The organism is Ruegeria sp. BHSC043, assembly GCF_059612985.1.
Genome location: NZ_JBXWRS010000009.1, coordinates 1 through 54965, shown reverse-complemented (window position 1 = coordinate 54965; position 54965 = coordinate 1). Strand labels below are relative to the sequence as shown.

Sequence of the window (54965 nt, the reverse complement as noted above, 5' to 3'; positions counted from 1 at the left end):
GGCAGGGCGATCATGCCGGCACCGTCCCGACCAATGCTGGCCGCGCCTCGAGCCCGATTTCCTCGAACGACAGAACCGGGTTCGACACACCGCGCGCCTGCAGGATCGTACGCAACAATCTGCGGCGGCGGGTGGATGTGACCAGGGCCGGATACAACCCCTGATCCGCAGTTCTGGCCAAGGCCTGCACGGCTCCGTCCGCAAGTTTGTTGAACAGGTTGGGCGGCAGCGCCACATCCAATCCGGCGCCAGGCGCGTCGATCTGGTAGGTCGCGAAGGTCTCTTCCCATTCCGGTGCCAGTTGGATCAGCGGTATCGAGCCGTCTGTGCGCTTTAATTCGGCCACCAGTTGGAAGCCCAGCCGCTGGCGCACAATTTCGCAGATGGCTTCGGGCTGGGTCGTGGTCATCCGCGCCTCGGCCACGCTTTCGAGTATCAGCGCCATGTTGCGGATCGAGACCCGCTCGTCCAGCAGCAACCGCAGCACCGCATGCAGCGTGTCGATCGGAACCTTGTCGGGGATCAGTTCGTCCAGCAGTTTGCGGTTGGCCTCAGCCCGTGCGGGATCACTGAGGCGGGTCATCTCGGACAGCAGGCGGCGTAAGGATTTGAGCGTCAGCAGGCGCGAGAAATTCTGTTTGATGATCTCCAGAAGATGTGTGGCCAGGATCTCGGGTGGGGTTACGATGGTGGCACCGCTCAGGGCGGCGGCCTCTTGGTCCTTGGGCAGGATCCACCGGGCCGGGGCACCATAGACCGGTTCGGTCACATCATTGCCGTCGGGCAGAAGATCAGCGCCTTCCTGCACAAGCGCCAGGATCAGGTCGGGGTGCAGCACGCCGCGGGCCTGTTCGACCCCCTGCACCTTGATCACATAGGTGCCCATCGGCAGATCGGCACGGTCGGTCAGGCGGATCTCGGGCAGGATCAAGCCGAAGCTCGAGGCGACATAGGTCCGCATGTTGGCGATCCGCGCATCCAGACCGGTTCCGGGGTTCAGAACCATGCTGACCAGATCGGGCGCGAACTCCAAATGCACATCGTCCAGGTCCAGAACATCGCCGATCGCCTGCGCGGACGGCGCCTGGGCTTCGGGAGCCGGCGATCGCGCGGCCAAGGCCTCGGCCTTCTGTTTCTTGTGAACGTGATAGGCGGCATAACCCAGGACCGCCCCGCCCAGAATGAAGGGCAGGAAGGGCAGGCCCGGCACCAGCGCGAACAGAGCCATCAGCACCGCCACCGTGCCCAGCGCCGCCGGATGCCGGCCCAGTTGCGAGAACAACGCGTTGTCGGTCGCGCCCTGCGTGCCGCCGCGCGCCAGCAACAGGGCCGATGCGATCGAGATGATCACGGCTGGAATCTGCGACACCAACCCGTCGCCCACGGTCAGGATGGCATAGGTTTCGAACGCCGATGCAACCGGCATGCCATGCACGATCACCCCCATGATCAGCCCCATCACGAGGTTCAGAAGAGTGATCAGCAGCCCGGCGACCGCATCTCCCTTGACGAATTTCGACGCCCCGTCCAGCGAGCCGAAAAACGTGGTTTCCTGCTGTTCAAGCTCGCGCCGTTCCTTGGCTTGCTGGTGGTCGATCGCACCGGCCGACATGTCGGCGTCGATGGCCAGCTGCTTGCCCGGCATCCCGTCCAGCGCAAACCTTGCACCGACCTCGGCCATGCGCGCGGCGCCCTTGGTGATGACCATGAAATTCACGATCAGCAGCACACCGAACACGACGAGACCCAGGAAGATGCTGCCACTCATCACGAATTGGGCAAAGCCTTCGATCACGTCGCCGGCGGCGTTGGGGCCGGTGTGGCCCTGCCCGATGATCAGCTTGGTCGAGGACACGTTCAGCGACAGCCGCAGCATCAGCGAGGCCAGCAGGATCGTCGGGAAGGACGAAAAATCCAGCGGGCGCTCGATGAACAGGGTCAGGGTGAAGATCAAAATCGCCAGTGCGAACGAGGCCGCCAGCCCGATGTCGAGCACCCAGGACGGCATTGGCAGAATCATCATCACGATCACGGTCATCAGCGCCAGCGCCAGAAGAACCGTGGGTGAAAACAAGGTCCTTGGGTCAAGTTTCGGCACGCGTCACTCCTGATCGAACGTGATGAAGGCCACTGCGGTCCCGGATACCGGAACAAGTGATCCCAGGGCGGGGCGGTCGACCTTGGCGGGGGAGGGGCCGAGCGGGATCAACGGCAGCGCGGAGCGGTGGAACGGGTCGACGGCCTGACGGGCGACCGGTTCGGGCGCGTCGGACAGCGCGGCCAGAACCGTCTGGAACCGGGTGACATATCTGCGGGCATGCTCGGGCGTGCGCGAGTGATAGGCGCCAACAGCACCCGACCAGTCGCCATGTTCGGCGTGAAGCCGTTTCAGGAACTGCGCCGCATAGGCAGCATTTTGATCGGGGTCGAACATCGCGTCGATCGACCGGAACGCCTTGCCGTGCCAGCGGTAGTTGATCTGGAAACAGCCGACGTCAAATCTGCGGGCGCCCGATTTGAACACCTCGAATACATAGGCCTTAGCCTCGGCCTCGGACCCGAACCAGTATCCCTTGCCTTCCAGGTTCACGGTCCAGGGCCAGGGGTGCAGGCTGCCATCGACGCGGCGCCCGGTTTCCACCCGTGTGATGGCCTGCATGACATCCAGCGGGACACCCTCGGCCCGGGCGGCACGCCGGGCCGCTTGGTCGCAGATGTCGGCGGTGCGCATGTCCGGTATGGCCAAGGCCACCGTGGCGACCATGGCCTGCACCCACAGCGAGAGGAAAACGATCTTGAGTTCTGGCATTCTGCCGGTCCGGGATTCTTCTGACCGGGCCAAGCTAGCCAGCTTTCGGTTTACAGAGGGTTAGCGCCGATCAGCTCCGGTCGATCCTGCGACCGAACACGACGCTGGTATTGGTGCGCAGCACGCCGGGGATCTTGGCCAGCTCGTCCACCAAGATGTCGAGATCCTCGATCCGGGGGGCTTCGGCCGACAGAAGCAGGTCGAATTCGCCGTTGATCGACAGGCACAGCTTGACCTCGGTATAGGCTTCCAGCCGCTTGATGATGCGCGATGTCTCTTTCTGCTGCACCTCGAGCAGCACCACGACCTGCACCCTGGGCGTGTCGTCGGTCCGGCCCAGCAGGACCGAGTAGCCCGCGATCACGCCTGTTTCCTCCATCCGACGGATACGTTCGTGCACGGTGGTCCGGGCCACGCCCAGACGCGCCGCGATCTGCGTGGTCGAGGCGCGCGCGTTGTGCTGTAGGGCGGCGATGATGCGGCGGTCAAGCTGGTCCATGGGGCTTTCGGCTGTCGGTCGAGTGGTTCGGGTCTACGGCAAGAGGGCGGTCGCCCTCAAGGTTTGTGCGGATATCGGGGGTGCAGGTCGTCGATGATAATTGGGTGCGCATGCGGATCGGGCCCGGACAGATGCGGGTGATCGGCCGGCAGGTCCGGGTGGTCATGCGCGATGGACCGCGGCTGGAATGCGGGCCAGGTCCAGGCGGCCAGCATCAGGCCGCCCAAGGCCATAACGGTCAGCGCGGCCATCGCCACTGTCGCCCCATGTTGCGTCATCAGCCAGCCCGACAGCGGATACAGAACCAGCCAGCAGGCATGTGACAGGGTGAACTGGGCGGCGAACACGGCCGCGCGGTCCTCGGGATGGGCGGATCGGGTCAGCAACCGCCCGGATGGGGTCAGCGTGCAGGAATAGCCGAAACCCACATGCGCCCAAAGCGTGGTCAGCATCGCCAGCGACATCGGCACCACCGCGGACAGCAGCGCAGCGGTAGCCATGGTCGCGGTCGCCAGCGTTGCGCCGGCCAGCATCACGCGGCGATCCGGCAGACGCTCCAGCAGCGCCGGGAGCACGAAAGCCGCCAGCATCGACCCGCCGCCAAACCCGGCCAGGGCGATCGCCACGGCGCTGTCCTGCAGGCTCAGGTCGCTGCGCACGATCACCACGGTATTGACCAGAACCATCGCGCTGAGGGCGGCGACGGTCCAGCTCAGCGCCAAAAGGCCACGCAGGCGCGGTGTCCGCAGATAGATGCGAATACCGCGTGTTGTTCGGTCAAAGACCCCACGTGGCTGACGGGGCGTGGGCGAGGGCAGGACCACCGAGACCACCAGCAAGGCCGAGGCCGCAAAGCCCAGCGCCGTTCCCCAGAACAGGCTGTCGAAGCTGACGACCAGCAGCAGCAGCGCTGCCAGCATCGGGCTGACAAGGTTCTCCAGATCATAGGCCAGTCGCGACAGCGACAGGGCCTTGGTGTAATCCTGCTCGTCGGTCAGAACATCGGGAATCGTGGCCTGGAACGCGGGCGTGAACCCGGCCGAGGCCGATTGCAGCACGAAGATCAACACATAGACCTGCCAGACCTCGGTCACGAGAGGCAGGCACAGCGCGACCGCGGCCCGCACCATGTCCAGCGTCACCAGCATGCGGCGGCGGTCCAGCCTTTCGGCAAAAGCCGCGGCGATGGGTGCAATCGTGACATAGGCGATCATCTTGATGGTCAGGGCCGTGCCCAGCACCATCGCGGCGGACTCGCCGGCCAGATCATAGGCCAGCAACCCCAGCGCCACGGTCGCCAGCCCGGTGCCCAGCAGCGCCACCACCTGCGCGGCCAGAAGGTGACGGTACGTCCGGTTCCGCAGAATGTTCAGCACCGCGCAAACCCTGAAACGGCCCGGCGCGCGTCGTGGGGGCCACCGTCGCTCGGGCGGGCGGTAGTTTGTTCAGACGAGGCACAGGACGGTTGAGTCATGACCCGACCCTATGCGCCGGACGTAGATGCCTCAACCGCAATGACACCCGAGTACCGCCATGGGGCGGATGGCGTTGAGTTTGCGGGTCAAACACCCTATTTCCGTGACACCACCGTGCAAAGGAAACATTCGTGGCGAACTACCTTTACAAGAACGACCTGCCCGACGGGCTGGACCTGGGCCCCGTCGTGGCCATCGATTGCGAAACCATGGGCCTGAACCCGCATCGCGACCGTCTGTGCGTGATCCAGATGTCGGGCGGCGACGGCCACAGCCACATCGTGCAGGTGGAAAAGGGTCAGACCGAGGCCCCGAACCTGTGCGCCATGCTGGAAAACCCCGAGGTGCTGAAACTGTTCCACTTCGGCCGCTTTGACATCGCCGCGCTGTACCACGCTTTCGGCGCGCTGGCGGCGCCGGTCTATTGCACCAAGATCGCCAGCCGCCTGGTGCGCACCTATACCGACCGGCACGGGTTGAAGAACCTGTGCCAAGAGCTGCTGGGCATCGACATTTCGAAACAACAGCAGATGAGTGACTGGGGTGCCGAGACCCTGACCGGGGCGCAGCTGGACTATGCCGCTTCGGACGTTCTGTACCTGCACCAGCTGCGCGCGGCGCTGGATGCGCGGCTCGAACGCGAGGGCCGGACCGAGATGGCGCAGGCCTGTTTCGACTTCCTGCCGATGCGCGCCAGGCTGGATCTGGCGGGCTGGCCCGAAACCGACATTTTTGCGCACTCATGACCGATACCGACTCCTTTTTGAAAACCGCCCGGCAGGTCGTCACCGACGAGGCCCGCGCGCTCGAGGTTCTGGCCGAAGGGCTGGATGACCGTTTCGCCGACGCGGTGCGGCTGATCCTGCAGGCCAAAGGCCGGCTGATCGTCAGCGGCATCGGCAAGTCGGGTCATATCGGGCACAAGATCGCGGCCACGTTGGCCAGCACCGGCACGCCCGCCTATTTCGTGCATCCGGCCGAGGCCAGCCACGGCGACTTGGGCATGGTGTCGAAGGATGACGTGGTGCTGGCGATATCGAATTCCGGCGAGGCGCCCGAGCTGGCCAACCTGCTGGCCTTTACCCGGCGGTTCGGGATTCCGCTGATCGGCCTGTCCAGCCGGCTGGACAGTACGCTGATGAAGCAGGCTGACGTGCATCTGCTGATCCCCGCGCTGGGCGAGGCCTGCGGATACGGCATGGTGCCCTCGATCTCGACCACGCTGACACTGGCTATGGGCGATGCGCTGGCGATCGCGTTAATGAAATACCGCGATTTCAAGCCCGAAGATTTCCGCGCCTTCCATCCCGGCGGCAAGCTGGGTGCGCAGCTGAGCGCGGTGCGCGACCTGATGCATAGCGGCGACGCACTGCCGCTGGTGTCAGCCGACACCCCGATGAGCGACGCGCTTATCGAGATCAGCCAGAAGGGCTTTGGCGTGGTCGGCGTGACCGATGCAGAGGGCACCCTGGTCGGCATCATCACCGACGGCGACCTGCGCCGGCATATGGACGGGTTGCTGAACAACACGGCGACCCAGGTCATGACTGCCAACCCCACGACCATCGCGCCCGACGCGCTGGCCGAAGAGGCGGTGGCGATCATGAACGCGCGCAAGATCACCTCGTTGTTTGTAGTGGACCCGGAGCAGCCGCGCCGGGCGCAGGGGCTGTTGCACATCCACGACTGCCTGCGCGTCGGGCTGGGTTGAGTGAGGGCCGGGATGGATCGCTATTCGCGCATGGTGCAGTTTCTCAAGGTTCTGCTGCCGCTGGCGGCCATCCTGCTGCTGTCGATGGTGTTTCTGCTGTCGCGCAGCATCGAGACAAAGGTGGCGGTTCCGTTTTCGCAGCAGGATATCGACGAACGCCTGAACAATCAGCTTGTGACGCAGCCAATTTATCGCGGCGTCACCCGCAAGGGCGAGGATATTCAGGTGGAAGCCGTCCGCGCCAGCCGCGGGACCGCGGACGAGGCGCCCACGGCGGCCGAGTTCAAGGGGCAGCTTGGCCTGAACGGCGGCCGCGTCATCACCCTTGATTCCAACACCGGCCTGATCCGCCCCGACAAGGGCACGGCGACCTTCTCCGACGATGTGGTCATCACCACGACCGATGGTATCCGGGTCACGACCGATCTTCTGAACACCTCGCTAGACGAGATTCGAGGCGACACCCCAGGGCAGGTTGCAGGGACCGGGCCGATCGGCAACTTCACGGCCGGGCGGATGACCTTCGGTGCCGAAAATTCCGACGGCCCCGTCCATATTGTTTTTACAGACGGCGTGAAGCTGATATACGAGCCGAAAAAGACCGAAAGATAACCCGTGTTTGATTTTCGAATAGTTCCTTTGTGTGCCGCATTGGCCTTTGGGGCGGCCCCGGCGGGCGCCCAGGAAGCCCAAGTGGCGTTCGGGGCAGCCGCAGCAGATCCCAGCCTGCCGGTCGAGGTCACGTCGGAGACGCTCAAGGTCAACCAGGAGGACGGGTCGGCCGAGTTTCTGGGCAATGTCGTCGTCGTGCAGGGCCAGATGCGCCTGTCGGCCGATCGGGTTCTGGTGATCTACAACGAGGACCGCTCGGGGATCGAGCGCCTCGAGGCGTCCGACAACGTTCTGCTGGTCAGCCCACCGGATGCGGCCGAGGGGGATTGGGCGGAATACACGATCGACAGCGGGGTTGTCGTCATGACAGGCAACGTTCTGCTCAGCCAGGGGCCCAGTACGATCAGCGGCGATCGGATGGTCGCGAATCTGGCGGACGGAACCGCGACCATGACCGGCCGGGTCAAGACAATCCTCAAGTCGGGCGGTGATTGATGGCGGGGCCGAAACTGTCCGTTGCTGAAGGGGCGTCCGGGCTGAAGATCGACAAGCTGCGGAAATCCTATCGCAAGAAGACGGTGATCCGGGATGTGTCGATGACGCTGGACCGGTCCGAAGTCGTGGCGCTTCTGGGGCCGAATGGCTCGGGCAAGACCACGACCTTCTATTCCGTGGCCGGGCTGGTCTTCCCCGAGGCTGGCTCGGTGACGCTGGACGGTCAGAACGTCACAACGTTGCCGATGTATCGGCGGGCGCGGATGGGAATCGGCTATCTGCCGCAGGAGATGTCGATCTTCCGCGGTCTCAGCGTCGAGGACAACATCGCCGCGGTTCTGGATATCTCGGTCAAACATGCGCATCGGCGTAAGGAGCGGCTGGAGGAACTGCTGTCGGATTTTTCGATCGAGCACCTTCGGCGGGCGCCGGCGCTGGCCTTGTCGGGCGGCGAGCGGCGGCGGGTCGAAATCGCCCGCTGCCTGGCGGCCGATCCGAAATATCTGCTGCTGGATGAACCGTTTGCGGGGGTGGACCCGATCAGCGTAGGGGACATCCGCCATCTTGTGGCCGATTTGAAAAAGCGGGGAATCGGCGTGCTGATCACCGACCACAACGTACGCGAAACCCTGGAAATCGTGGATCGCGCCTATATCCTGCATGACGGGCAGGTTCTGATGTCGGGCACCCCGGACGAGGTCGTCGAGAACGAGAACGTGCGCCGCGTCTATTTGGGCGAAAACTTCAGAATTTCATAAACTTGTCGGATGACGGAGGGATTCCGCGACAGTTTTCTCGAATCTGTGCTCGTGTTTTGATTGACTCTGCTGCCGCCTGTTGGCTGAATTGGGATATGGCGCTTGCGTGGATTCAGTCTGGATCTCGATCCCCCTTCGTTGAAGGGCGCGATGATCGGCAACCCCGTACAGCGTCTCGACCCCCCACCCCATAACAACAAGCCTGCCGCATGATGCGGCGCAAACAGGGGTGTGAATTGTGAAGGAGATCACATGCGTTACCAAATCAGCGGCAAACAGATCGACATCGGTGCGGCCCTGCAGACCCACGTGCAGACCGAACTGGGCGAGGTTGTGGGCAAATATGCCCAGCGCGCAACGGACGCCAACGTCGTCTTTTCCCGTTCAGCGCATGAATATGTGTGTGAAACCACCGTGCATCTGTCCACCGGCCTGACGGCTCAGGCCAAGGCCCATGCCACCGAGATCTACGCGGCATTCGAGGCGTGCTGTGACAAGATGGAGAAGCAGTTGCGCCGCTACAAGCGCCGCCTGAAGGACCACCACCGCGAGCGGTCCGAGCCGGTTGAACTCTTCGGGGCGTCGTCCTATATCCTCGCCTCGAACGATTCGGAGCCGGAGCAGGAACCCGACTCCTTGCAGCCAATCATCGTTGCCGAGATGGAAACCAAGATCCCATCGCTCAGCGTTGGTGAGGCTGTCATGCAGATGGAACTCGCGGGCGCGCCGGTGCTGGTGTTCCGGAACGAAAACAAGGACGGATTGAATGTCGTATATCGTCGCGACGATGGAAACATCGGCTGGATCGATCCGTAACAGGCAAGGATGAAGGCACTGCCTCCGCACCGGCGGGGGCATTGTCGTGGAGCAAGATAATGGAGCTTTCGAGCATATTGAAGCCCGAAGCGGTGCGCGTGTTGTCCGCCGCATCCAGCAAGAAGCGACTGTTTCAGGAAATCGGGGAAGTCGCCGCCAGCGCCTTGGGGCTGGATGCTCAGACCGTGGTCGATAATCTGCTCGAGCGTGAGAGCCTCGGCCCGACCGGTGTCGGACACGGAGTGGCGCTGCCGCATGCCCGTCTGTCGGGCCTGGACGCCGTGGCGGGCGTGTTCGTGATGCTGGAAAAGCCGATCGACTTCGGTTCAGTCGACCGGCAGCCTGTGGATCTGGCCTTTGCCCTGTTTGCCCCCGAGGATGCCGGTGTCGAGCACCTCAAGGCGCTGGCCTTGGTTTCACGGACGCTGCGTGACACATCTGTCTGCAGCAAGCTGCGGGCCAATCCTGATCCGGTCAAGCTGTATGCGATTTTGACCACTGCGCAATCGGTGCAGGCGGCCTGATCCCGCTGACGTGGCGATGTGGCCCTCGTGGGCTGGCCGCGCGCGGCAAGGTCAGCCGCCGGTGCCCATTTCCAGAACCCACCAGAGCTTTCCGCCCTTTTCCTGGTGCCAGGCAAACCCCATCTGCGTTGCCTTCGGATCCATTATGACCGACCGCGGGCCGGGCTCCTGCATCCAGGCGGCCAGGGTCTCGGTTTCGGTCTCGTAGGTCTCCGAGATGGCCTCGCCGCGAAACGTCCCCAGATAGCCAACGCGCACCGCGCGGTCCAGCGGCGAGGACCCGTCGGACCCAAAGTGCCAAGGGCGATTCTGGCGCGCCATGTCCTTGGCGTGGGTTGCGGCGGCCGCGTTCAGCTGAGCATTCAGTTGAACGGGCTGCAGGCCAGAGGCCTGGCGCAGCGCGTTGACAGAATCAAGCATGCGGAACTGCAGCTTCTCGGGGTTGCCGCGGATCTTGTAGGCCTTGGGCAGCGGTCGTCCGTCCGCCCCTAGCGTCGAAGTGCCCGAAGTTTCAGTACATGCCGCAAGCGCGACAAGGCAGATCAGCAGCAAGGAAAAGATACGCGTCATCATAGGCCCAGTTCGTTGTTCCGAAAAGGGATAGCCTGCGCGCGCGCATTGCGCAAAGGCCCAATTGCCGATGTTCGCGTATTTCTGCCGGTTTGATTTGCGACTGAAGCATTCTGGCAATAAACTGCCTGCGAATTTCAATACTGATTATCAAAGGACCTTTTGGCATGGCCAAGAAAAACGTTCACCTGACTTCGCGCCGCGGGTTCCTGGCCGGGGGCACGTCCCTGTTGGCCAGCCCGGCGATCGCGCAGTTCATCCCCGGCGATCCACTGCGCCCTGCGCCCGAACCCGAACCGCCGGTCCGACGCAATGTTTCCGGGTTTCGCGCCATGGAGTGGCAGCCCTATTTCTCGAACATCCGAAACGGGGCGATTCTGGTCGATACGGTTTCGCGCGCGTTGCACTACTGGTCCGAGGATCAAACGGTGTACAAGCTGTACCCGTCCTCCGTTCCGCTGACCGAGGAACTGACCCGCCGTGGCCGTACCAGCGTCATCCGCAAGGTTGTGGGGCCCAGTTGGTCGCCGACGCCTTCGATGAAGAAGAGAAACCCGGAATGGCCCGACTATATCCCGCCGGGACCTGACAACCCGCTGGGAACGCATGCTTTGTATCTGAGCTGGAAATATTACCGCATCCACGGCACCCACGACACGCGCAAGATCGGGCGGCGGTCGTCGAACGGGTGCATCGGCCTGTTCAACGAACATATCGCCGAATTGTACGCTTTGACCAAGGTCGGCACGCAAGTGTTGCTAATTTGACGACATTTTCGCGCGCCAAGCCGCCGGTGGCACAAGTTGCAATTGCATTCTCGACGCTTTGCTGCTTAGAAAAAACCACGAGGTAAGTCATAGGTGCGGGGCTCCAGTATCCCGGGGCCACGCAAACTTTGGAGGTTAACATGAAGAAACTCGTTCTCGCTGCTGCTCTGACCGCTGCCGCTTCGACCGCATATGCCGGCAACCTGGAAGAGCCGGTTGTGGAAGCACCGGTTGTTGTCGAAGAAACCCAGGGCTCGTCGCAGGGCATCATCCTGCCGCTGATCCTGCTGGTCGTCGTCGCAGCAGCTGTTGCCGCAAGCTAAGTCCAGCGGACAACGACAAAAAAGAAAGGCGGTGGATTTCCACCGCCTTTTTTCATGCGTTTTCCGAGGCCGGTTCAGTCCAGCCAGCCTTTCAGGTTGTCCGCGATCACTTTTCCCAAGGCCGCGATATGCGCGTCCTCGTCGTTCAGGCAGGGGATATAGGTGAAGGTCTCGCCGCCTGCCTCTTCAAAGCTCTCGCGGATCTCCTCGTTGATTTCTTCCAGCGTTTCGATGCAGTCCGACGAAAACGCCGGGGCAATGACGGCGATGTTCTTTTTGCCCTGCCGGGCCAGTTCCGCGACGTGGTCGACGGTGTAGGGCTTCAGCCATTCCTCGGGTCCGAATCGTGACTGGAAGGTGGTCACCAGTTGATCATCCGCCCAGCCTAGCCGCTCTTTCAGCAGTCGTGATGTCTTGGCACACTGGCAGTGGTACGGATCACCCTGCATCAGATAGCGTACCGGCATGCCGTGATAGGAACACACCAGAACGTCCGGCTTGGTCTCCATGGCCGCATAGGCGCGCTCGACCGACTGCGCCAGGGCGTCGATATAGGCCGGCTCGTCGAAATAGGCCGGCACCGTGCGGCTGGCGGGCTGCCAGGCCTCCTCCATCAGCGCGCGAAAGAACTGGTCGTTCGCGGTGGCGGTCGTGGCGCCCGCATATTGCGGATAGAGCGGGAAGAACAGGATGCGGTCGCAGCCCTCGGCCACCATTTGGCGGACCTTAGACTTGGTCGAGGGGTTTCCGTAGCGCATGCAGAAATCCACCATGACCTTGTCACCATAGCGGTCCTGCATCGCCGCGCGCAGCTTGGCGGTCTGGTCCTTGGTGATGGTCATCAGCGGGCTTTCGCCCTTGTCGTGGTTCCAGATCGATTTGTACGCCGCGCCCGAGCTGAAAGGACGTTTGGTCAGGATGATCGCCTGCAGAATCGGCTGCCATTTCCAGGCCGGATAGTCGATCACCCGACGGTCGGACAGGAACTCGTTCAGATAGCGGCGCATCGGCCAATAGCTGTAATCGTCCGGCGTGCCGAGATTGGCCAGCAGGATGCCGACACGGCCCATCTTGATCTTGGGGTGATCTGCGGGCGCGTGCGCGGGGCGGATGGCATCGAACATGGTGGCTTTCCTGAGTTTTTCCGTAAGTGCCTGAATTAATCGGATCGACCGCGGGGTCAATCGGACAGTTTGCCTTCTTTCGTGCCTAAGGCTTGGGCGAGGCTGACCTGGGCCGAACCGGGCCGCAGCGGCTTGGGCTGGCTGGCATCCGGTGCCCAGCCGGTTAGGCAGACCAGCTCGAAAGTTGCCGTCAGGCGCCCGTCGGGGGCGGTGAAGCTTTCGGCATAGATCTGCTGTGCGCGTTGAAACACGGTCCGGCGCGTGGGGTATTTCAACCGTTCGGTCATCGCGTTGGCCTCGCCCATGGCGCGCAGGTCGGCCATCAAGTGCCACAGGTCGCGGTAGGTCGCCGTCAGCGGCACCCGGTCGGCCACGGGCAGGGCCAGCCCGGCGCGTTGCAGCAGGGCACCAAGGTCGCGCAGTTCTGCCATCGGCGCGACACGGGGGCTGAGCCCGCCGGTCACCTCAATCTCGGCCTGACCCAGCGCTGCCCGCAATTCGTGCAGCGTCTCGCCGCCCAGACAGACCACCAGCAACAGCCCGTCCGGTTTCAGGGCGCGGGCGCATTGGATCAGCTGTCCAACCGGGTCATTGGCCCAATGCAAAGCCATGGCGTGGATCACCAGATCATGCGCGCCCGAGGACAGGTCCAGCACCTCGTCATCAGGCACGATTCGCGTGCCGTTCAGAACGCCTGCCCATGCCTGGGCAAAAGGGGTTACGATCGCGGGCGCCGTAAAGGTTTTATTAACCACGGCAAGGCGATCCTGCACCTCGTCGACGGCGGCGCGGTGCAGGAACAGGGCGTCGTCCCGGGCTCTGGCGCGATGCGCGGCCAGGGCGGATCGGTCAAACAATGAGGGTGTCATGGCTGCGGATGGGTCCATAGGGCGCAATTATCGCATATGGCAGCGGATTCAAACCGCGATCGAGGTCGTGTACCCACCGCGCTGCATCGGTTGCGGCGAGATGACCGGGTCGGATTTCGGGCTGTGTGGGCCATGCTGGCGCGAGACGCCGTTCATTGGGGGGATGGTCTGTGCCAGCTGCGGCGTCCCGTTGCCGGGCGAGGACGACGGCCTCCGGGTCGAGTGTGATGACTGCATGCGCCAGCCGCCGCCCTGGTCCGAGGGGCGCGCCGCGCTGCTTTACGCTAGCAAGGCGCGGGCGCTGGTTTTGGCACTGAAACATGGCGACCGGACGGAACTCGCCAGACCCGCGGCGCAATGGATGGCACAAGCCGGGCGCTCTCTGCTTCGGTCGGACATGCTGATTGCGCCGGTGCCGCTGCACTGGTCGCGCCTGTTGAAGCGTCGGTACAACCAGTCGGCGCTGCTGGCGCAGCATCTGGGCAAGGTGGTCGGGCTGCCGGTTTGCCCCGACCTGCTGCTGCGCAGCCGGCGCACCCCGGCGCTGGAAGGGAAAACGGCCGCCGAGCGGGCCGAAACGCTGCGCGATGCGATCACCGTGCATCCGAGGCGGGCGGACCGCCTGAAGGGGCGCCACGTGCTGCTGGTCGATGACGTGATGACATCGGGCGCGACCTTGGCGGCCTGCGCCCGCGCCTGCCGGGTGGCCGGGGCGGATGATATTTCCGTGTTGGTACTGGCGCGCGTTGCCAAGGATGCCTAATTCCCCCTAAATTGCGCGAAATCCAAGGGAACGGACCATGAAACCGGTTGTCATCTATACCTCGCCGCTGTGCGGCTTTTGCCACGCGGCCAAACGGCTGCTGAACCAGAAAGGCGTCGCCTATGAGGAGATCGACGTTCTGATGAACCCCAAACGCAAGCCCGAGATGATCCAGCGGGCGGGCGGACGGCGCACGGTGCCGCAGATCTTCATTGGTGACACCCATGTCGGTGGCTGCGACGACCTGTACGAACTCGAACAGGCCGGCAAGCTGGACCCGCTGTTGGCCGCCTGATGAAAACCGCCCTGCTGCAGATCACCTCGTCGGACGACCCGGCCGCGAACCTGGACATGGTGCGTGCCATGATGGCCGAGGCCGCGGACCGGGGCGCGCGGTTCATCCTGACGCCCGAGGTCACCAACTGCGTCTCGACCAGCGCAACGCGCCAGCGCGAGGTGCTGCAGCACGAAGAAGACGACATCACCCTGGCGGGCCTGCGCGAACAGGCGGCGGAATTGGGCGTATGGCTGCTGATCGGATCGCTGGGGCTGAAGACACATGACGCCGACGGGCGGTTCGCCAACCGGTCCTTTATGATCGACCCGCAGGGCGGGATCGTGGCGCGCTATGACAAGATCCACATGTTCGACGTGCAGGTCACCGAGACTGAGACCTTTCGCGAATCGGCCAGCTATCGCCCCGGGTCGCGGGCGGTGATCGCCGAGACCGCCTTCGGCAAGGTCGGCATGACCATCTGCTATGACATCCGGTTCCCGCATCTGCACGCCGCGCTGGCACAGGGCGGGGCCACGATCCTGACGGTTCCGGCGGCGTTCTCTCCGGTGACCGGCGCGGCCCATTGGGAACCGCTGCTGCGCGCCCGCGCCATCGAGACCGGCTGTTGGGTCATTGCCCCCGCGCAGACCGGGGAACACCCCAAAACCCGAGGCAAAACGCGCCATACCCATGGGCATAGCATGGTCGTTTCGCCCTGGGGCGAGGTGCTGATCGACGCAGGCACTCAGACCGGCATTCACTTTTTTGATCTGGATGATAGGTCTGTTACAGAGGCACGGCGGCGCGTGCCGTCCCTGACACATGTTCGCCCGTTCGACGGGCCCTGATCCAGAGCCGGGTAATGACTGACGAAACCAACGCCCTGGCGGTCGCGCTGTTCAGCGAGATCCTGACTGCGGACCAATTGCTGCGGAACCGGCTGAGCCGGGTTCTGCCCAAGGGAATGGAAATCTCGCATTTCTCGGTGCTGAACCACCTGGTGTTCGTGGGGGGCGAGCGGACGCCTGCCCAACTGGCCCGCACATTCCATGTGACCCGTGGGGCGATGACCAACACCTTGGCCAAACTGGAATGGGCCGGATACATCCACATCCGCCCCGATTGGGACGATGCCCGCCGCAAGATGGTGGCGATCAGCCCCGCAGGCCGACGGGCGCGCGATCAGGCGATCTCGGCCATCGCACCTCTGATCAACCGGGTTGTGGGCGAGCTGGGCCTTGAGCGTGTGCGCGCGACCCTGCCGGTTCTGCGCGACCTGCGCATGAAACTGGAAGAGGAATAGGCCTCAGCCCGGCTTCACGCTGGCGGTGGCGTAGTTCACGCTCAGATCCCGGTCCGAGATCGACCAGCTCCAGGTGATCGGGTTGAACACGAACCCCTTGCGGTCCACCGGGTCCAGACCAGCCTGGCGCAGCAGATCGAACAGCTCGCCCGGGGTGATGAACTTGGACCATTCATGCGTGCCGCGCGGCAGCCAGCGCATGACGACCTCGGCCCCGAAAATCGCCATCGCATAGGATTTCGGGTTGCGGTTGATGGTGGAACAGATTTCCAGCCCGCCGGGTTTCAGCAGCTGTTGCGTGGCGGTCAGATAGGCCAGCGGATCGGCCACATGCTCGACCACCTCCATGTTCAGGACCACGTCGAACTGTTCGCCCGCGTCGGCCAATGCCTCGGCGGTGGTGTGGCGATAGTCGATCTGCAGGCCGGATTGTTCGGCATGGATTCGGGCCACGGGCAGGTTGCGCTCGGCCGCGTCGGCGCCTACGACATCGGCGCCCAGCCGCGCCATCGGCTCGCTCAGCAGCCCGCCGCCGCAGCCGATATCCAGCAAGCGCAGGCCCTCGAACGGTTTCGCTGCCGTCAGGTCCCGGTCGAATTCGCCCGCGATCTGCTGTGTGATATAGTCCAGGCGGCACGGATTCAGCATGTGCAGAGGTTTGAATTTCCCGTGCGGGTCCCACCATTCGGCGGCCATGGCCTCGAATTTTGCGATCTCGGACGGGTCAACCGTGTTCGGATGCGCTTGCATTCCTGTCTCCGTGTGCTCTTTTACGCTGAAGGACTATATAGGGCCATAATGGACAAATACCCGGACCAAAAGCGCGCAGTGCAATATCTTTACCCGCCGGTCGATCCGTTCGACCAGCGCGTGGTGGATATGGGCGACGGGCACCGCATCTATGTGGAACAATGCGGAAATCCCGACGGGATTCCCGTGGTGGTTCTGCATGGGGGCCCCGGCGGCGGCTGCAGCCCGGCCATGCGGCGCTATTTCGACCCCGAGGTCTACCGGGTGATTCTGTTCGATCAGCGCGGCTGCGGCCGGTCGCGGCCCACGGCCTCGGTCGAGAACAACACAACCTGGCACCTGGTGGCCGATATCGAGCGTCTGCGGAAACTGTTCGAGATCGACGACTGGATCGTATTCGGCGGCAGCTGGGGCGCCACGCTGGCGCTGATCTATGCTCAAACCCACCCCGACCGGGTGACCCGCCTGGTTCTGCGCGGCGTGTTTCTGGCCACACAGGCGGAACTCGACTGGTTCTATGGCGGCGGAGCCGGCAAGTTCTGGCCCGAACAATGGGCGCGCTTCACCTCGCTGCTGCGCGACTCGGAACTGTCCGACACCATCGGCGCCTACAACAAGCGGCTGTTTTCGGGCGATCGGGCGACCGAGATCCTGTACGCCCGCGCCTGGTCGCATTGGGAAAACGCGCTGGCCTCGATCCACACGAACGGGGCCGTCGGTGAAAGCCCCGGCGAATATGCCCGCACCTTCGCGCGGCTCGAGAATCACTATTTCATCAACAAGGCGTTTCTGGAACATGACGGTCAGATTTTGGATCAGATGGACCGGATCGCGCATATTCCCGGCCATATCGTGCAGGGCCGTTACGATATGATCTGCCCCCCGCAGGCGGCCTGGGGCCTGGCCGAGAAATGGCCCGAGGCAGAGCTGAAGATGGTGCGGCAGGCTGGTCACGCCCTGTCGGAACCCGGGATCAGCGCCGAACTGGTGCGCATCATGGACCGAGCCGCGCAGGAGGTGGCATGACCCGCATCGACCGCCGTGCTCTGTTCACTTCGGGTGCCGCCGCAGCCCTGCTGGCCGCGACGGGGGCCTCGCTGGCGGATACGCCGAAATCGGGCGGCGTGCTGCGCATCGCCGTGCCGCGCGACGACAGCCTGGACCGGCTGGCTCGGGGTGCGGTGTTCGACACCCTGACCGAGATCGCGCCGGACGGCACTCTGCGCGGCGAGTTGGCAACCGCTTGGCAGACCGATTCCGAGGCCCGGGTCTGGACGTTCGACCTGCGTGCGGATGCGGTGTCTCACGACGGTGCGGCACTGACGGCCGAGGATGTTCTTGCGGTCCTGTCCGAGGTCGGGCGCACCGAAGCCCTGGCGCCGGACCGCATCCAGATCGAACTGGCCGAGGCCAACCCCGGCCTGCCTTTCCTGCTGGCCGATACCCGGTTTGTCATCACCCGCGATGGGCAGAGCGTTTCGCCGCTGCAGCAGGCGAACGGCACCGGGTGTTACCGGGTCGAACGCGCCGAAGACGGGCGCCATTTCCGCGGGCGCCGGGTAGATGGCCACTACAAGGATGGTCATGCCGGCTGGCTGGAGGCGGTCGACATCATCGTGATCCCCGACCCGGCCGTGCGCGCCGAGGCGCTGCGCGACCGTTATGTGGACGTGTCGGTGCTGCCGGCGGCGCAAGGGCTGCGTGGTTTGGGTGATGTGCGGTTCTTCCCCAGCGAATCGGAGATGTCGCTGGCGATCTCCGGCACCGTAGGCCTGCCGCGCCGGATCGGGCGGGGCGCGCCATTGGACGATGGGCGAATCGCGGAACGCTGGTGGATAGCCTGAACCCGGCCTGAAAACCGACGCCGATTGTCGGTTGGTTGACGGCAGGGGTTGCAGACTCGGGTCGTCCTGCGTATATGCAGTTGCAACAGCGGCGTGTCGGACTTCTGGTCCGAGGCTCCACCGGAAAATTCGACGGGCCGCGCGCCCGTTTTTTTGTGCCCGATCGAAGGGTAGAGCACCATATGACAAACGACCTGATAGCCAAGGCGGCGATCGACCGACGATTGGCCGAGATCATCACTCCGGTGATCGAGGATCTGGGGTATGAGTTGGTCCGCATCCGCCTGATGAGCGGCAAGCAGACCACGCTGCAGATCATGGCCGACAAGCCCGATGGTGGCATCGAGGTGGATGATTGCGCCGAGATTTCGAACGCGGTCAGCGCCACGCTGGATGTCGAGGACCCGATCCTTGACGCCTACACGCTCGAGGTGTCCAGCCCCGGCATCGACCGCCCGCTGACGCGGCTGAAGGATTTCGAGACGTTCGAGGGCTACGAGGCCAAGCTGGAAACCACCGAACTGATCGACGGTCGCCGCCGCTTCAAGGGGGAACTGGCCGGCGTCGAGGGGGACGAGGTTCTGATCAACATCCCCAACGGCGAAGAGACCGTCACCATCGGTCTTCAATTCGACTGGCTGAGCGATGCCAAGCTGGTTCTGACCGATGACCTGATCAAGGAAATGCTGCGCCAGCGCAAGGATGCCGGCGCCCTGAACGAAAACGCTTTCGACGAGATTGAGACCGAAGGGTCCGAAGAGGAGACGAACTGATGGCAATCACCTCAGCAAACCAGCTTGAGCTGTTGCAGACCGCCGAGGCCGTGGCCCGCGAAAAGATGATCGACCCCGGTCTGGTCGTCGAAGCGATGGAGGAATCGCTCGCCCGCGCCGCCAAGAGCCGATACGGCGCCGAGATGGACATCCGCGTGTCGATCGACCGCAAGACCGGCAAGGCGACTTTTACCCGCGTCCGCACCGTGGTCGATGAGGACGAGCTTGAGAATTATCAGGCCGAGATGACCGTCGATCAGGCGCGCGCCTATTTCGAGCCCAGCAAGGATGGCCGCGCGGTCTGGCTGCGCGACGGACAGCCGATCGAGGATTTCTCGACCGGTCCGCAGGTGGGCGACGTGTTCCAGGAAGAGGTTCCGCCCGTGGAAATGGGCCGGATCGCCGCGCAGTCGGCCAAACAGGTCATCCTGCAGAAGGTCCGTGAGGCCGAGCGCGACCGCCAGTACGAAGACTTCAAGGATCGTGTCGGCACCATCATCAACGGCGCCGTCAAGCGCGAGGAATTCGGCAACGTGATCGTCGATCTGGGCGGGGCCGAGGCGGTTCTGCGCCGCAACGACAAGATCGGTCGCGAAAGCTATCGCCCCAATGACCGGGTGCGCGCCTACATCAAGGAGGTCCGTCGCGAACCGCGCGGTCACCAGATCTTCCTGTCGCGCACCGCGCCCGAGTTCATGGCCGAGCTGTTCAAGATGGAAGTGCCGGAAATCTATGACGGCATCATCGAGATCAAGGCCGTGGCCCGCGACCCCGGATCGCGCGCCAAGATCGCCGTGATCTCGTATGACAATTCCATCGACCCTGTCGGTGCCTGCGTCGGTATGCGCGGCAGCCGCGTGCAGGCCGTCGTGAACGAGCTGCAGGGCGAAAAGATCGACATCATTCCGTGGAACGAGGATCAGCCGACCTTCCTGGTGAACGCGCTGCAGCCGGCCGAGGTTTCCAAGGTGGTTCTGGACGAGGAAGCCGGCAAGATCGAGGTCGTCGTACCTGAGGAACAGCTGTCTCTGGCGATCGGCCGGCGTGGTCAGAACGTGCGACTGGCCAGCCAGCTGACCGGCCTGGACATCGACATCATGACCGAGGCCGAGGAATCGGCCCGCCGCCAGAAGGAGTTCGAGACGCGGACCAAGCTGTTCATGGACAGCCTCGACCTGGACGAATTCTTTGCCCAACTTCTGGTTTCGGAAGGCTTCACCAACCTCGAAGAGGTCGCCTATGTCGAACTGGACGAGCTGCTGGTGATCGACGGCGTCGATGAAGGCACCGCGCATGAGCTGCAGGCACGCGCCCGCGACGTTATCGAGGCCCAGGCCAAGGCGGCGCTGGACAACGCCCGCGCGCTGGGCGCCGAGGATAGCCTCATTGAATTCGAAGGCCTGACACCCCAGATGGTTGAGGCACTGGCCAAGGACGGCGTGAAAACGCTCGAGGACTTCGCCACCTGCGCCGATTGGGAACTGGCCGGCGGCTGGACCACGGTTGATGGCCAGCGGGTCAAAGATGACGGTATCTTGGAACCCTTCGGCGTGTCGCTGGAAGAGGCGCAGGATCTGGTCATGACCGCGCGGGTCATGCTGGGCTGGGTCGATCCCGCCGAGCTGGAGCAGACCGAGGAAGACGCTGAGGGCGAAACGGTGGAAGAGGAGGCTGAGGCCTGATCTCGGGCCTCGGATGACGTGAATGAGTCGCGGTGGCGTCCATAAAGATCGGTCCGACGGGCCAGAGCGGAAATGCATCGCCACGGGCGAGGTGCAGCCGAAATTCGGCCTGATCCGCTTTGTAACCGGCCCGGACGGTCAGGTGTTTCCGGACGTCGCGGCAAAACTGCCGGGGCGTGGGGTCTATGTCTCGGCAGACCGCAAGGCGCTGGATACGGCTGTCGGCAAGAAGCTGTTCGCGCGCGGGTTCAAGGCGCAGGTCACCGTGCCGCAGAACCTGGTGGACGAGGTCGAACGACAATTGTCGCGCCGGGTGGTCGAGCTGATCAGTCTGGCGCGCAAGTCGGGTGACGCGGTCGCGGGCTATGAAAAGGTCAAGACCTGGCTGGACCGGGAACAGGCCTGGGTGCTGATCCAGGCGGTTGACGGGTCGGGGCGCGGCAAGTCCAAGCTGAGCACGCCGCATTTCGGCAAATACATCGGGTGGCTGACCGCGGACGAGCTTGGACAGGCATTTGGGCGCCAAACGGTGATTCATGCGGCGCTCGCCTCTGGCGGACTCGCCAAACGTGTTGTAGAGGAAGCGCAGCGCCTGCGTGGCTTGCGCGAAACGGATGACGGCGGCAAGAGCCGCGCGGAAGGGTAAGAAGCTTTATGAGCGATAGTGACGGCAAAAAGACATTGGGTCTGCGTGGCGGGGCACGCCCCGGGAACGTGAAACAGAGTTTCAGCCACGGACGGACCAAGAATGTCGTGGTGGAAACCAAACGCAAACGCGTGGTGGTTCCCAAGCCGGGAGCGACCAAACCCAGCGGCGGCGCTGCGCCGGCGGGTGATCCTTCGCGTCGGCCGGCCGGGATTTCCGACGCCGAAATGGCGCGGCGCCTGAAGGCGTTGCAGGCCGCAAAGGCACGCGAGGCCGAAGAGGCCGCCAAGCGTGAGGCCGAAGAAAAGGCGCGCGCCGAAGAGCGCGAGCGCCGTCGCGCCGAACAGGAGGCCAAGGAGCGCGAACAGCGCGAGGCCGAAGAAAAAGCGCGCCAGAAGGCGGAAGAAGAAGAGCGCCAGCGCAAAGAGGCCGAGACGGCCGCTCAGCGTGCAGCCGCCGAGGCCGCCGCAGCGAAAGAGGCGCCCAAGGCCAAGGCCGCGCCGGCGGGCAAGGCGCCTGCCGAATCGCCGCGCAAGACCGACCGCGAGCGCGAACAGCGCCAGAGCCGTGGCAAAGGCCGTGACGATGGCCGCCGTTCAGGCAAGCTGACCCTGAACCAGGCGCTTTCGGGCGGCGAAGGTGGGCGTCAGCGGTCCATGGCCGCGATGAAGCGCAAGCAGGAGCGCGCGCGCCAGAAGGCCATGGGGGGATCGGTCGAGCGTGAAAAGGTGATCCGCGAGGTTCAGCTGCCCGAGACGATCGTGGTCTCGGAACTGGCCAACCGCATGGCGGAACGTGTGGCTGACGTCGTCAAGTCGCTGATGAACATGGGCATGATGGTCACGCAGAACCAGAGCATCGACGCCGACACCGCCGAACTGATCATCGAGGAATTCGGCCATAAGGTCGTGCGCGTGTCCGACGCCGATGTCGAAGACGTCATCGCCGATATCGAGGACAAGGAAGAAGACCTGCAGCCGCGTCCGCCGGTCATCACCATCATGGGTCACGTCGACCACGGCAAGACCTCGCTGCTGGATGCGATCCGCAACACCAAGGTCGTGTCGGGCGAGGCCGGTGGAATCACCCAGCATATCGGTGCCTATCAGGTGCAGACCAACGACGGCACCACGCTGACCTTCCTGGATACGCCGGGCCACGCGGCCTTTACCTCGATGCGCTCGCGCGGGGCACAGGTGACCGATATCGTGGTTCTGGTGGTTGCCGCCGATGACGCGGTGATGCCGCAGACCGTCGAGGCGATCAATCACGCCAAGGCTGCCGGTGTTCCGATGATCGTGGCGATCAACAAGATCGACAAGCCCGAAGCCAACCCGGACAAGGTGCGCACCGACCTGCTGCAGCACGAGGTGATCGTAGAGAAGATGTCCGGCGACGTTCAGGATGTCGAGGTTTCGGCCATCACGGGCCAGGGGCTGGACGATCTGTTGGAAGCCATCGCGCTGCAGGCCGAGATCCTCGAGCTGAAGGCCAACCCGAACCGCGCCGCACAAGGTGCCGTGATCGAGGCGCAGCTGGACGTGGGCCGTGGCCCGGTTGCGACTGTGCTGGTCCAGAAGGGCACGCTGCGCCAAGGCGACATCTTCGTCGTAGGCGAGCAGTACGGCAAGGTCCGCGCACTGATCAACGACAAAGGCGAGCGCGTTCAGGAAGCCGGGCCTTCGGTTCCTGTAGAGGTCCTGGGTCTCAACGGTACGCCCGAGGCCGGTGACGTTCTGAACGTGACCGAGACCGAGGCGCAGGCCCGCGAGATCGCCGAGTACCGTGCGCAGGTCGCCAAGGACAAGCGCGCCGCCGCCGGTGCCGCGACCACGCTGGAACAGCTGATGCAGAAGGCCAAGGAAGACGAGAACGTGGCCGAGCTGCCCATTCTGGTCAAGGCCGACGTGCAGGGCTCGGCCGAGGCGATCGTGCAGGCGATGGAGAAGATCGGCAACGACGAGGTGCGCGTGCGCGTGCTGCACTCGGGCGTCGGCGCCATCACCGAAACCGATATCGGCCTGGCCGAAGCGTCGGGGGCTCCGGTCTTTGGCTTCAACGTGCGGGCCAATGCCTCGGCGCGCAACACCGCCAACCAGAAGGGTGTGGAAATCCGCTACTACTCGGTGATCTACGACCTGGTGGATGACGTCAAAGCCGCCGCCTCGGGCCTGCTGAGCGCCGAGATCCGAGAGAAGTTCATCGGTTATGCCGAGATCAAGGAAGTGTTCAAGGTCACCGGCGTCGGCAAGGTTGCCGGCTGTCTGGTCACCGAGGGCGTTGCCCGCCGTTCGGCCGGCGTGCGTCTGCTGCGCGACAACGTGGTGATCCACGAAGGCACGCTGAAGACGCTGAAACGCTTCAAGGACGAAGTGGCCGAGGTTCAGTCGGGTCAGGAATGCGGTATGGCGTTCGAGAACTACGACGATATCCGCCCCGGCGACGTGATCGAGATCTTCGAGCGCGAGGAAGTGACCCGCACGCTGGATTGATCCGGCCGAAATCGAAAGAAACGGCGGTCCCCAGGGGCCGCCGTTTTCGTTTTCAGGGGTGGTCGTTCAGAAACGTCGCGTCCTTGAGGATGATGTCGAAATGGTGCGTGCCCGGCTGCAGATCAAAGCTGACGGCATGGCCGGCCTTGCGCAACGCTTCGGCATAGTCGCGGCTCTGGCGGATGAACTCGCCGGTGTCCCGCTCGCCCACCGTGACCCGATAGCGCGGCCCGGGCGCCGGCAGGTTCAGGATGGGGGACAGGTCGTGCAGCTCGACCGGGGTCAACTGTAGCGGATCGTTGACCGGGGTGAGGCTGATCGGTTCCAGGTCGTAGACGCCGCTGATCAGGATGACTTCGCGCACCCGCAAGCCTATCCGGGCGAATTGGTCGGCCGATGTCGCCATGACCATCGCCGCCAGATGCGCACCGGCGCTGTGCCCGGACAGGGTGACATGCGAGGCGTTGAACCCCAGCGAATTGGCCCGGGTGGCCAGCCATATCAGCGCGGTCCGACATTCATCGACCATCTGACCCAGCCGCGCGTCGGGGGCGAGCGTGTAGTTCACCGTTGCAAAGGCCTGCCCGCCTACGACCAGCGCGGGCGCCATCATCGCCGAATCGCGCTGGCTGAGCGCCTGCCAATAGCCGCCATGGATGAACACATGCAGCGGTGCGCCGGGCGTTCGGGCGGGAAAGAAATCCAGCACCTGCGCGGGCGTTTCGCCATAGCCGAGGTTCTCTTGCACCGTCAGTTGCGACCGTGCCTGTGCGCTAAGCGCCGAATAGGCCGCCAGATAGGGCGCAAGGTCGCCGCCGATCATCGAACTGGGCGCGTATTCGCGTTCCAGCTCGCTTTGGGAAAATCCGCGATACAGCATGGCTCAGCCCTGTCCGCCATACATCAGGTCACTGCGAACGTCATAGAGATCGTGGAAAAACCGCAAGTCCAGCGCCTTGCGCAGGAAGGCCACGCCGCTGGAGCCGCCGGTGCCGGGCTGCATGCCGATCACACGTTCGACGGCGGTCGCATGGTCGAAGCGCCAACGCTGGAACAGCGATTCCACATCCATCAGCTTTTCGCCCAGCGCATACAGGTCCCAGTACCGGCCTGTGTTCCGGTAGATCTCGGCCCAGATTTTCACGATGCGCGGATCACCTGAATAGGTCTTTGAATAGTCCCGGTCCAACAGGTCCTGCGGCACGTCAAACCCCTGCCGCGCCAGCATGTGCAAAACCTCGTCATACAGCGACGGCTTGACCAGGGCGGCGGTCAGCATCTCCATCACTTCGGGGTCGTGCTCGTGCACCTTCAGAGTGGCGGTGTCCTTATTGCCCAGGATGAATTCGATCTGGCGATAGCCATAGCTTTGGAAGCCGGATGAATTGCCCAGCGCCTTGCGGAAGGTCATATAGTCAGCGGGCGTCATGGTCAGCAGGGTTTCCCACGCGGCGATCAACTGCCGCTGGATCGCCTTGATCCGGTCCAGGTTCTTCATCGCAGGGCCGAACTCATCCTGCTGCAGGAACCGGCGCACCTCGACCAGCTGATGGTGCATCAGTTTCAGCCACAGCTCGCTGACCTGGTGGATGATGATGAACAGCATTTCATCGGGTTGGGCCGGGTCCTGAAAGGTTTTCTGCAGGTTCAGCAGGGTCTTGAGCTGCAGGAAGTCGCCATAGCTTTTGCGGTGGGTACCCGCGAAATCGGTCACCAGCGTGTCTTCGATTCCGCGTTCCAGCGGGCGGTCGCCCTTGGCTTTGTCGGCCATCTCATTTCCTCCCCGGCATGTGTGCGCACCTGTCTAGAAGGTGCGTTGGCAACTATCCAGAGGGTCAGGTCCAATCCAGCACCACCTTGCCCGATTTTCCCGACTTCATGGCGGCAAAGCCCTGCGCAAAATCATCGACGGCAAAGCGATGGGTGATGACCCGACTGACATCCAGCCCGTTCTGCAGCATCGCGATCATCTTGTACCAGGTCTCGAACATCTCGCGGCCGTATACGCCCTTGATGGTGATCGCCTTGAACACGATGCGGCTCCAGTCGACGGGCGATTTGCCGGGCGGAATGCCCAGCAGGGCGATCTTGCCGCCCATCACCAGCGCCTCGACCATCTGGTCCAGCGCCGCCTGCGAGCCCGACATTTCCAGCCCCACGTCAAAACCCTGACTCATGCCCAGGTCGGAAATCACCGATTGCAGGTCTTCCTCGGCCACATTCACCGCCCGGACCGAGGGTACGACATGCTGCGCCAGCGCCAGTCGATCGGGGTTGATGTCGGTGATCACCACATGCCGTGCGCCTGCATGGCGGGCCACCGCGGCGGCCATGATCCCGATCGGGCCCGCGCCGGTGATCAACACGTCCTCGCCCAGCAGATCGAAACTCAGCGCAGTGTGCACCGCATTGCCCAGCGGGTCGAGTATCGCGCCGATCTCGTCCGGAATGTCGTCGGGCAGGGGCACCACGTTGAAGGCCGGCAGCTTGAGATATTGGGCAAAGGCACCCTGTTCGTTCACCCCGATCCCGCGCGTGCCCGGGTCGAGGTGGAACTTGCCCGCGCGGCTCTGGCGGCTGTCGGTGCCGATCAGGTGGCCCTCGCCCGAGCAGCGCTGGCCGATCTTCAACCCGGTCACGTTGCGGCCCAGCTCGACGATCTCGCCGGCGAATTCGTGGCCGGTGATCATGGGGACGGGCACCGTGTGCGCCGCCCATTCATCCCAGTTCCAGATATGGATGTCGGTGCCGCAGATCCCGGTCTTCTTCACGCGGATCAGAACCTCGTTGGGGCCGATCTCGGGGACCGGGGCCTGCACCATCCACAGCCCTTCTTCGGGCTTGGACTTCTCCAGCGCCTTCATCGTGTTGGGCCGCATCAGATCACCCCCAATTCTTTGCCGACCTTGCCAAAGGCGGCAAGGGCGCGGTCCAGCTCGTCGCGGGTCAGCGCTGCGTTCATCTGGGTGCGAATGCGGGCCTGGCCACGCGGGACCACCGGAAAGAAGAAGCCCGAGACATAGACCCCTTCGTCGAACAGGTGGGCGGCCATGTCCTGCGCCAACTGCGCCTCGCCCAGCATCACGGGGATGATCGGATGTTCCCCCGGAAGCAGGTCGAACCCCAGTTTTTCCAGCCCGGCGCGCCAGTATTTGGCATTGCCGAACAGTTGCTTGCGCAGCATGTCGCCGTCTTCGACCAGGCGGATCGCCTCGAGCCCGGCAGCGACGATGGACGGCGGCAGCGAATTCGAGAACAGATAGGGCCGCGCCCGCTGCCGCAGCAGGTCGATCACTGGCTGCGGCCCGGCGATATAACCGCCGATTGCCCCCCCAAGTGCCTTGCCCAATGTCCCGGTCAGAATGTCCACGTCCACGCCAAAATGATCCGGCGTGCCTGCGCCGCGCGGCCCCATGAAGCCGGTGGCGTGGCAGTCATCGACCATCACGATCGCGTCGTATTTGTTGGCCAGTTCGCGGATCTTGGGCAGGTTGGCCAGGTAGCCATCCATCGAGAACACGCCGTCGGTGGCGATCATGATGTGCCGGGCACCGTCCTCGCGCGCCTGTTTCAGCCAGGCTTCGAGGTCGTTCATGTCATTGTTCATGTAGCGATAGCGTTTGGCCTTGCACAGTCGGATACCGTCGATGATCGAGGCGTGGTTCAGACTGTCCGAGATGATGGCATCCTCGGGTCCCAGCAGGGGTTCGAACAACCCGCCATTGGCGTCGAAACAGGCCGCGAACAGGATCGAATCGTCCTTGCCCAGAAACTTGGCCAGCCGATGCTCAAGCTCGCGGTGGATGTCCTGCGTGCCGCAGATGAACCGGACCGAGGCCATGCCGAACCCTTTGGGCTCCATCGCACTCTTCGCGGCCTCGATCAGCGCCGGATGGTCGGCCAGACCCAGGTAATTGTTGGCGCACAGGTTGATGACCTGACGTCCGCCCACCGTGATCTCGCTGCCCTGGGGCGAGGTGATCATTCGTTCCGTCTTGTACAGGCCTTCCGCCTTGATCTGCGAGAGGGTGTCCGTGATGTGAGATAGGAATGCATTTGCCATCTGGGCCTCCATAGCTCCCGGGTGTCTATCATAGCGGATGTATTTCCGAAATAGGAGAATTTCAGTATTACGGAAAATTTTCTTACATTACGGATTGAAGGAAGCTTTAAGTGATAACTTTTTGCTGAACTCAATGTGATCCGCTTTTTTCCACGCCGCGTATTCATTTGCATATCAACTGGGAGGGAAACGATATGATTAAGATTTCATCAGCCGCGGCGCTGGCTCTGATGTTCGGTGCAACAGCGGCTTTCGCGGGGCCTGGCAAAGGCAATACCGGTGGTGGTAACAGTGGGCTTGCTCAGTCGATGGCCGGGGCTGTTTCAGGTGGTGCGGCCACGCTTGGTCGAGACTTTGGAAGCAAAGGCAAAGGAACCGCTTCGGCGGTGAGCGGCGGCGGAAATGGCGGCTGGGGCAATGTTGGAAGCAGCCTCAGCAGCATTACCGGTACAGACGGCCAGGTTTCCAACCGTGGAGGAACCCGCGGCGCAAACGACCTACCCGACGAGGAATAATTTATCAATCCGGACTGGCCGCCTGTTCAGGCGGCCGGTCGATCCTATCGACCGGTTTTCACAATTAGAAAAACGCGTGCCGGTCCATTATGCGCAGTGATCGAGTGCGCAACATCCGCTGCATAACGCCCTGTGTCGCCTTGATGCAGAACCTCAGTTGCAGTGCCGGATTCAATCTCGACCGATCCCATCAAAACAGTCAAATGTTCACGAGAGCCTTTTGCATGCGGTTGGCTGATCAGTTTTCCGTCCGGCTCGAACCAGATATCGTACACTTCGTGCCCACCGGCATCTTCTGGCGGGGAAAGGATTCCGATCCGACAGCCATACCCCATATTGTCGATACTGGGCACATCGGACTGTTTCAGTACTTCGATTGTGTCGCCCTGAACCTCTTCATCCAGAAGCCCGGCAAAGTCTACGTTCAGCGCACGTGTCAGGTTCCACAATGTCGCAATGGTGGGGCTGCTTTCGCCGCGTTCGATCTGGCTGACCATCGACCGGGACACGCCGCTGAGGTTGGCCACCGCTTCCAGTGACAGCCCCTTGGCGCGCCGGGCCTCTTTCAGTCGGGCGGGCAGGCGTGTCAGGATATCGTCTGAGTTTTCCGTCATGGCGGAATTTTTTGCGCGTCCGGGCGGGAATTGTCAATTCCGCCGATGACGGAACGTCCCGCGCGACAGGCCCATACTGCGGGTGCATACTGCGCGCAAATCCAAGAGGAGAGAGACATGACCGACATCGTGATTCTGGATGGTGCCCGCACCGCAATCGGTACGTTCGGAGGGTCGCTGGCCGCGACCGCGCCGATCGATCTGGCCACCGTCGTGACTAAGGCCGCGCTTGAGAAATCCGGCGTCGCAGGCGACCAGATTGGGCATGTGGTGTTCGGGCATGTCATCAACACCGAGCCGCGCGACATGTACCTGTCGCGCGTTGCAGCGATGCAGGCGGGCATTCCGAATGCCACCCCGGCGATGAACGTCAACCGGCTGTGCGGGTCGGGTGCGCAGGCCATCGTGTCAGCGGCGCAGTCGCTGATGCTGGGGGATGCCGAGTTTGCCGTGGCAGGCGGCGCCGAGAACATGTCGCGCAGCCCTTATATCGTTCCGCAGGCGCGTTGGGGTGCCAAGATGGGCGACATCAAGTCGCTGGACATGATGCTGGGCGCGCTGAACTGCCCCTTTGGTACCGGGCACATGGGCGTCACCGCCGAGAACGTGGCCGACGAGCACCAGATCACGCGCGAGGAGATGGACGCGTTTGCGCTGACCAGCCAGCAACGGGCCGCGGCCGCGATCGAGGCGGGCTATTTCGACAGCCAGATCGCGCCGGTGCAGGTCAAGGTCAAGCGCGACATGGTCGATTTCAAGGTCGACGAGCATCCCAAGGCCACCACGGCCGAGGCCCTGGCCGGGCTGCGGCCGGTGTTCCAGAAGGATGGGCGTGTGACCGCGGGCAACGCCTCGGGCATCAATGACGGCGCGGCGGCGATGGTTCTGGCCACGGCGGGTGCCGCCGAGAAAGCCGGCCTGACGCCCAAGGCGCGCATCCTGGGTTATGCCCATGCTGGCGTTCGTCCCGAGGTAATGGGAATCGGCCCGGTTCCGGCCGTGCGCAACCTGTTGGAACGGACCGGCTTGTCGGCGGGCGATTTCGACGTGATCGAAAGCAACGAGGCTTTTGCCGCCCAGGCGCTGGCGGTGAACAAGGAACTGGGGCTGGATCCGGCAAAGGTGAACCCGAATGGCGGGGCCATCGCCCTGGGTCATCCGGTGGGGGCCACCGGGGCGATCATCACGCTGAAGACTCTGTACGAGTTGGAGCGCATCGGCGGGTCGAAAGGGTTGATCACCATGTGCATCGGTGGCGGGCAGGGGATTGCCATCGCCATCGAACGGCTCTGATCCTGAGCTGGGCAGGGGGGCTGTCTGCCCCCTATCGCGCCGGGGCGCGATTCCCCCCGAGGATATTTTTGGCCGGATGAAGCGACGGCGCCTTTCAGCCAAAGCCCGAAAGGATCAGGACGGCCACTGCCCCGGCGGCTGCTCCGATCGCGGCTGGAATGGCCTTGGGCCAGAAATCTGACCCGGATGGATCATCCTTGCGGGTCTGGGCTATCAGGGCATTTTCGACCAGATCAGGCAGGCGGGGCCCGAACCGCGCAAGAACCAGCGCTGTTTTTCCAAAATCACGCAGGGAGGCGCGGGGGCCGATGGACTGCCTGATATAGTCCTCGACCACAGGGCGGGCGACTTCCCAGATGTTGATATGCGGGTCGAGCGAGCGGGCGACGCCTTCGACCACCACCATTGTGCGTTGCAGCAGAATCAGTTCGGTGCGGGTTTCCATGCCGAAGCGTTCGGTCACCTCGAACAGGTAGTTCAGCAGACGGCCCATCGAGATATGGGTGGCGTCCATGCCGAAGATCGGCTCGCCCACTGCGCGCAGGGCGCGGGCGAATTCATCGACGTCCTGGTCGGCCGGGACGTAGCCTGCTTCGAAATGCACCTCGGCCACGCGCCTGTAGTCGCGGCGGATGAAGCCGAAGAGGATTTCGGCATAGACGCGGCGGGTGTATTCGTCGATATGGCCCATGATGCCGAAGTCATAGGCGATGATGTCCCCGTTCGCGGCGACCTTGAGGTTGCCTTGGTGCATGTCGGCGTGGAAGAAGCCGTCGCGCAGGGCGTGCAGCAGGAACAGGCGCAGCACGCGGTTGGCCAGGTCGCGGCGGTCGTGATTGGCGGCGTCCAGCGCGGCGTTGTCACCCAGCGGGATACCATCGGCCCAGCTGAGCGTCATGACCCGGCGCGCGGACAGGGACCAGACCACGGGCGGCAGCCAGAAGCCTTCGTCGTTCTGCGTGTTGGCGGCAAATTCCGAAGCCGCCGAACTTTCGAGCCGGAGATCCAGTTCGCCGCGGACGACGCCGTCGAAATGCTCGATCACTTCCATCGGGCGCAGACGGCGCGCACCGGGGGCGAAAAGCCGGACGATCCGGGCGGCGAAATAGAACGCATCCACATCCTTGCGGAACGCGCGTTCGATGCCGGGGCGCAGGACCTTGACGGCCACGTCCTCGCCTGTGCTGGCCAGTTTGGCCTTGTGGACCTGCGCGATCGAGGCGGCCGCGATCGGTTCGCTGAACTCCGAGAACATCTCGTCCAGCGGTTGGCCCAGCTCCTTTTCCACCTCGGCCATGGCCACGTCGCGTGGAAAGGGGGGCAGCTTGTCCTGCAGGACGCGGAGCTGTTCGGCCAGCTCCTCGCCGACGACATCGGGGCGCGTGGACAGGACCTGACCGAACTTGATGTAGGCCGGGCCCAGGGCGGTCAGCGCCCGGGTGGCCGGCGGCATGTTCGGGTCGCCCTTGTAGCCCAGCCATTGGAACGGTTTGCCTAAGGTGTGGGCAAGGATCCGCAACGCGCGCGGAGCCTCGAACGCGTCCAGCACCACGTTCATGGCGCCGGTGCGTTCCAGCGTGGCGCCCGTACGGATCAGGCGGATGATGTTGTGGGGGCCGCGCATGCGTCAGATCTTCCAGCCGGAATGCAGGGCGGCGATGCCCATGCTGAGGTTGCGGTATTTCGCGTTCTCGAACCCGGCGGCGCGCACCATGCCCAGAAAGGTATCCTGATCTGGGAACTTGCGGATCGATTCAACCAGGTATTGATAGCTGTCGCGGTCATTCGCGATCAGCTGCCCCATGCGCGGGATCACGTTGAAGCTGTAGAGGTCATAGAGTTTCTGCAGCCCGTCATTGGGCAGCTGGCTGAATTCCAGCACCATCAGTCGCCCGCCGGGTTTGAGCACGCGGTAGGCCTCGTTCAGAGCCTCTTGCGGGCGGGTCACGTTCCGGATGCCGAAGGAAATGGTGTAGACGTCGAAGGTGTTGTCCTCGAAGGGCAGGGCCATCGCGTCGCCGACCACCCAGTCCAGGCTGTCGGCCATCTGCGCAGCCTCAGCGCGCTTGCGGCCCTCGATCAGCATCGGCTCGGTCAGATCCAGAACGGTGGCATGGCCGTGGCCCGCGCGTTTGAGGAACCTGAATGAGATGTCGCCCGTACCGCCCGCCACGTCCAACAGGCGCTGGCCAGGGCGTGGCGCCAGCCAGTCCATCATCGCGTCCTTCCAGACACGGTGGATGCCCATCGACATCACGTCGTTCATTACGTCGTATTTCGACGCGACTGAGTTGAATACGCCCTGCACGCGCCCGGCCTTTTCGGCCTCGGGGACGGTTTCGAAACCGAAATGAGTGGTCTTGTCGCTATTGTCGGACATAAGCCTTGCCGTTCGTCGAATTTCGTCTCTGTTATAGGGCCTGGAAACCGGGGCACAATGCGGCCCTTTGGAATAGGAGCCGTCTAATGCCCGAATTGCCCGAGGTCGAGACAGTAAGACGCGGCCTTGCCCCGGCGATGGAAGGCGTGGTTATCGAAAGGGCGGACGTGAACCGCCCCGATCTGCGCTGGCCGTTCCCCGAGCGGATGGCCGAACGGTTGACCGGCCAGCGGGTCGAGCGTCTGCGGCGGCGGTCGAAATACATCCTGGCCGATCTGAGCGGCGGCGAGACTCTGTTGATTCACTTGGGCATGTCGGGCCGCATGACCGTGTCGGGCGATCCGCTGGGACAGTTCGTACATCATCATCCGATGCCGCAGAAGCATGACCACGTGGTGTTTCACATGGCCAATGGTGCGCGCATCACCTTCAATGACCCGCGCCGGTTCGGGGCGATGGATCTGATGCCCACGGCCACCGCCGAGCAGCACAAGCTGCTGGCCGTGCTGGGGCCGGAACCGCTGGGCAACGATTTCAACGAAACCTATCTGATCGACGCCTTCCGCGGCCGGTCCACACCGGTCAAGGCGGCGCTGCTGGATCAGAGAATCGTTGCCGGGCTAGGAAACATCTATGTCTGCGAGGCGCTCTACCGCGCCAGAGTGTCGCCACGTCGCAAGGCGGGTCAGATCTCGGCCGGGCGTGTCGGAGCCCTGGTTCCGGTGATCCGGACGGTGCTGACCGAGGCCATCGAGGCCGGTGGATCCTCACTGCGCGATTTCCGGCAAGCCGATGGAGAGCTTGGATATTTTCAGCACAGTTTCGACGTCTACGGGCGCGAGGGCCAGCCCTGCCGGACCGAGGGCTGCGGGGCCGAAATCCGCAGAATCACCCAGTCGGGGCGGTCGACCTTCTATTGCGCGCAATGCCAAAGATAGCTTGATCCGAGTTTTTCGCGTGGTAAGGAATTGGACCTGAACGGAACAACCGAAAGCTCAGACCTCATGGCTTTTGAGACGATCATCGTCGAAATCGAAGACCACGTCGCCCTTATCAAGCTCAACAGACCCGATGCGTTGAATGCGCTGAACACTCAGCTTCTGGGTGAGCTGTGCGAGGCGCTCGAGGACGCGGATACCAATGACAAGGTGCGCTGCATCGTCATCACCGGATCGGAAAAGGCATTCGCCGCAGGCGCGGACATCAAGGAGATGTCCGAGATGAGCTTTGTCGATGTCTACACCAGCAACCTTTTCGCAGACGCCAATGACCGGATTACCGCGATCCGCAAGCCGATCATCGCGGCGGTTGCGGGCTATGCGCTGGGCGGCGGGTGTGAGCTGGCCATGATGTGCGATTTCATCATCGCCGCAGACACCGCTAAGTTCGGCCAGCCGGAAATCAATCTGGGCGTCATCGCCGGGATGGGCGGCAGCCAGCGCCTGACGCGGTTCGTGGGCAAGTCCAAGGCGATGGACATGAACCTGACCGGCCGGTTCATGGATGCCGAGGAGGCCGAGCGCTCGGGCCTCGTGTCGCGCGTGGTGCCGGCCAAGAAGCTGATCGAAGAGGCGACCGGCGCGGCCCAGAAGATCGCCGAGAAATCGCTGCTGACCGCGATGGCCGCGAAAGAGGCGGTCAACCGCAGCTACGAGGTGCCGCTGAGCGAGGGCATGCTGTTCGAGCGGCGCGTGTTCCACTCGATGTTCGCCACCGAGGATCAGAAAGAGGGCATGGCCGCATTCCTTGAAAAGCGCGCGGCCCAGTTCCGCGACAAATAGGTGGCGCCGAGAGGACCGTTGGATCAGGCGGGCGCTGCCCGCCTTTTTCTTGGCGGACAACAAGGCCGAGAATCGGCTTGGCAAAGGCTGAAAACTTGGCTATTGACCGCGACCATACATGCGCGTGCGGCCCGCTTGGCCCGATTCACACTCGTGATTTCTGATCCGGTGCGGGGATATCCGTGACGTGCAACCCTAGACAAACGTACCGAACAAAGGTCAGAGACACATGGCAAACTCGCCCCAGGCAAAGAAGCGCGCTCGTCAGAACGAGAAGCGTTATGCAATCAACAAAGCACGTCGTTCGCGCATCCGCACCTTCCTGCGCAAGGTCGAAGAAGCAATCGCATCCGGCGACAAGGAAGCCGCAACCGCAGCCCTGCGCGCGGCCCAGCCCGAACTGATGCGCGGCGTCACCAAAGGCGTGTTCCACAAGAACACTGCAGCCCGCAAAATGTCGCGCCTGTCGGCACGGGTCAAAGCGCTGGGCTGACTTTACGTCAACAATCGTTGACGATTTACGAACAAAAAGGCGTCGCCCCGTGCGGCGCCTTTTGCGTTGTTGCCAGAATGCCGCGCCTTCACAAAACCGAGAGATTCTTTCGCCCGAAGACCCGAGTCAATATCAGAGTTTCGTTGCCCGGCCCCTCTGCCTCTTGCTACGACATATTCAGCGATTCACTCGCTTGGGGGGACAGGCTGTTTCCGCGATCTGACCGACGGGCATCGGAAGGATTCGGGGACGAATGTCGGCGACCGGTTCTGCCGGGTTCGTCGATCTGCTCGGGATCTCGGGTCTGCCGGTGATCTTGGCCCTGTCAATAAATTGCAATCTGTGGCGCGCTCTGCCGGCCCAGCATCCGTGGCTTCGGATGTGCCAGAACAGAGCGTTGGCGGAAAGCACGTTTCTGACGCCAGACCGACCGGTTTTTGGCGAGCCGGAAGCTGTTGTCGAGTGAACGCGAAAGAGCCGGGAGACCGGTTACAAAAAAAGGCCGGCTGGCCAATAAAGATGGGATGCGTGAGGCGCTGGATGACACAAGAAAAATGGGGACAACTGCGTAATAAATTGCTCAAGGCTGTGGGCCGGAACAATTTTACGACCTGGATCGAACCTCTGGAATTTCAGGAATTGAAAGGTGGCGTGGCCGTATTTTCAGTTCCGACCAACTTCATGGGCAACTACGTCAGCCAGAATTTCGCTGACCTCATCCTGTACGAACTGAACACGGCCGGAGAATCGGTCCAGCGCCTGGCGTTCCGCGTGGCCGCGAATTCGCCCGCACGCCCCGCAGCCCCCGCCGTGGAAGACAAGCCCCAGCCTGCCGAAATCGACATGCCGGTTGAAGCGTCGGTCGCGAATGATGCGCTCGAGTCGTTGCAGGCCGCACCGCTGGACACGCGCTTTACCTTCGACAGCTTCGTCGTCGGCAAGCCCAACGAACTGGCCCATGCCGCCGCGCGCCGTGTTTCGGAAGGCGGCCCCGTCACCTTCAACCCGCTGGTTCTGTATGGCGGCGTCGGACTGGGCAAGACGCACCTGATGCACGCCATCGCGTGGGAATTGAAGACCAAACGCCCCGAGCTAAACGTGCTGTACCTGTCGGCTGAACAGTTCATGTACCGCTTCGTACAGGCCCTGCGCGAACGCCGAATGATGGATTTCAAACACCTGTTCCGCTCGGTCGACGTGCTGATGGTCGATGACGTGCAGTTCATCGCCGGCAAGGATTCGACGCAGGAGGAATTCTTCCACACCTTCAACGCGCTGGTGGATCAGAACAAGCAGATCATCATCTCGGCCGACCGCGCGCCGGGTGAGATCAAGGACCTGGAAGAGCGGGTCAAGTCGCGCCTGCAATGCGGCCTGGTGGTTGACCTGCATCCCACCGATTACGAATTGCGCCTGGGCATTCTGCAGACCAAGGTCCAGCAACACACCAAAACCTATCCCGATCTGAAAATCGCCGATGGCGTTCTGGAATTCCTGGCCCATCGCATCTCGACCAACGTGCGCGTTCTGGAAGGGGCACTGACCCGGCTGTTCGCCTTTGCCTCGCTGGTCGGTCGCGAGATCGACATGGAGCTTACGCAGGACTGTCTGGCCGACGTGCTGCGCGCCTCCGAGCGCAAGATCACCGTCGAAGAGATCCAGCGCAAGGTTTCCGACTATTACAACATTCGCCTGTCCGACATCATCGGGCCGAAACGCCTGCGGTCCTATGCCCGGCCGCGTCAGGTGGCGATGTATCTGTGCAAGCAGCTGACCAGCCGGTCGCTGCCCGAGATTGGCCGCCGCTTTGGCGGGCGCGACCACACCACCGTCATGCACGGCGTCAAACGCATCGAAGAGCTGAAGCTGACCGACGGTCAGATCGCCGAAGATGTCGAGATGCTGCGCCGCGCGCTCGAAGCCTGAGCCCCTGCAATTCGGCAAACCGCCCCGGCCCTGCGCGGGGGCGGTTTTTCTGTGCGCATTTTTCCACGATTTCCCCGGAACTGCAGTGCAGGGCTGCGCGGGACCTTGACGGTTTGCACGTTCCGACACAGAAAACGGTAAAAAATCCTTGTGCCTCAGGGCTGAACCGCTAACTTGCCAGTCCCGCCCATGTAAGCACTCAAATCAGAGGAATTGAGGGTATGAAGATCAGCATCGAACGCGGCACGCTGCTCAAGGCCGTTTCGCAGGCCCAATCCGTTGTGGAACGCCGCAACACGATTCCAATCCTGGCCAACGTGCTGATCGAGGCCGAGGGCGATCAGGTTCTGTTCCGCGCGACCGATCTGGATATCGAGGTGGTCGACAAGGCCCCCGCGCAGGTCGAGAAGGCGGGTGCAACCACGGTTGCGGCCACGACCCTGCACGAGATCGTGCGCAAGCTGCCCGATGGCGCGCTGGTCACGCTGACCGCCGACAGCGCGGCTGGCCGACTGACGGTCGAGGCGGGGCGGTCGAACTTCTCGCTGGCGACCCTGCCGAAAGAGGATTTCCCGGTGATGGCGTCCTCGGAGTACCAGTCGAACTTCACCGCTTCGGCGGCCCTGCTGCGGCGGCTGTTCGACAAGTCGAAATTCGCCATCTCGACCGAAGAGACGCGGTATTACCTGAACGGTGTCTACATGCATGTGGCCGATGGCCCCGAAGGCGGAAAGGTTCTGCGTTGCGTGGCCACCGACGGCCACCGCCTGGCCCGGATTGACGCCGATCTTCCGGCGGGGGCCGAGGACATGCCGGGCGTGATCGTTCCGCGCAAAACGGTGGGTGAGCTGCGCAAGCTTTTGGAAGATGACGACATGGATATTGCGGTGTCGGTCAGCGAAACCAAGGTGCGCTTTGCCACGCCCGACATCACGCTGACCTCGAAGGTGATCGATGGAACCTTCCCCGACTACACCCGCGTGATTCCGCAGAACAACACCCGCAAGCTGGAAGTGGACGCGGCAGAATTTGCCCAGGCCGTCGACCGGGTGGCCACCGTATCGTCCGAGCGGTCCCGTGCGGTCAAACTGCAGCTGGAAAACGACAAGCTGGTCCTGTCGGTGAATGCGCCCGACAGCGGTGCGGCCGAGGAAGAATTGGCCGTGGCCTATGGCGACGAACGGCTGGAAATCGGGTTCAACGCCAAATACCTGCTGGAAATCGCAAGCCAGGTGGACCGCGAGAACGCGGTGTTCCTGTTCAACTCGGCGGGCGACCCGACCCTGATGCGCGAAGGCAATGACCAGAGCGCGGTCTATGTCGTGATGCCGATGCGCGTCTGATCGCGCGGGCGCGGGGTGCGTCCGGAGCGCGTGTTTGTGCGAGGATGAAGGGAGGGGTCATGGCTTTGGCCCTGACCGAATTGAAGGTTTCGCATTTTCGGTCGCACAAGCTGGCGCGATTGGCGCTGGACGGGCGGCCGGTGGCCTTGTACGGACCGAACGGGGCCGGCAAGACCAATATCCTCGAAGCAGTATCCCTGTTTTCGCCCGGCCGGGGCATGCGCCGGGCCAGTGCCGCCGAGATGACGCGCCGGCCCGAGGCGCTGGGCTGGAAGCTGAGCGGTCTGCTGGACGTTCAGGGCCGCCGGTCCGAGATCGAAACCTGGTCGGAGGGAGGTGCGGCGCGGCAGGTTCGGATCGACGGAAAGGCAGCCAGCCAGATCGATCTGGGCAAGCTGTCGCGGGTCGTCTGGCTGATGCCCGCGATGGACCGGCTTTGGATCGAAGGCGCCGAAGGCCGGCGGCGCTTTCTGGACCGGGTGACGCTGAGTTTCGACCCAAGCCATGCCGAGGCCGCGTTGACCTATGAAAAGGCCATGCGCGAACGGAACCGCCTGCTGAAAGAGCAGGTGCGTGACGCGCATTGGTACGCGGCGCTCGAGGCACAGATGGCCGAAACCGGGCATCGCATTCATACTGCGCGGCTGGGTGCTCTGGCGCAGTTGCGCGCAGCGCAGGAACAGGCCGAGACCGCCTTTCCCTCGGCGGAACTGGAACTTGTTCAGTCCGAAGGGGACATGCCCGAAAGCGCGCAGGATCTGTTGGAGGCGTTGGCCGAAAGCCGGTTCCGCGACCTGTCGGCGGGGCGCACATTGGTGGGGCCGCACCGGTCGGATCTGCACGGGGTCTATGCGGCCAAAGGCGTTGCGGCCAGTGAGTGTTCGACCGGAGAGCAGAAGGCGCTTCTGGTGTCGCTGATTCTGTCCAATGCGCGGGCACTGGCCGCGCAGGTCGGGGCGCCGCCGATCCTGTTGCTGGACGAGGTGGCGGCCCATCTGGACGCAGACCGCCGGGCGGCGCTGTATGATGAAATCTGCGCGCTGGGGGCGCAGGCCTGGATGACCGGAACAGGCCCCGAGCTGTTTACCGAACTGGGCGATCGGGCGCAGTCTTTCGTGGTCAATGACGCGGGTGACGGCTCGACCGTCACCCCCGCCTGACCGGATCAGGCCGGCTCGCCGACCTTGCGTTCCCACAGGAACGGACGCATCACTTCGTCCACCGGTGTCCGGGCCATGTGGTTGACGTAGTTCGACATGGTTTTCTGCGCCAGGCCCAGGATCACGTCCAGAACAGCGCGGTGCGAATAACCCGCATCGAAGAACGCCTGCAACTGCGCGTCGGTCACGTTGCCGCGTTGGTTCATCACCTGAAGCGTGAACGTCCGCAGCGCCTCGAGCTTGGGCGAGGGCAGCGGGGTTTCATTGCGCAGCGCTTCGGTGATCTCATCCGACACCTTCATCATCTTGGCGATGCCGGTATGGGCCGGAACGCAATAGTGGCAATCGTTTTCCACGTTGATGGTCTGCCAGACGACGGTTTTCTCGTCATCGTCGAAATCGGTCTGCAGGAACAGGTGGTGCAGAACCTGATAGGCCTCAAGGTGCTGGGGGCTTTCGGCCATGACCTTGTGCAGGCCCGGCAGGCGGCCAAACGCGGCCTGCGATTTCTCGAGCAGGGGTTTTGAGCCTTCGGGGGCGGTGTTCAGGTCATGCGAGGGGAATTCGGCCATTTCGGGTCTCCTTTTCTGGCGGCTGAGTCCGAAATAGGCTTTATTGAGTGACCACTCAAGTATATATTTGAGTGATCGTTCAAAAATTGGAGATCACATGCCCCGCAAACCTGCCTATGACCGTGACGCGCTGATCGCGCAGGCCCGAGACCTGTTCTGGCGTCAGGGCTGGGCGGGCACGTCCCTTAAGGATCTCGAGCGTGCGCTGAAGCTGAAGCCAGGCAGCTTTTACGCCGCCTTCGGGTCAAAGGATGCCTTGTATGCCCTGACGCTGGAGCGCTATGCGGATGAAGGTATTGCCCGGCTTGACGCCCTGGCCCGGGAGCTGGGGCCGCTAGGTGCGCTCAAAACCCAGCCGCTTTTGGTCGTCGAGGCCGCGAATGCGCCCGCAAAGGCCTGCATGCTGGCCAAGACCTATGCCGAGTTGAGCGCAAAGGACCACGATCTGGCGAAACTGGCCGCAACCCATCTGTCGCGAATGAAAGCCTGTTTCGTCGATCTGTTCCGGCAGGCGCAGGCGGAAGGGCAGATCGGAGCCGACCATGATCCCGAACGGCTGGCGGCGCGCTATCAATCCGACCTTTTGGGCCTGCGCCTTTCGGCCGAGCGCGGCGATGTCGATGCCCGCCAAATCGCCGCTGACATCGCCGCCGATCTGGATCGGTTGTGACCGTCGGAGGTCGGCAAATCAGCTTGGTCCGCGCCCGAAAGAACCGGCACAAAATCTGGGGGGATGACGTGACATTCCCCACCAGAGAACGTATAAGTTACCAAAATAATATAGGTACTGACGGCATGTCCGAAGACGCACAGGCAAATCAGGAATACGGCGCGGAATCTATCAAGGTTCTCAAGGGGTTGGAGGCTGTCCGCAAACGCCCCGGGATGTATATCGGCGACACCGACGACGGCTCGGGCCTGCACCACATGGTGTACGAGGTCGTGGACAACGGCATCGACGAGGCTCTGGCCGGTCACGCCGACCATGTGACGGTCAAGATTCACGCCGATTCCAGCGTCTCGGTCAGCGACAATGGTCGCGGGATTCCGGTGGACATCCACCCCGAAGAAGGCGTCTCGGCGGCCGAGGTCATCATGACCCAGCTGCACGCCGGCGGGAAATTCGACTCGAACTCCTACAAGGTGTCGGGCGGCCTGCACGGCGTGGGCGTGTCGGTGGTAAACGCCCTGTCCGACTGGCTGGAGTTGCGCATCTGGCGCAACGGCAAGGAACATTTCGCCCGGTTCGAACGCGGCGAGACCGCCGAGCACCTGAAGGTGGTTGGCGAATGTGGCGACCGGACCGGAACCGAGGTGCGGTTCCTGGCCTCGACCGACACGTTCTCGAACCTCGACTATTCCTTCGAGACGCTGGAAAAGCGACTGCGCGAGTTGGCCTTCCTGAATTCGGGCGTGCGGATCATTTTGATCGACGAGCGCCCGGCCGAGCGGCTGGAGACCGAGCTGTTCTACGAGGGTGGCGTCAAGGAGTTCGTGAAGTATCTCGACCGCTCGAAGACGCCGATGATGCCCGAGCCCATCTATATCACGGGCGAGCGCGACGAGATCGGCGTCGAGATCGCGATGTGGTGGAACGACAGCTATCACGAGACGGTCCTGCCCTTCACCAACAACATCCCGCAGCGGGATGGCGGCACCCATGTGGCCGGTTTCCGCGCCGCCCTGACGCGCACGATCAACAACTATGCCCAGTCCAGCGGGATCGCGAAGAAAGAAAAGGTCAACTTTACCGGCGATGACGCGCGCGAAGGTCTGACTTGCGTGCTGTCGGTCAAGGTGCCCGACCCGAAATTCTCGAGCCAGACCAAGGACAAGCTGGTCAGCTCCGAGGTGCGCCCTGCGGTCGAAGGGCTGATGAACGAGAAACTGGCCGAGTGGTTCGAGGAAAACCCCAACGAGGCCAAGACCATCGTCAGCAAGATCATCGAGGCCGCGCTGGCGCGCGAGGCCGCCCGCAAGGCGCGCGAACTGACACGCCGCAAGACGGCGATGGACGTGAACTATCTGGCCGGCAAGCTCAAGGATTGTTCCGAGAAGGATCCGTCCAAGACCGAACTGTTCCTGGTCGAGGGGGACTCGGCCGGTGGTTCGGCCCAGACCGGCCGCGATCGTCTGACGCAGGCGGTTCTGCCCCTGCGCGGCAAGATCCTGAACGTGGAGCGCGCGCGCTTCGACCGGATGCTGTCCAGTCAGGAGATCGGCAACCTCGTGATGGCGCTGGGCACCGGGATCGGGCGGGACGAATTCGACATTTCGAAGCTGCGCTACCACAAGATCGTCATCATGACCGATGCCGACGTTGACGGCGCGCATATCCGCACCCTGCTCTTGACCTTCTTCTATCGGCAGATGCCCGAGTTGATCGAAGGCGGCTATCTCTATATTGCGCAGCCGCCGCTCTACAAGGTTTCGCGTGGCAAGTCCGAGGTCTACCTGAAGGATCAGGCCGCTCTGGACGACTATCTGATCAACCAGGGGATCGAGGGCGCGGTGCTCAGGCTGGGGTCGGGCGAAGAAATCGTGGGGCAGGATCTGGCCCGCGTGGTCGACGAGGCACGGCAACTCAAACGCGTGCTGGATGCATTCCCGACGCACTACCCGCGGCATATCCTGGAACAGGCCGCGGTTGCGGGAGCCTTCGTACCGGGCGCGGTGGATGCTGACCTTCAGGGCGTGGCCGACAAGGTCGCTGCGCGGCTGGATCTGATCGCGCTGGAATACGAGCGCGGCTGGCAGGGCCGGATCACGCAGGATCACGGTATCCGCCTGGCCCGCATCCTGCGCGGCGTCGAGGAAGTGCGGACGCTGGATGGCCCGATGCTGCGATCCGGCGAGGCGCGCAAGACCGGCAGCTTCACCCAGAGCCTGCAAGAGGTCTATAGCCTGCCTGCAACGTTGGTCCGACGGGATCGGGTACAGGTGATCCACGGCCCGCTGGACCTGTTGCGCGCGATCCTGGAAGAGGGTGAAAAGGGTCTGTCGCTGCAGCGGTACAAGGGCTTGGGTGAGATGAATCCCGATCAGCTTTGGGAAACCACGCTGGACCCCGACGCGCGGACGCTGTTGCAGGTGCGTGTCGATGACATGGTCGAGGCAGATGATTTGTTCACCAAGCTGATGGGCGACGTTGTTGAGCCGCGCCGCGAGTTCATCCAGAAAAACGCGCTGAGCGTCGAGAACCTGGATTTCTGAGGTGATGTATGACCGCGCATAAGCTTGCGCTCGCCGCATAAGTTTGCGCGCTTTGCCCAAAAGTCTGCGCGCGGCGTCGTACTCGAGCGCCATGCCAGTTCTTTGGGAGATTTCTGGAAGCCGATACTCACACCCCGCGAGGGTTTGTAGATCCCACGCTTCATGGTGCGCCGTGACTATCGTGCGTCCTGTACTTTTAGATCGAGGTAGCTGCCCAGAGGCCCCTCAGCGGCCACTTCCCCTCACATCGCTTGCGATATCTGCCTGGACAACTCGGCCAGCGCTCGGCCCAACGCATTGGCAGTGGCCGGCGCGCCTGATCCGACAATCGGCGTCACGATATCGAAACGCCGCACGAACTCGCGAACGGTTCCTTCAGGTGATGAGACCGCGTATTGGCCCGACAATTCGAAATTGCCGTCGGCGCGGGCATAGGCCTGATCGACACGCACATCCAGCCGGACATCCGGGCCGGTATTCAGCGGCCAGGGCTCGGCCGCGACCGATGCGCCAGTTCGTTCGCTCAGTCCGCGTGCCAGGGCCGAAGTCATGCCACGCGCCGGATCATCGGCCCATTGAGCGCGATCTTGCGTGAACAGCGCCCCACCTTCGCCTTGCGCCACGATATCCGATCCTGCGGCGTAGGCCGGCAGCGAGACCTGCCTCACCTCGATCGTGCGCGACCGCAGGTTGGCGGTGCGCTCCCCAGGAGGTGCCGCAATCAAGTAGCGCGGATCGTTTGCACCTGAACAGGCCGACAAAAGGGCAATCGGCAAAAGCAGTATCGCAGCTTTTTTCATGTCATTTTCCAAAAACCAGGGAATTCGGGTTCCGTTCGATCTTGCGGGCCAGCAAAGACACCGCCTGCGCGGCGGCCTTGACCTCGCGCAGAACGCTCAGCGCCTCGGTGTTGAACGCCGAGTTGTCTCCGTAAGCGGCCAGCAGGGCTTCGGACTGGGCAAGCAACTGCTCCAGCCGGGCGGTCAGGGACGGCAGATCCTCGGTCGCCGCCGAAACGGCTTCGGCGGCGCTGCGGGCCGAGGCCATCGCGGCGTTGGCGTTGTCCACCATTTCGCCCTCGCGCAGGCTGGTCAGGGTCGCCCGCACCTCGTCGAGCGCGTCGACCATCGCCCCAGGGAGCGCACGGGCGTCATCGGTTCCGATCAAGGCGTCGGCACTGGATATCAACTGATTGGCGGCCCGGATCAACTCTTCGGCTTCCAGCGCGTTGGCCTTGGCAGCGAGCGTGCGGAATTCATCGACCAGCGCGGGCAGTTCTTCCGAGGTCGCGGCCAGATTCGCCGTGATCTTCCTGCCCTGTTCCAGCGCAGAGGCCAGATTGGCGACCGCCTGACCCCGCTCCAGTTCGGCCATTATGGACCGCAGGCCGGCAATCGCCGCCCGCAGCTCGGCCGGCAAGGCCTGCGTCTCTGGATCCGACACGAGCGCGCGGGTGTCCTGCAACAGCGCCACCGCCGCCTGTGGGGCCTGGCGGATGTTTTCATCCGAAACCAGCGCCTCGATGCCGGCCAAGGTGTCGACGGCCTGGGAAATCAACTCCTCGATCGGCAGGTTGCTGATCCGCTCCAACGCTCCTTCTGCGGTGGCCGTGAAATCCGGCAAATCCGAAGGGGCGCTTGGCAGCAGCGGGAACGGCTCGGCATCGCGCTGGAATTCCGCCGGGTCAGCATCCTCCAGCATCGCCAGTTCGACGAACAACTCGGAACTGAACAACCCGGACGAGGCAAGACGAGCCCGCATGCCGTTGATGACGGCCTGTTCGAGAAAATCGAAAACCTCCTCTCCGCCCGCACCTTGCGGCAGCCCCATCAGCGCGGGGTCAAGCAACAGCTTCACGACCAGCCGCACCTCGGCTTCGTCGCTTTCGTTCTCGATTACGGCGTTGACACTGCCAACCTCGCCTACCGTAACCCCGCCCAGCTTGACGGCGGCGCCATTGGTCAGGCCGGCAACGGATTCATCGAAGGCAACGGCAACCTCGACCCCGCCGGATCGCGACCGGGCGAACGCCGTGCGTCGGGCAGACGCTTCGTCGGGGTAGATGTCGAAGACCGCGCCGGAACTGACCGGCCTGCCGCCCTCGAACACCGTGTCGAATTCGATGCCGCCTGCAACCAGCGAGGCGATGCTGTCCACGTCCAGCGACAGCCCACCTGCCCCGATTGAGACCGAAAACCCGGACGAATCCCAGAACCGCGTTGCCGAGTTGATGCGGCGGTCGTGCGGGGCCTCGATGAAGGCGTCGACCACGATGCTGTCGCCACTGACCGTCAGACGCGGGCGTTCCAGCCGTCCGACCTCGATCCCGCGAAACAAGACCGGGGCGCCTTCGGAGACCATGCGGCCATCCTCGGTGCGCAGCGTGATCCGCCGGCCGGCCCGACCGGGGTGGGCCAGGGGTGGGCTGTCGGCACCATCGAAGCGGGTGCGCGCCTTGCCGGTGGTCTGATCCCAGGCACCTTCGATATAGACGCCGGACAAGACGGTGCTGAGGCCGGACACGCCGCGCGCGCTGACCTCGGGGCGCACGACCCAAAAGGTCGCGTCCTCATCAAGGTAGGGTGCAATCTCCTTGTCGATGCGGGCCCATACGGACACGCGTGACAGGTCATCGGCAAATCCCACGTCCTCGACCTTGCCGATCACCACGTCCCGATAGCGGACGGTTGTGTCATCCGGGGTGATCCCCGAGGCGTTTTCGAAAGTGATTTCGATCAGGATGCCGCGATCGGCATAGGATTTCCACGCCACACCCAGCGAAACCAGCAAGGCCACCAGCGGCACAAGCCAGATCGGCGACAGGTTGCGCCACATCGACGGGCGCGGTTCCGCAACATCCAGATCGGCAGGTTCAGGGGGGGTCATTCAGCGCTCCGGCTGTTGGCGGCCCAAATTAGCCGCGGATCAAAACTCTGGGCCGCCAGCATGGTAAAAGCAACCGACAATGCGAAACTTACCGCGGCAATACCGGGGCTGATGCTGGCTGCAAAGTCAAGCTGGACCAGCGCGGTCAGGATCGCCACGACAAACACGTCGATCATCGACCAGCGGCCGATGAACTCGACAATCTCGAACAGAACCAGCCGGCTGTGGCTGTCCAGAGTCGACGGGCGGCGCACCGAAATCGCCAGATATCCGATGGCCACGAATTTTGCGATCGGGATGAAGATGCTGGCGAAAAACACGATGAAACCGACCCCGAAAGCGCCATGGGCAAACAGTTCGACAATGCCGCCGATCAGCGTGCTTTCCGAACTGTGCCCCAGCGTGGTCGTGCGCAGCATCGGGTAGACATTGGCTGGGACATAGGCAATCAGCCCGGCAGCCAGCCAGGCCCAAACGGCTTGCAAGCTGGCCGGATCCGGCGGCGCAATCGCGCTGCCGCACAGGGTGCAAACCCCGGAGCCCCCGGGATTGACGGCCCCGCACATCCGGCAGCCTATGAACCCTGCGCGGCTGGCGGTCAGGAATCGCTGCGCGTTTTCAGTGTTTTCCATACCGTCATCCTGCAGATTGCGCTGTCGGTCATCACCGTGACCACCAGCAGCGCCGCAAAGGACCAAAACGCCGGCCCCAAATCGACCCGGGCCAGGCCCGACACTTTGACCAGCGCAACCGCCACCCCGATTATGAAGATCTCGGCCATGGCCCAGGGCTTGATCCATTCCGCCCAGCGATAGACTTCCACCGCGTGTTTGGCGGGACGCCACCCCAAGGCCATCGGCGCCAGCGTGTAGATCAGCGCACAGAACCGCGCCGCCGGCAGCAACACGATCAGGAAGGCCGTGGCAAAAGACAAAATGGCCATCGGCCCCTGCGAGAATGCCAGAACGGCATCGTACACCGACGCGCGATGCGACAGCCCCTGCGCGTTGAGTTCAAGAAACGGAAAGCCTGCCGCGGCCACAAGCAGGATCAACGCGGTCACCGACAGCATTGTGACACGTGTCATCGCACCCGATTTGGGCGCGGCCAGCACCGAGCCGCAGCACGCGCATCTGGCGATCCGGTACTTTGGCACGTCCCGATCACGATGCAGCACATCGCACACGGGACAGGCAATCAGGTCATCAGTGTTCATCGTGCCACCCTGAAACGGTTGCGCCGTCATTCGGGTGGAACCGATCCGTGCAACACGTCCTTGCCCACCCGCCTGTAGTTGACAAACGAATTCGCACTCATGACCACGAAAAAGCTGTCCATATCAATCAGTACATAACCCTTCTCGAGCAATGCGCGAGACAACGCCGTCACGTCGTCCTCGTAGAGACGCCGACGCCCGCACAACTCCCGCAGCAGTTTTTGCGGAATCCGGTATCGACCCGAAGATTTTCCGCCGAATGCCCGCCCATAGAGTTCAGCCAGCTTTTCTGCGACCTGTTCCAGTTCCTGCATGCCATTTAGCCATAATTTTTTGCCTATAGACAAAAATTTATCACCAATATACATCGGGCGCAACAGGCGAGGCAACGAGACGATGACCGATTCAGCAGAAACCGTTCTGGAACCCGAAGATCTGTCCCAGCGGATCAAGGCTGCGGCGGATGACGCGCGCGCCGAAGATCTTGTTGCCTTGCTGGACCCGCTGACCAGCAGCGAGGCGCTGCGCGAGCTGTTGCAGCTGACGCCTGTGGAGCGGGATACGGTTCTGCAGATCCTACCGGTCGAACTGGCAGCCGACCTGATCGAGGAAGCCCCCAACGAGATGGCCGTCGAACTGGTCGAACGGCTGGAACCGGATCGTGCGGCCGAGATCATCGAGCAGCTGGATTCCGACATCCAGGCCGACGTGATCGGCGAACTGGAAGAAGAGGACGCCGAGGCCATCCTGTCCGAAATGGACGAGGAAGAGGCCGCCGATGTCCGTCGCCTGAGCGCCTATGACGACGACACCGCGGGCGGCCTCATGATGTCCGAGGTGTTCAAGTTCCGCGACGATCAGACCGTCGGCAACGTTCTGCGCCAGTTGGCATCGGACGATGAGGATTTCGAGCGGTATCGTGGTCAGCACCCATATATCGTCGATGCGGATGGGCGCGCGGTCGGTGTGGTCTCGCTGCGCAGCCTGCTGACGGCGAAGCGCAGCGACAAGCTGACCACGATCATGGTGCCGCCCTTGACGGTTCCCGTGGATGCACCGCTGGACCAACTTGAGGACGTGTTTGACGAACACCCGTTTCTGGGTGTGCCGGTCGTCGACGAAAACGGCGTCCTGATCGGGGTGGTGTCGCGGACGGCGGTGGCCGACGCGATCCGCGAACGGTCGGAAAGCGAAAGCCTGAAGCGTCAGGGTGTGGTGGGCGACGAGCTGCGCTCGATGCCGCTGATGCTGCGGTCGCGCCGCCGTCTGGCATGGCTGACCGCGAATATCGGGCTGAACATCATCGCGGCCAGCGTGATCTCAGCCTACGAGGAAACCCTGGCGGCCGTCATCGCGCTGGCCATCTTCCTGCCGATGGTCTCGGACATGAGCGGCTGTTCCGGCAACCAGGCGGTGGGCGTCACCATGCGCGAACTCAGCCTTGGCCTGGTGCGCCCGATGGATGCATTCAGGGTCTGGGTCAAGGAAATCTCGGTCGGGGTCATCAACGGAATCGCGCTGGGGATCCTGATCGGGGTGGTCGCGTGGCTTTGGAAGGGCAACCCGGCGCTGGGGATCGTGATCGGCGTCGCGCTGGCCCTGAACACGATGCTGGCCGTGTCGATCGGCGGCGTGGTCCCGTTGATGCTCAAGCGTCTGGGTCAGGACCCGGCCGCCGCCAGCGGGCCGCTGCTGACCACGATCACCGACATGGCCGGGTTCTTCTTCGTGCTCAGCCTGGCGACATTGCTGATGCCGTGGTTGGTGTGACACATGAAACAGAAACAGGACGGGACCATGGACAATACGACGCGGATCATAGGTTGGATGGAATACGTCGATCTACCCGACCTGCCGCTGAACAACATCAAGGCCAAGATCGACACCGGGGCGCTGACCTCGGCCCTGCACGCGATGGAGATCAAACGGTTTCTGCGCGACGGCCATCAATGGGTTTCGTTTCTGACCGAGGACACGGCCGGCGACGGCCTCGTAAAGATCGAAGCGCCCATCAAGGAAAGGAGGGACATCAAGAACACAAGCGGGGTGCCCGAGAACCGGATCGTCATCCGGACGACCATCAGGGTCGGCGATGAAACCTGGCCGCTGGATGTGTCTTTGACCGACCGCAGCAACATGAAGTTTCAAATGATCGTCGGCCGCGCGGCGCTGAAACAACATTCCATCGCCGTGCACACCAATCGCGCGCACCTGCTGCGCAAGAAACCCAGGAAACGCAGAGTAAAGGTAAGCCAATGAAAATTGCCATGCTGGCGCGCAATGCCAAACTGTATACCCACCAGCGCCTGAAGGCCGCCGCCGAAGAGCGTGGGCACGAGCTGGACATCATCGACACGCTGCGATGCTACATGAACATCGCCAGCCGCCGCCCCGAGATCTACTACAACGGGCAGAAGCTCACGGGCTATGACGCGGTGATCCCGCGGATCGGGGCCTCGGTCACGTTCTACGGCACGGCCGTGCTGCGTCAGTTCGAGATGATGGGCGTCTACCCGCTGAACGAAAGCGTGGCGATCGGACGGTCGCGGGACAAACTGCGCTCGATGCAGCTGCTGGCGCGCGACGGTATCGGTCTGCCTGTCACCACCTTCGCCCATGACCCGAAACAGACGGAAGAAGTGCTGAAGCTGGCCGGCGGCGCGCCGATCGTGATCAAGCTGCTGGAAGGCACCCAAGGCATCGGCGTAGTTCTGGCCGACACCAACCGCTCGGCGAAATCCGTGGTCGAGGCGTTTCGCGGCGCCGGCGTGAACATCATGCTGCAGGAATTCATCAAAGAGGCCGGCGGAACCGATATTCGTGCCATCGTGATCGGTGGCAAGGTGGTGGCCGCCATGAAGCGCACCGGGGCCGAGGGCGACTTCCGCTCGAACCTGCACCGAGGCGGATCGGCGCAGGTGGTCAAGCTGACACCCGAGGAACGCGCCACGGCCGTGCGCGCCGCCAAGACCATGGGCCTGAACGCCTGCGGCGTGGACATGCTACGCGCCAATCACGGCCCGGTGGTGATGGAGGTCAACTCGTCGCCCGGCCTGGAGGGCGTTGAAAAGGCGACCGGCCTGGACATCGCCGGCAAAATGATCGAGTTCCTTGAAAAGAACGCCAAAGCCGGGGCGACCAAGACCAAAGGCAAAGGCTGATCCATGAAGACGCGGCCTCATTTCACGATCGGAAAAACCAAGGTGGCGCCGGGGTCCCGGCTCACCGTGGATCTGCCGGTCAGCGTGCTGTCGGATCACACGCCGGTCACCATGTCGGCCCATGTCGTGCATGGCCGGTATGATGGCCCCACGCTGTTCGTCAGCGGCGGCGTGCATGGCGATGAGGTGATCGGCGTCGAGATCATTCGCCGTCTGTTGCGCGCGCCCAACCTGTCCACGCTCAGGGGCACGCTGATCGCGGTTCCGATCGTCAACACATTCGGGTTCATCAGCCACTCGCGCTACCTGCCCGACCGGCGGGACCTGAACCGCGTCTTTCCGGGCAGCGAACATGGATCGCTTGCGTCCCGGCTGGCGCATCTTTTCATGACCGAGATCGCGGCGCGGTCCGATCTGGGGATCGACCTGCACTCGGCCGCGATCCATCGGACGAATTACCCGCAGATCCGGATCTCGCCGGACAACCCACGCACCAAGGAACTGGCCGAGGTTTTCGGCGCACCAATCGTCATGAAATCACCGTTGCGCGATGGTTCACTGCGCGCCGCCGCCAAGGACGCCGGAACGGATGTTCTGCTCTACGAGGCCGGCGAAGGCCTGCGGTTCGACGAGCTGTCGATACGGGCGGGGCTCGCGGGTATCCTGCGCGTGATGCGGCACATGAAGATGGTTCCTGTAAAAGGCATCTCAAAACCCAAGGCCAAGCCGCATTTCTGCAACTCCAGCAAATGGCTGCGCGCACCGATGGGGGGCGTCCTTCGCGTCTACAAAGCCGACGGTGAACTGGTGCGCAAGGGCGACCTGATGGGGTCGGTCTCGGACCCGTTCGGAGAGCAGGAGATGGAAATACTTGCCCCGTTCGACGGGCTGGTTGTCGGCCGGGCAGTGATGCCCGTGGTCAACGAAGGCGACGCCGTGTTCCACCTTGGCCGTGTTGAGTCAGTTGAGCAGGCCGGCGAGTCGGTAGAAGACCTCAGCGCGCAATTGGAAGACGACCCGATGTTCGATGAGGATGAAATTCTCTGACACCGAAGAAACGGGGAGCACCTCAGCAAGACAATGCTTCTTTGAAACAGAAAACCTTGATTTGAACTTACTGTAAAAACGCTTTTCCAGTCGCTAGAACCCCTTTGTATAGAGAAAGCATTTTTCCTCTGGTTCTTATAGCCATTGTCACCTCACTGCCTGGCAAGCAATGTAAAGCAAAATGTATAGAAATTTGTATAGCAGAATTGGCTGATGTAGGGCGGATCGCGTTGCGGATTCGCGCAAAAAACACTCAAATACAATGGCTTGAGCGAATCTCAGAGTGAGGGTGGGTGGCGGTGCTGGGAGACCAATGCGAACCAGTCTCTACTAAAATGGCGGCACGCGAGAGCACCCGGGCAACTCCGGGCGACTTCCTAACTTTCTGAATTTTCTCGGTTTTGATCGAGCGAAGCGACTTCGAACTGAACGTCACTCTACTCAGGAGTGCCGCGCACCTGGCGCGAAACACCGCCTACTCGTTTTCACCAGCCCCTGCCTCGGAAGTTCCGAGAAGGCCGTCCAAGACATTGAGCACCTGAAGAACGCTCTCGCGGGTTTCGTGAAGTCCCGCCCCGATCTTCAACTCACCTCGCCCGGCCAGCGAAAGCACGCCTGCCAACACCTCGTTCGAATTCCGCATGAGCTCGACCAGGTGCTCTCCAGCCGGACCGTGGGAGCCGGCAAGCCAGTTCTTGGCCGTTCGCTCCGAGACACCCGTCCAGCGCATCACGATCTTGATCGCTCGATGAGATCCGCCGAGCTCCCGCTTCAGCGCGGCTGCAATTGCCATTTGGTATTTTAGTCGATCGACCTTCCCTTCGTCGTCATCTGGAAAAGTCTTGCCCATCTTAGGAAACATTTTTCCGAACCTCCGCGTCTATGCTTCGGCCCCATGGAATCACAGGCATTTCCCGTGACTTGCCGAAGGCGAAAAATGAAAGGCTCGGTTCTTGAGCTGGAGGGACGGACATGACGGAGGCGCAATGGCGCCAAAGGGAGCGCAGCCTCGGCGCGCCGCTCAATACGTCCGCATGTCGACCGAGCACCAACGCTATTCGACCGAGAACCAGTCGGACGCGATCGCGCATTACGCTGAGCAGCGCGGGATCGAGATCATCCGTACTTATTCGGATGAGGGAAAGAGCGGTCTAAGGATCCAGGGCCGCGATGGGCTCAAGCAGCTCATCGACGATATTCAATCCGGCAAAGCCGATTTCGAAGCGGTGCTTGTCTATGACATCAGCCGTTGGGGGCGGTTTCAGGATGCGGACGAAAGCGCGTACTACGAGTACATCTGCAAACGCGCCGGTATCTCCGTCATCTACTGCGCCGAGCAGTTCGAGAACGACGGCAGCCCTGTCTCAACGATCGTCAAAGGCGTCAAGCGCGCCATGGCAGGCGAGTATAGCCGCGAGCTGTCGCAGAAGGTCTTCACTGGCCAATGCCGCCTGATTGAACTTGGCTATCGCCAGGGAGGTCCGCCCGGCTTCGGCTTGCGGCGCATGCTGATCGACGAGCATGGGGTCGCGAAAGGTATTCTGGAGCGTGGCGAGCACAAAAGCATTCAGACGGATCGCGTCACCCTTGTCCCGGGGCCAGCCGAAGAGATCGCCATAGTTCGAGAGATTTTCCAAGCCTTTGTTGAAGACCTGAAATCCGAGACCGAAATCGCTGAGGCTCTGAATGCCCGCGGTATTCTAACGGACCTCGACCGCGCCTGGACCCGCGGGACCGTGCATCAAATCCTGATCAACGAGAAGTACATCGGCAACAACGTCTGGAACCGGAGTTCTTTCAAACTGAAGAAGCGGCGCGTCCAAAACGACCCGGAGATCTGGGTCCGCGCCGAGGGCGCCTTCGAGGGGATTGTCGACCCTGATCTCTTTGCCGCCGCCAATGCCATCATCAGTGCCCGATCGAGCAAACTCACTGACGATGAAATGCTCGAAGGCTTGAAGGAGGTATTCGAGGCTGAGGGCTTTCTGTCTGGTCTCGTCATAGATGAAGCCGAAGCGTTGCCATCGAGCAGCGCGTACCGATCACGGTTTGGCAGCCTTCTGCGCGCCTATCAGCTGGTCGGCTTCAAGCCGGATCGGGACTACAGATACATCGAGATCAATCGACGCTTGCGCGAGCTGCATCCGGACATTGTCGCCGAGACGATTGCAGGTATCGAAGCTTCGGGCGGCAGCATCGAACGACATCCCAAAACAGACCTGCTGACCATCAATGGCGAATTCACCGCGTCTCTCGTCATCGTCCGGTGCAGCGAAACCAATGCGGGGTCTCTTCGGTGGAACATCCGCTTCGACATGAGCCTCAAGCCCGACATCACGATTGCGGTTCGCATGGATCGGCCGAACCAGCGTCCGCTCGATTACTACTTGCTCCCCAGCATCGACATGACTCTCCCCCGCATCCGTCTCGCCGAACACAACGGTTTGTCGCTCGATGCCTATCGCTTCGAGACGCTGGATCCGTTGTTCGACATGGCGGTTCACGTCCCAGTACCGGAGGTGGCCTGATGGCAGACCCGCAACCCCAAGCCGCCGAATTGATCCCGATGGATCGCATCACCGTGGTGAACCCGCGCGTGAGGAACCGAAAGGCTTTCCGAGAAATCGTCGACAACATTGCCGAGCTCGGGCTGAAACGGCCAATCACCGTCGCAGCCCGCCAGAGCGATGATGGCTTGCGATACGATCTGGTCTGTGGACAGGGGCGGCTCGAGGCTTTTCAGGAACTTGGTCAAACAGAAATTCCTGCGATTGTTATCGATGCCAGCAGCGAAGACTGCCTGGTGATGAGCCTCGTCGAAAACCTGGCACGCCGTCAGCATCGCGCCCTCGATCTTCTGCGCGATATCAAGGGTTTGAAAGAGCGCGGCTACTCTGGCCCAGAGATCGCGCGAAAAACCCAGCTCTCACTCAAGTATGTCCGCGGCGTCCTTCGGCTCCTCGAGAGCGGTGAGCACAGACTGCTCAGAGCCGTTGAGAGCGGCAAGCTTCCGGTCAGCGTCGCCGTTGATATCGCTGAGGCAAAAGATACGGAAGTTCAGGACGTCCTGCGCCAGGCCTACGAGGACAACCAGCTGCGCGGCGGCCGACTGATGGCCGCGAAACGCCTGGTCGAGGCCCGTCAGCAATACGGGAAAGGACAACCGAGCGCAGACCGAAAGAAGAGACGAACGCTGTCGGTCGAAAGTTTGATCCGAACCTATCAGAACGACGTCGAGAAGAAGCAGGTGCTGCTCCGAAAAGCGACTGCAACGCGCAACGAGCTGATGTTCATCACAGAAGCCCTTCGCAAACTCCTGAATGACGAAAACTTTGTCACGCTTCTCAGGGCCGAAGGGTTGGCGACGATCCCCAAGAACCTCTCCGACCGCTTGGCTGCTCGAACGGGAGACCTCTGATG

The 54965-nt window shown here is 62.8% G+C and carries 58 protein-coding genes (1 of these 58 running past the window's edge); 35 read left to right on the top strand and 23 right to left on the bottom strand.

Translation table 11 applies throughout. The features are described from left to right. The 5 genes from AC2FMM_RS13650 to AC2FMM_RS13630 form a co-directional block, all read right to left on the bottom strand. Nucleotides 1-14 carry the beginning of a flagellar biosynthetic protein FliR gene (locus tag AC2FMM_RS13650; protein WP_496796849.1) on the bottom strand. It extends 760 nt beyond the left edge of the window, so 14 of the gene's 774 nt are visible here — the first part of the coding sequence; it begins with the start codon at nt 12-14; its stop codon lies off the left edge, out of view. Continuing rightward, complete coding sequence (gene flhA / locus AC2FMM_RS13645; RefSeq protein ID WP_496796886.1) at nt 11-2038, bottom strand: flagellar biosynthesis protein FlhA; 2028 nt, start codon at nt 2036-2038, stop codon at nt 11-13. The genes AC2FMM_RS13650 and flhA overlap by 4 nt, the downstream gene beginning before the upstream one ends. 63 nt (nt 2039-2101) lie before the next feature. Beyond that, complete coding sequence (locus AC2FMM_RS13640; protein WP_496796848.1) at nt 2102-2809, bottom strand: transglycosylase SLT domain-containing protein; 708 nt, start codon at nt 2807-2809, stop codon at nt 2102-2104. Between the two features lie 70 nt (nt 2810-2879). Next, entirely contained in the window at nt 2880-3308 is a 429-nt protein-coding gene (locus AC2FMM_RS13635; protein ID WP_496796847.1) for an Lrp/AsnC family transcriptional regulator, read from the bottom strand. A gap of 56 nt (nt 3309-3364) precedes the next feature. Next, nucleotides 3365-4684 carry an MFS transporter gene (locus AC2FMM_RS13630; protein WP_496796846.1) on the bottom strand — a complete coding sequence of 440 codons (1320 nt, stop codon included), beginning with the start codon at nt 4682-4684 and terminating at the stop codon, nt 3365-3367. A gap of 230 nt (nt 4685-4914) precedes the next feature. Between AC2FMM_RS13630 and AC2FMM_RS13625 the strand changes: the two genes are divergently transcribed. From AC2FMM_RS13625 to ptsN, 7 genes are all read left to right on the top strand, one after another. After that, complete coding sequence (locus AC2FMM_RS13625; protein WP_496680484.1) at nt 4915-5529, top strand: ribonuclease D; 615 nt, start codon at nt 4915-4917, stop codon at nt 5527-5529. Beyond that, the gene (locus AC2FMM_RS13620) at nt 5526-6494 is read left to right on the top strand and encodes a KpsF/GutQ family sugar-phosphate isomerase (RefSeq protein ID WP_496796845.1); all 969 of its coding nucleotides are present in this window, start codon (nt 5526-5528) and stop codon (nt 6492-6494) included. Before AC2FMM_RS13625 ends, AC2FMM_RS13620 begins: the two co-directional genes overlap by 4 nt. A gap of 12 nt (nt 6495-6506) precedes the next feature. Further along, on the top strand, nt 6507-7106 hold the full coding sequence (lptC, locus tag AC2FMM_RS13615) for an LPS export ABC transporter periplasmic protein LptC (RefSeq protein WP_496680480.1): 600 nt from the start codon (nt 6507-6509) through the stop codon (nt 7104-7106). 81 nt (nt 7107-7187) lie between these two features. Next, nucleotides 7188-7601: an LptA/OstA family protein gene (locus AC2FMM_RS13610; RefSeq protein ID WP_496687524.1), complete on the top strand. Its 414-nt coding sequence runs from the start codon at nt 7188-7190 to the stop codon at nt 7599-7601. Then, nucleotides 7601-8359, top strand: a complete 759-nt coding sequence (gene lptB / locus AC2FMM_RS13605; protein ID WP_496680478.1) for an LPS export ABC transporter ATP-binding protein — start codon at nt 7601-7603, stop codon at nt 8357-8359. Before AC2FMM_RS13610 ends, lptB begins: the two co-directional genes overlap by 1 nt. A 252-nt stretch (nt 8360-8611) precedes the next feature. Then, nucleotides 8612-9175 carry a ribosome hibernation-promoting factor, HPF/YfiA family gene (gene hpf / locus AC2FMM_RS13600; protein WP_496680477.1) on the top strand — a complete coding sequence of 188 codons (564 nt, stop codon included), beginning with the start codon at nt 8612-8614 and terminating at the stop codon, nt 9173-9175. A gap of 59 nt (nt 9176-9234) precedes the next feature. Beyond that, complete coding sequence (ptsN, locus tag AC2FMM_RS13595) at nt 9235-9699, top strand: PTS IIA-like nitrogen regulatory protein PtsN (protein WP_496680476.1); 465 nt, start codon at nt 9235-9237, stop codon at nt 9697-9699. 51 nt (nt 9700-9750) lie between these two features. Here the strand turns inward: ptsN and dalA are convergent, their stop codons facing one another. Then, nucleotides 9751-10269 carry a divisome-associated lipoprotein DalA gene (dalA, locus tag AC2FMM_RS13590; protein WP_496741419.1) on the bottom strand — a complete coding sequence of 173 codons (519 nt, stop codon included), beginning with the start codon at nt 10267-10269 and terminating at the stop codon, nt 9751-9753. Between the two features lie 167 nt (nt 10270-10436). Here dalA and AC2FMM_RS13585 point away from each other — a divergent pair, with 167 nt between their 5' ends. Further along, nucleotides 10437-11036, top strand: coding sequence for a L,D-transpeptidase (locus tag AC2FMM_RS13585; protein WP_496741421.1), 600 nt, complete (start codon nt 10437-10439; stop codon nt 11034-11036). A gap of 140 nt (nt 11037-11176) precedes the next feature. Continuing rightward, the gene (locus tag AC2FMM_RS13580) at nt 11177-11359 is read left to right on the top strand and encodes a hypothetical protein (RefSeq protein WP_010442520.1); all 183 of its coding nucleotides are present in this window, start codon (nt 11177-11179) and stop codon (nt 11357-11359) included. Nucleotides 11360-11433: 74 nt separating this feature from the next. Here AC2FMM_RS13580 and hemH read toward each other — a convergent pair whose 3' ends face one another. Both hemH and AC2FMM_RS13570 read right to left on the bottom strand, forming a co-directional pair. Next, a complete protein-coding gene (gene hemH / locus AC2FMM_RS13575) occupies nt 11434-12483 on the bottom strand; it encodes a ferrochelatase (RefSeq protein ID WP_496796844.1) in 1050 nt (349 codons plus the stop codon). 56 nt (nt 12484-12539) lie between these two features. Beyond that, a complete protein-coding gene (locus AC2FMM_RS13570) occupies nt 12540-13352 on the bottom strand; it encodes a methyltransferase domain-containing protein (protein ID WP_496741423.1) in 813 nt (270 codons plus the stop codon). On the opposite strand from AC2FMM_RS13570, the gene AC2FMM_RS13565 reads away from it, so the two are divergent. From AC2FMM_RS13565 to AC2FMM_RS13550, 4 genes are read left to right on the top strand one after another with little or no spacing between them, the layout of a single operon-like run. Continuing rightward, nucleotides 13351-14115, top strand: a complete 765-nt coding sequence (locus tag AC2FMM_RS13565) for a double zinc ribbon domain-containing protein (RefSeq protein WP_496796843.1) — start codon at nt 13351-13353, stop codon at nt 14113-14115. The genes AC2FMM_RS13570 and AC2FMM_RS13565 overlap by 2 nt on opposite strands. Nucleotides 14116-14152: 37 nt before the next feature. After that, nucleotides 14153-14410 carry a glutaredoxin 3 gene (gene grxC / locus AC2FMM_RS13560; protein WP_005979317.1) on the top strand — a complete coding sequence of 86 codons (258 nt, stop codon included), beginning with the start codon at nt 14153-14155 and terminating at the stop codon, nt 14408-14410. Continuing rightward, on the top strand, nt 14410-15240 hold the full coding sequence (locus AC2FMM_RS13555) for a carbon-nitrogen hydrolase family protein (protein ID WP_496712762.1): 831 nt from the start codon (nt 14410-14412) through the stop codon (nt 15238-15240). Before grxC ends, AC2FMM_RS13555 begins: the two co-directional genes overlap by 1 nt. A 14-nt stretch (nt 15241-15254) precedes the next feature. Continuing rightward, nucleotides 15255-15695 carry a MarR family winged helix-turn-helix transcriptional regulator gene (locus AC2FMM_RS13550; RefSeq protein WP_093963629.1) on the top strand — a complete coding sequence of 147 codons (441 nt, stop codon included), beginning with the start codon at nt 15255-15257 and terminating at the stop codon, nt 15693-15695. 3 nt (nt 15696-15698) lie between these two features. Here AC2FMM_RS13550 and ubiG read toward each other — a convergent pair whose 3' ends face one another. Then, nucleotides 15699-16445 carry a bifunctional 2-polyprenyl-6-hydroxyphenol methylase/3-demethylubiquinol 3-O-methyltransferase UbiG gene (gene ubiG, locus AC2FMM_RS13545; RefSeq protein ID WP_496796842.1) on the bottom strand — a complete coding sequence of 249 codons (747 nt, stop codon included), beginning with the start codon at nt 16443-16445 and terminating at the stop codon, nt 15699-15701. A gap of 48 nt (nt 16446-16493) precedes the next feature. On the opposite strand from ubiG, the gene pip reads away from it, so the two are divergent. The 6 genes from pip to infB all read left to right on the top strand — a co-directional run bounded on the left by pip (nt 16494) and on the right by infB (nt 23882). Further along, nucleotides 16494-17471 (top strand): prolyl aminopeptidase, encoded by a 978-nt coding sequence (gene pip, locus AC2FMM_RS13540; protein ID WP_496796841.1) that lies wholly within the window; start codon nt 16494-16496, stop codon nt 17469-17471. Continuing rightward, nucleotides 17468-18289: an ABC transporter substrate-binding protein gene (locus AC2FMM_RS13535; RefSeq protein WP_496796840.1), complete on the top strand. Its 822-nt coding sequence runs from the start codon at nt 17468-17470 to the stop codon at nt 18287-18289. The genes pip and AC2FMM_RS13535 overlap by 4 nt, the downstream gene beginning before the upstream one ends. A 182-nt stretch (nt 18290-18471) precedes the next feature. Beyond that, nucleotides 18472-19062, top strand: coding sequence for a ribosome maturation factor RimP (gene rimP / locus AC2FMM_RS13530; RefSeq protein WP_149775996.1), 591 nt, complete (start codon nt 18472-18474; stop codon nt 19060-19062). Next, nucleotides 19062-20744, top strand: a complete 1683-nt coding sequence (nusA, locus tag AC2FMM_RS13525; RefSeq protein ID WP_496796839.1) for a transcription termination factor NusA — start codon at nt 19062-19064, stop codon at nt 20742-20744. The genes rimP and nusA overlap by 1 nt, the downstream gene beginning before the upstream one ends. A gap of 22 nt (nt 20745-20766) precedes the next feature. Further along, entirely contained in the window at nt 20767-21390 is a 624-nt protein-coding gene (locus AC2FMM_RS13520; RefSeq protein WP_496680463.1) for an RNA-binding protein, read from the top strand. Nucleotides 21391-21398: 8 nt separating this feature from the next. Further along, complete coding sequence (gene infB / locus AC2FMM_RS13515; protein ID WP_496794958.1) at nt 21399-23882, top strand: translation initiation factor IF-2; 2484 nt, start codon at nt 21399-21401, stop codon at nt 23880-23882. Nucleotides 23883-23934: 52 nt separating this feature from the next. Here infB and AC2FMM_RS13510 read toward each other — a convergent pair whose 3' ends face one another. From AC2FMM_RS13510 to AC2FMM_RS13495, 4 genes are all read right to left on the bottom strand, one after another. Next, nucleotides 23935-24762 (bottom strand): alpha/beta hydrolase, encoded by an 828-nt coding sequence (locus AC2FMM_RS13510; RefSeq protein WP_496796838.1) that lies wholly within the window; start codon nt 24760-24762, stop codon nt 23935-23937. Nucleotides 24763-24765: 3 nt separating this feature from the next. Continuing rightward, on the bottom strand, nt 24766-25653 hold the full coding sequence (locus AC2FMM_RS13505; RefSeq protein WP_496796837.1) for a tryptophan 2,3-dioxygenase: 888 nt from the start codon (nt 25651-25653) through the stop codon (nt 24766-24768). A gap of 64 nt (nt 25654-25717) precedes the next feature. Next, nucleotides 25718-26746: an L-threonine 3-dehydrogenase gene (gene tdh / locus AC2FMM_RS13500; RefSeq protein ID WP_496796885.1), complete on the bottom strand. Its 1029-nt coding sequence runs from the start codon at nt 26744-26746 to the stop codon at nt 25718-25720. A gap of 14 nt (nt 26747-26760) precedes the next feature. After that, nucleotides 26761-27945 (bottom strand): glycine C-acetyltransferase, encoded by a 1185-nt coding sequence (locus AC2FMM_RS13495; RefSeq protein ID WP_496712200.1) that lies wholly within the window; start codon nt 27943-27945, stop codon nt 26761-26763. A 194-nt stretch (nt 27946-28139) separates the two neighbouring features. Here AC2FMM_RS13495 and AC2FMM_RS13490 point away from each other — a divergent pair, with 194 nt between their 5' ends. Continuing rightward, complete coding sequence (locus tag AC2FMM_RS13490; RefSeq protein ID WP_496683782.1) at nt 28140-28460, top strand: hypothetical protein; 321 nt, start codon at nt 28140-28142, stop codon at nt 28458-28460. Between the two features lie 44 nt (nt 28461-28504). Here AC2FMM_RS13490 and AC2FMM_RS13485 read toward each other — a convergent pair whose 3' ends face one another. Then, on the bottom strand, nt 28505-29074 hold the full coding sequence (locus tag AC2FMM_RS13485; RefSeq protein ID WP_496712199.1) for a helix-turn-helix domain-containing protein: 570 nt from the start codon (nt 29072-29074) through the stop codon (nt 28505-28507). Between the two features lie 117 nt (nt 29075-29191). On the opposite strand from AC2FMM_RS13485, the gene AC2FMM_RS13480 reads away from it, so the two are divergent. After that, nucleotides 29192-30367 carry an acetyl-CoA C-acyltransferase family protein gene (locus AC2FMM_RS13480; RefSeq protein WP_496796836.1) on the top strand — a complete coding sequence of 392 codons (1176 nt, stop codon included), beginning with the start codon at nt 29192-29194 and terminating at the stop codon, nt 30365-30367. A gap of 94 nt (nt 30368-30461) precedes the next feature. On the opposite strand, the gene ubiB is transcribed toward AC2FMM_RS13480, so the two are convergent. Together ubiB and ubiE are read right to left on the bottom strand one after the other, a co-directional pair. Further along, nucleotides 30462-31991 carry a 2-polyprenylphenol 6-hydroxylase gene (ubiB, locus tag AC2FMM_RS13475; RefSeq protein WP_496796835.1) on the bottom strand — a complete coding sequence of 510 codons (1530 nt, stop codon included), beginning with the start codon at nt 31989-31991 and terminating at the stop codon, nt 30462-30464. 3 nt (nt 31992-31994) lie between these two features. Further along, nucleotides 31995-32747, bottom strand: coding sequence for a bifunctional demethylmenaquinone methyltransferase/2-methoxy-6-polyprenyl-1,4-benzoquinol methylase UbiE (ubiE, locus tag AC2FMM_RS13470; RefSeq protein WP_496683794.1), 753 nt, complete (start codon nt 32745-32747; stop codon nt 31995-31997). Between the two features lie 86 nt (nt 32748-32833). On the opposite strand from ubiE, the gene mutM reads away from it, so the two are divergent. From mutM to recF, 6 genes are all read left to right on the top strand, one after another. Continuing rightward, nucleotides 32834-33685: a bifunctional DNA-formamidopyrimidine glycosylase/DNA-(apurinic or apyrimidinic site) lyase gene (gene mutM, locus AC2FMM_RS13465; protein ID WP_496712195.1), complete on the top strand. Its 852-nt coding sequence runs from the start codon at nt 32834-32836 to the stop codon at nt 33683-33685. Between the two features lie 66 nt (nt 33686-33751). Next, the gene (gene acuK, locus AC2FMM_RS13460; RefSeq protein WP_496712193.1) at nt 33752-34528 is read left to right on the top strand and encodes an acryloyl-CoA hydratase; all 777 of its coding nucleotides are present in this window, start codon (nt 33752-33754) and stop codon (nt 34526-34528) included. Nucleotides 34529-34757: 229 nt separating this feature from the next. Continuing rightward, nucleotides 34758-35021 carry a 30S ribosomal protein S20 gene (rpsT, locus tag AC2FMM_RS13455; RefSeq protein WP_005979273.1) on the top strand — a complete coding sequence of 88 codons (264 nt, stop codon included), beginning with the start codon at nt 34758-34760 and terminating at the stop codon, nt 35019-35021. A gap of 540 nt (nt 35022-35561) precedes the next feature. After that, entirely contained in the window at nt 35562-36947 is a 1386-nt protein-coding gene (gene dnaA / locus AC2FMM_RS13450) for a chromosomal replication initiator protein DnaA (RefSeq protein ID WP_496687552.1), read from the top strand. Between the two features lie 221 nt (nt 36948-37168). Next, complete coding sequence (gene dnaN, locus AC2FMM_RS13445) at nt 37169-38290, top strand: DNA polymerase III subunit beta (RefSeq protein ID WP_496712189.1); 1122 nt, start codon at nt 37169-37171, stop codon at nt 38288-38290. 59 nt (nt 38291-38349) lie between these two features. Further along, complete coding sequence (gene recF / locus AC2FMM_RS13440; RefSeq protein ID WP_496712187.1) at nt 38350-39450, top strand: DNA replication/repair protein RecF; 1101 nt, start codon at nt 38350-38352, stop codon at nt 39448-39450. Between the two features lie 5 nt (nt 39451-39455). Here recF and AC2FMM_RS13435 read toward each other — a convergent pair whose 3' ends face one another. Beyond that, on the bottom strand, nt 39456-40022 hold the full coding sequence (locus AC2FMM_RS13435; RefSeq protein ID WP_496796834.1) for a carboxymuconolactone decarboxylase family protein: 567 nt from the start codon (nt 40020-40022) through the stop codon (nt 39456-39458). Nucleotides 40023-40119: 97 nt separating this feature from the next. Here AC2FMM_RS13435 and AC2FMM_RS13430 point away from each other — a divergent pair, with 97 nt between their 5' ends. Further along, the gene (locus AC2FMM_RS13430) at nt 40120-40692 is read left to right on the top strand and encodes a TetR/AcrR family transcriptional regulator (RefSeq protein WP_496687561.1); all 573 of its coding nucleotides are present in this window, start codon (nt 40120-40122) and stop codon (nt 40690-40692) included. Between the two features lie 125 nt (nt 40693-40817). Continuing rightward, nucleotides 40818-43235, top strand: coding sequence for a DNA topoisomerase (ATP-hydrolyzing) subunit B (gene gyrB, locus AC2FMM_RS13425; protein ID WP_496687563.1), 2418 nt, complete (start codon nt 40818-40820; stop codon nt 43233-43235). Between the two features lie 242 nt (nt 43236-43477). Here gyrB and AC2FMM_RS13420 read toward each other — a convergent pair whose 3' ends face one another. The 5 genes from AC2FMM_RS13420 to AC2FMM_RS13400 are packed head-to-tail and all read right to left on the bottom strand — an operon-like array spanning nt 43478 to nt 47651. Next, nucleotides 43478-44035 (bottom strand): PqiC family protein, encoded by a 558-nt coding sequence (locus AC2FMM_RS13420; protein ID WP_496796833.1) that lies wholly within the window; start codon nt 44033-44035, stop codon nt 43478-43480. Between the two features lies 1 nt (nt 44036). Beyond that, nucleotides 44037-46121 (bottom strand): MlaD family protein, encoded by a 2085-nt coding sequence (locus AC2FMM_RS13415; protein ID WP_496796832.1) that lies wholly within the window; start codon nt 46119-46121, stop codon nt 44037-44039. Beyond that, nucleotides 46118-46753, bottom strand: coding sequence for a paraquat-inducible protein A (locus AC2FMM_RS13410; RefSeq protein WP_496687568.1), 636 nt, complete (start codon nt 46751-46753; stop codon nt 46118-46120). Before AC2FMM_RS13410 ends, AC2FMM_RS13415 begins: the two co-directional genes overlap by 4 nt. Continuing rightward, the gene (locus tag AC2FMM_RS13405) at nt 46720-47337 is read right to left on the bottom strand and encodes a paraquat-inducible protein A (RefSeq protein ID WP_496687569.1); all 618 of its coding nucleotides are present in this window, start codon (nt 47335-47337) and stop codon (nt 46720-46722) included. The genes AC2FMM_RS13410 and AC2FMM_RS13405 overlap by 34 nt, the downstream gene beginning before the upstream one ends. A gap of 26 nt (nt 47338-47363) precedes the next feature. Then, on the bottom strand, nt 47364-47651 hold the full coding sequence (locus AC2FMM_RS13400) for a hypothetical protein (RefSeq protein WP_496796831.1): 288 nt from the start codon (nt 47649-47651) through the stop codon (nt 47364-47366). An 82-nt stretch (nt 47652-47733) separates the two neighbouring features. On the opposite strand from AC2FMM_RS13400, the gene mgtE reads away from it, so the two are divergent. From mgtE to AC2FMM_RS13380, 4 genes are read left to right on the top strand one after another with little or no spacing between them, the layout of a single operon-like run. Further along, nucleotides 47734-49107, top strand: coding sequence for a magnesium transporter (gene mgtE / locus AC2FMM_RS13395; protein WP_496796830.1), 1374 nt, complete (start codon nt 47734-47736; stop codon nt 49105-49107). Nucleotides 49108-49110: 3 nt separating this feature from the next. Then, nucleotides 49111-49596: an ATP-dependent zinc protease family protein gene (locus AC2FMM_RS13390; RefSeq protein ID WP_496681863.1), complete on the top strand. Its 486-nt coding sequence runs from the start codon at nt 49111-49113 to the stop codon at nt 49594-49596. Continuing rightward, nucleotides 49593-50498, top strand: coding sequence for a 30S ribosomal protein S6--L-glutamate ligase (rimK, locus tag AC2FMM_RS13385; protein WP_496681862.1), 906 nt, complete (start codon nt 49593-49595; stop codon nt 50496-50498). Before AC2FMM_RS13390 ends, rimK begins: the two co-directional genes overlap by 4 nt. Before the next feature lie 3 nt (nt 50499-50501). After that, a complete protein-coding gene (locus AC2FMM_RS13380; protein WP_496796829.1) occupies nt 50502-51545 on the top strand; it encodes a succinylglutamate desuccinylase/aspartoacylase family protein in 1044 nt (347 codons plus the stop codon). Nucleotides 51546-52020: 475 nt separating this feature from the next. Here AC2FMM_RS13380 and AC2FMM_RS13375 read toward each other — a convergent pair whose 3' ends face one another. Next, nucleotides 52021-52395, bottom strand: a complete 375-nt coding sequence (locus AC2FMM_RS13375; RefSeq protein ID WP_496796828.1) for a hypothetical protein — start codon at nt 52393-52395, stop codon at nt 52021-52023. A gap of 136 nt (nt 52396-52531) precedes the next feature. Here AC2FMM_RS13375 and AC2FMM_RS13370 point away from each other — a divergent pair, with 136 nt between their 5' ends. Next, nucleotides 52532-54073, top strand: coding sequence for a recombinase family protein (locus AC2FMM_RS13370; RefSeq protein ID WP_496796827.1), 1542 nt, complete (start codon nt 52532-52534; stop codon nt 54071-54073). Next, on the top strand, nt 54073-54963 hold the full coding sequence (locus AC2FMM_RS13365) for a plasmid partitioning protein RepB C-terminal domain-containing protein (RefSeq protein ID WP_496796826.1): 891 nt from the start codon (nt 54073-54075) through the stop codon (nt 54961-54963). Before AC2FMM_RS13370 ends, AC2FMM_RS13365 begins: the two co-directional genes overlap by 1 nt. Nucleotides 54964-54965: the final 2 nt, after the last annotated feature.

Coding starts and splice junctions, on each gene's coding strand:
- AC2FMM_RS13570 (WP_496741423.1), bottom strand. CDS start 13,352: ATGACACCCTCATTGTTTGACCGATCCGCCCTGGCCGCGCATCGCGCC.
- AC2FMM_RS13370 (WP_496796827.1), top strand. CDS start 52,532: ATGGCGCCAAAGGGAGCGCAGCCTCGGCGCGCCGCTCAATACGTCCGC.
- AC2FMM_RS13585 (WP_496741421.1), top strand. CDS start 10,437: ATGGCCAAGAAAAACGTTCACCTGACTTCGCGCCGCGGGTTCCTGGCC.
- AC2FMM_RS13550 (WP_093963629.1), top strand. CDS start 15,255: ATGACTGACGAAACCAACGCCCTGGCGGTCGCGCTGTTCAGCGAGATC.
- AC2FMM_RS13485 (WP_496712199.1), bottom strand. CDS start 29,074: ATGACGGAAAACTCAGACGATATCCTGACACGCCTGCCCGCCCGACTG.
- AC2FMM_RS13505 (WP_496796837.1), bottom strand. CDS start 25,653: ATGGCCGACAAAGCCAAGGGCGACCGCCCGCTGGAACGCGGAATCGAA.
- tdh (WP_496796885.1), bottom strand. CDS start 26,746: ATGAAGGCGCTGGAGAAGTCCAAGCCCGAAGAAGGGCTGTGGATGGTG.
- hpf (WP_496680477.1), top strand. CDS start 8,612: ATGCGTTACCAAATCAGCGGCAAACAGATCGACATCGGTGCGGCCCTG.
- mutM (WP_496712195.1), top strand. CDS start 32,834: ATGCCCGAATTGCCCGAGGTCGAGACAGTAAGACGCGGCCTTGCCCCG.
- AC2FMM_RS13565 (WP_496796843.1), top strand. CDS start 13,351: ATGGCTGCGGATGGGTCCATAGGGCGCAATTATCGCATATGGCAGCGG.
- pip (WP_496796841.1), top strand. CDS start 16,494: ATGGACAAATACCCGGACCAAAAGCGCGCAGTGCAATATCTTTACCCG.
- recF (WP_496712187.1), top strand. CDS start 38,350: ATGGCTTTGGCCCTGACCGAATTGAAGGTTTCGCATTTTCGGTCGCAC.
- AC2FMM_RS13495 (WP_496712200.1), bottom strand. CDS start 27,945: ATGGCAAATGCATTCCTATCTCACATCACGGACACCCTCTCGCAGATC.
- ptsN (WP_496680476.1), top strand. CDS start 9,235: ATGGAGCTTTCGAGCATATTGAAGCCCGAAGCGGTGCGCGTGTTGTCC.
- gyrB (WP_496687563.1), top strand. CDS start 40,818: ATGTCCGAAGACGCACAGGCAAATCAGGAATACGGCGCGGAATCTATC.
- ubiG (WP_496796842.1), bottom strand. CDS start 16,445: ATGCAAGCGCATCCGAACACGGTTGACCCGTCCGAGATCGCAAAATTC.
- dalA (WP_496741419.1), bottom strand. CDS start 10,269: ATGACGCGTATCTTTTCCTTGCTGCTGATCTGCCTTGTCGCGCTTGCG.
- AC2FMM_RS13480 (WP_496796836.1), top strand. CDS start 29,192: ATGACCGACATCGTGATTCTGGATGGTGCCCGCACCGCAATCGGTACG.
- AC2FMM_RS13405 (WP_496687569.1), bottom strand. CDS start 47,337: ATGAACACTGATGACCTGATTGCCTGTCCCGTGTGCGATGTGCTGCAT.
- ubiE (WP_496683794.1), bottom strand. CDS start 32,747: ATGTCCGACAATAGCGACAAGACCACTCATTTCGGTTTCGAAACCGTC.
- dnaA (WP_496687552.1), top strand. CDS start 35,562: ATGACACAAGAAAAATGGGGACAACTGCGTAATAAATTGCTCAAGGCT.
- AC2FMM_RS13410 (WP_496687568.1), bottom strand. CDS start 46,753: ATGGAAAACACTGAAAACGCGCAGCGATTCCTGACCGCCAGCCGCGCA.
- AC2FMM_RS13490 (WP_496683782.1), top strand. CDS start 28,140: ATGATTAAGATTTCATCAGCCGCGGCGCTGGCTCTGATGTTCGGTGCA.
- acuK (WP_496712193.1), top strand. CDS start 33,752: ATGGCTTTTGAGACGATCATCGTCGAAATCGAAGACCACGTCGCCCTT.
- nusA (WP_496796839.1), top strand. CDS start 19,062: ATGGCAATCACCTCAGCAAACCAGCTTGAGCTGTTGCAGACCGCCGAG.
- AC2FMM_RS13365 (WP_496796826.1), top strand. CDS start 54,073: ATGGCAGACCCGCAACCCCAAGCCGCCGAATTGATCCCGATGGATCGC.
- rimP (WP_149775996.1), top strand. CDS start 18,472: ATGACAAACGACCTGATAGCCAAGGCGGCGATCGACCGACGATTGGCC.
- hemH (WP_496796844.1), bottom strand. CDS start 12,483: ATGTTCGATGCCATCCGCCCCGCGCACGCGCCCGCAGATCACCCCAAG.
- AC2FMM_RS13510 (WP_496796838.1), bottom strand. CDS start 24,762: ATGCTGTATCGCGGATTTTCCCAAAGCGAGCTGGAACGCGAATACGCG.
- rpsT (WP_005979273.1), top strand. CDS start 34,758: ATGGCAAACTCGCCCCAGGCAAAGAAGCGCGCTCGTCAGAACGAGAAG.
- lptB (WP_496680478.1), top strand. CDS start 7,601: ATGGCGGGGCCGAAACTGTCCGTTGCTGAAGGGGCGTCCGGGCTGAAG.
- AC2FMM_RS13390 (WP_496681863.1), top strand. CDS start 49,111: ATGAAACAGAAACAGGACGGGACCATGGACAATACGACGCGGATCATA.
- AC2FMM_RS13640 (WP_496796848.1), bottom strand. CDS start 2,809: ATGCCAGAACTCAAGATCGTTTTCCTCTCGCTGTGGGTGCAGGCCATG.
- AC2FMM_RS13520 (WP_496680463.1), top strand. CDS start 20,767: ATGAGTCGCGGTGGCGTCCATAAAGATCGGTCCGACGGGCCAGAGCGG.
- AC2FMM_RS13420 (WP_496796833.1), bottom strand. CDS start 44,035: ATGAAAAAAGCTGCGATACTGCTTTTGCCGATTGCCCTTTTGTCGGCC.
- AC2FMM_RS13375 (WP_496796828.1), bottom strand. CDS start 52,395: ATGGGCAAGACTTTTCCAGATGACGACGAAGGGAAGGTCGATCGACTA.
- infB (WP_496794958.1), top strand. CDS start 21,399: ATGAGCGATAGTGACGGCAAAAAGACATTGGGTCTGCGTGGCGGGGCA.
- AC2FMM_RS13555 (WP_496712762.1), top strand. CDS start 14,410: ATGAAAACCGCCCTGCTGCAGATCACCTCGTCGGACGACCCGGCCGCG.
- rimK (WP_496681862.1), top strand. CDS start 49,593: ATGAAAATTGCCATGCTGGCGCGCAATGCCAAACTGTATACCCACCAG.
- AC2FMM_RS13430 (WP_496687561.1), top strand. CDS start 40,120: ATGCCCCGCAAACCTGCCTATGACCGTGACGCGCTGATCGCGCAGGCC.
- AC2FMM_RS13635 (WP_496796847.1), bottom strand. CDS start 3,308: ATGGACCAGCTTGACCGCCGCATCATCGCCGCCCTACAGCACAACGCG.
- ubiB (WP_496796835.1), bottom strand. CDS start 31,991: ATGCGCGGCCCCCACAACATCATCCGCCTGATCCGTACGGGCGCCACG.
- grxC (WP_005979317.1), top strand. CDS start 14,153: ATGAAACCGGTTGTCATCTATACCTCGCCGCTGTGCGGCTTTTGCCAC.
- AC2FMM_RS13535 (WP_496796840.1), top strand. CDS start 17,468: ATGACCCGCATCGACCGCCGTGCTCTGTTCACTTCGGGTGCCGCCGCA.
- AC2FMM_RS13580 (WP_010442520.1), top strand. CDS start 11,177: ATGAAGAAACTCGTTCTCGCTGCTGCTCTGACCGCTGCCGCTTCGACC.
- AC2FMM_RS13380 (WP_496796829.1), top strand. CDS start 50,502: ATGAAGACGCGGCCTCATTTCACGATCGGAAAAACCAAGGTGGCGCCG.
- flhA (WP_496796886.1), bottom strand. CDS start 2,038: ATGACCGTGATCGTGATGATGATTCTGCCAATGCCGTCCTGGGTGCTC.
- AC2FMM_RS13620 (WP_496796845.1), top strand. CDS start 5,526: ATGACCGATACCGACTCCTTTTTGAAAACCGCCCGGCAGGTCGTCACC.
- AC2FMM_RS13415 (WP_496796832.1), bottom strand. CDS start 46,121: ATGACCCCCCCTGAACCTGCCGATCTGGATGTTGCGGAACCGCGCCCG.
- lptC (WP_496680480.1), top strand. CDS start 6,507: ATGGATCGCTATTCGCGCATGGTGCAGTTTCTCAAGGTTCTGCTGCCG.
- AC2FMM_RS13435 (WP_496796834.1), bottom strand. CDS start 40,022: ATGGCCGAATTCCCCTCGCATGACCTGAACACCGCCCCCGAAGGCTCA.
- mgtE (WP_496796830.1), top strand. CDS start 47,734: ATGACCGATTCAGCAGAAACCGTTCTGGAACCCGAAGATCTGTCCCAG.
- dnaN (WP_496712189.1), top strand. CDS start 37,169: ATGAAGATCAGCATCGAACGCGGCACGCTGCTCAAGGCCGTTTCGCAG.
- AC2FMM_RS13400 (WP_496796831.1), bottom strand. CDS start 47,651: ATGCAGGAACTGGAACAGGTCGCAGAAAAGCTGGCTGAACTCTATGGG.